The 52,145-nt window shown below is 38.5% G+C and carries 45 protein-coding genes, 2 pseudogenes and 2 riboswitches; of the genes and pseudogenes, 41 read left to right on the top strand and 6 right to left on the bottom strand.

Annotated features, from left to right (window positions below; translation table 11 throughout):
• The first annotated feature begins 319 nt into the window (after positions 1–319).
• From C9J34_RS01690 to C9J34_RS01675, 4 genes are all read left to right on the top strand, one after another.
• Positions 320–1,132, top strand: coding sequence for a hypothetical protein (locus tag C9J34_RS01690; RefSeq protein ID WP_107838122.1), 813 nt, complete (start codon positions 320–322; stop codon positions 1,130–1,132).
• Between the two features lie 117 nt (positions 1,133–1,249).
• Positions 1,250–1,642, top strand: a complete 393-nt coding sequence (locus C9J34_RS01685) for a hypothetical protein (protein ID WP_107838121.1) — start codon at positions 1,250–1,252, stop codon at positions 1,640–1,642.
• Entirely contained in the window at positions 1,643–2,182 is a 540-nt protein-coding gene (locus C9J34_RS01680; RefSeq protein WP_107838120.1) for a GrpB family protein, read from the top strand.
• A 158-nt stretch (positions 2,183–2,340) separates the two neighbouring features.
• Positions 2,341–3,327 (top strand): stalk domain-containing protein, encoded by a 987-nt coding sequence (locus C9J34_RS01675; protein WP_193768850.1) that lies wholly within the window; start codon positions 2,341–2,343, stop codon positions 3,325–3,327.
• 51 nt (positions 3,328–3,378) lie between these two features.
• Here C9J34_RS01675 and C9J34_RS01670 read toward each other — a convergent pair whose 3' ends face one another.
• Positions 3,379–4,308 (bottom strand): LCP family glycopolymer transferase, encoded by a 930-nt coding sequence (locus tag C9J34_RS01670; RefSeq protein WP_107838118.1) that lies wholly within the window; start codon positions 4,306–4,308, stop codon positions 3,379–3,381.
• A 115-nt stretch (positions 4,309–4,423) separates the two neighbouring features.
• Between C9J34_RS01670 and C9J34_RS01665 the strand changes: the two genes are divergently transcribed.
• From C9J34_RS01665 to purD, 14 genes are all read left to right on the top strand, one after another.
• Positions 4,424–4,816 carry a hypothetical protein gene (locus tag C9J34_RS01665; RefSeq protein ID WP_107838117.1) on the top strand — a complete coding sequence of 131 codons (393 nt, stop codon included), beginning with the start codon at positions 4,424–4,426 and terminating at the stop codon, positions 4,814–4,816.
• Between the two features lie 255 nt (positions 4,817–5,071).
• Positions 5,072–5,260: an NETI motif-containing protein gene (locus C9J34_RS01660; protein ID WP_107838116.1), complete on the top strand. Its 189-nt coding sequence runs from the start codon at positions 5,072–5,074 to the stop codon at positions 5,258–5,260.
• 169 nt (positions 5,261–5,429) lie between these two features.
• Positions 5,430–5,529, top strand: a riboswitch (purine riboswitch).
• A gap of 126 nt (positions 5,530–5,655) precedes the next feature.
• A complete protein-coding gene (gene purE / locus C9J34_RS01655) occupies positions 5,656–6,144 on the top strand; it encodes a 5-(carboxyamino)imidazole ribonucleotide mutase (RefSeq protein WP_107838115.1) in 489 nt (162 codons plus the stop codon).
• Positions 6,141–7,265: a 5-(carboxyamino)imidazole ribonucleotide synthase gene (purK, locus tag C9J34_RS01650; RefSeq protein WP_107838114.1), complete on the top strand. Its 1,125-nt coding sequence runs from the start codon at positions 6,141–6,143 to the stop codon at positions 7,263–7,265. The genes purE and purK overlap by 4 nt, the downstream gene beginning before the upstream one ends.
• 15 nt (positions 7,266–7,280) lie before the next feature.
• Positions 7,281–8,576 (top strand): adenylosuccinate lyase, encoded by a 1,296-nt coding sequence (purB, locus tag C9J34_RS01645; protein ID WP_107838113.1) that lies wholly within the window; start codon positions 7,281–7,283, stop codon positions 8,574–8,576.
• 18 nt (positions 8,577–8,594) lie between these two features.
• On the top strand, positions 8,595–9,311 hold the full coding sequence (purC, locus tag C9J34_RS01640) for a phosphoribosylaminoimidazolesuccinocarboxamide synthase (protein ID WP_107838112.1): 717 nt from the start codon (positions 8,595–8,597) through the stop codon (positions 9,309–9,311).
• Positions 9,308–9,553 carry a phosphoribosylformylglycinamidine synthase subunit PurS gene (gene purS / locus C9J34_RS01635; protein ID WP_107838111.1) on the top strand — a complete coding sequence of 82 codons (246 nt, stop codon included), beginning with the start codon at positions 9,308–9,310 and terminating at the stop codon, positions 9,551–9,553. The genes purC and purS overlap by 4 nt, the downstream gene beginning before the upstream one ends.
• Before the next feature lie 3 nt (positions 9,554–9,556).
• Entirely contained in the window at positions 9,557–10,240 is a 684-nt protein-coding gene (purQ, locus tag C9J34_RS01630; protein WP_107838110.1) for a phosphoribosylformylglycinamidine synthase subunit PurQ, read from the top strand.
• Positions 10,227–12,461 carry a phosphoribosylformylglycinamidine synthase subunit PurL gene (purL, locus tag C9J34_RS01625; RefSeq protein ID WP_107838109.1) on the top strand — a complete coding sequence of 745 codons (2,235 nt, stop codon included), beginning with the start codon at positions 10,227–10,229 and terminating at the stop codon, positions 12,459–12,461. The genes purQ and purL overlap by 14 nt, the downstream gene beginning before the upstream one ends.
• Complete coding sequence (purF, locus tag C9J34_RS01620; RefSeq protein WP_107838108.1) at positions 12,437–13,861, top strand: amidophosphoribosyltransferase; 1,425 nt, start codon at positions 12,437–12,439, stop codon at positions 13,859–13,861. The genes purL and purF overlap by 25 nt, the downstream gene beginning before the upstream one ends.
• 281 nt (positions 13,862–14,142) lie before the next feature.
• Positions 14,143–15,198, top strand: coding sequence for a phosphoribosylformylglycinamidine cyclo-ligase (gene purM, locus C9J34_RS01615; protein WP_107838107.1), 1,056 nt, complete (start codon positions 14,143–14,145; stop codon positions 15,196–15,198).
• Positions 15,198–15,755, top strand: a complete 558-nt coding sequence (purN, locus tag C9J34_RS01610) for a phosphoribosylglycinamide formyltransferase (protein WP_107838106.1) — start codon at positions 15,198–15,200, stop codon at positions 15,753–15,755. Before purM ends, purN begins: the two co-directional genes overlap by 1 nt.
• Before the next feature lie 67 nt (positions 15,756–15,822).
• The gene (gene purH, locus C9J34_RS01605; RefSeq protein ID WP_107838105.1) at positions 15,823–17,349 is read left to right on the top strand and encodes a bifunctional phosphoribosylaminoimidazolecarboxamide formyltransferase/IMP cyclohydrolase; all 1,527 of its coding nucleotides are present in this window, start codon (positions 15,823–15,825) and stop codon (positions 17,347–17,349) included.
• A gap of 491 nt (positions 17,350–17,840) precedes the next feature.
• Entirely contained in the window at positions 17,841–19,097 is a 1,257-nt protein-coding gene (purD, locus tag C9J34_RS01600) for a phosphoribosylamine--glycine ligase (protein ID WP_107838104.1), read from the top strand.
• Positions 19,098–19,271: 174 nt separating this feature from the next.
• On the opposite strand, the gene C9J34_RS01595 is transcribed toward purD, so the two are convergent.
• On the bottom strand, positions 19,272–19,643 hold the full coding sequence (locus tag C9J34_RS01595) for a YgaP family membrane protein (RefSeq protein WP_107838103.1): 372 nt from the start codon (positions 19,641–19,643) through the stop codon (positions 19,272–19,274).
• A gap of 341 nt (positions 19,644–19,984) precedes the next feature.
• Here C9J34_RS01595 and C9J34_RS01590 point away from each other — a divergent pair, with 341 nt between their 5' ends.
• The 18 genes and pseudogenes from C9J34_RS01590 to C9J34_RS01505 all read left to right on the top strand — a co-directional run bounded on the left by C9J34_RS01590 (position 19,985) and on the right by C9J34_RS01505 (position 41,804).
• Complete coding sequence (locus C9J34_RS01590; RefSeq protein WP_107838102.1) at positions 19,985–21,700, top strand: adenine deaminase C-terminal domain-containing protein; 1,716 nt, start codon at positions 19,985–19,987, stop codon at positions 21,698–21,700.
• 14 nt (positions 21,701–21,714) lie between these two features.
• Entirely contained in the window at positions 21,715–22,779 is a 1,065-nt protein-coding gene (locus tag C9J34_RS01585) for a DUF3048 domain-containing protein (protein ID WP_107838101.1), read from the top strand.
• An 18-nt stretch (positions 22,780–22,797) separates the two neighbouring features.
• Positions 22,798–23,112 (top strand): YerC/YecD family TrpR-related protein, encoded by a 315-nt coding sequence (locus tag C9J34_RS01580; RefSeq protein WP_107838100.1) that lies wholly within the window; start codon positions 22,798–22,800, stop codon positions 23,110–23,112.
• 181 nt (positions 23,113–23,293) lie between these two features.
• Complete coding sequence (gene pcrB / locus C9J34_RS01575; RefSeq protein WP_107838099.1) at positions 23,294–23,989, top strand: heptaprenylglyceryl phosphate synthase; 696 nt, start codon at positions 23,294–23,296, stop codon at positions 23,987–23,989.
• Positions 23,990–24,017: 28 nt separating this feature from the next.
• Positions 24,018–24,641 carry a UvrD-helicase domain-containing protein gene (locus tag C9J34_RS01570; RefSeq protein WP_274523351.1) on the top strand — a complete coding sequence of 208 codons (624 nt, stop codon included), beginning with the start codon at positions 24,018–24,020 and terminating at the stop codon, positions 24,639–24,641.
• Positions 24,642–25,310: 669 nt separating this feature from the next.
• A complete protein-coding gene (gene ltrA / locus C9J34_RS01565; protein ID WP_107838098.1) occupies positions 25,311–27,131 on the top strand; it encodes a group II intron reverse transcriptase/maturase in 1,821 nt (606 codons plus the stop codon).
• 29 nt (positions 27,132–27,160) lie between these two features.
• A pseudogene (locus C9J34_RS01560) lies at positions 27,161–27,325 on the top strand (UvrD-helicase domain-containing protein); the annotation flags it as partial.
• 701 nt (positions 27,326–28,026) lie between these two features.
• Entirely contained in the window at positions 28,027–29,901 is a 1,875-nt protein-coding gene (ltrA, locus tag C9J34_RS01555; RefSeq protein WP_338016179.1) for a group II intron reverse transcriptase/maturase, read from the top strand.
• A 100-nt stretch (positions 29,902–30,001) separates the two neighbouring features.
• Positions 30,002–31,558, top strand: a pseudogene (locus tag C9J34_RS01550) (3'-5' exonuclease); the annotation flags it as partial.
• 11 nt (positions 31,559–31,569) lie between these two features.
• Positions 31,570–33,567, top strand: a complete 1,998-nt coding sequence (gene ligA / locus C9J34_RS01545) for an NAD-dependent DNA ligase LigA (protein WP_107838095.1) — start codon at positions 31,570–31,572, stop codon at positions 33,565–33,567.
• A 16-nt stretch (positions 33,568–33,583) separates the two neighbouring features.
• Positions 33,584–34,756, top strand: coding sequence for a CamS family sex pheromone protein (locus tag C9J34_RS01540; protein ID WP_107838094.1), 1,173 nt, complete (start codon positions 33,584–33,586; stop codon positions 34,754–34,756).
• A gap of 190 nt (positions 34,757–34,946) precedes the next feature.
• Positions 34,947–35,237, top strand: coding sequence for an Asp-tRNA(Asn)/Glu-tRNA(Gln) amidotransferase subunit GatC (gatC, locus tag C9J34_RS01535; RefSeq protein WP_107838093.1), 291 nt, complete (start codon positions 34,947–34,949; stop codon positions 35,235–35,237).
• Positions 35,238–35,265: 28 nt separating this feature from the next.
• On the top strand, positions 35,266–36,729 hold the full coding sequence (gene gatA / locus C9J34_RS01530) for an Asp-tRNA(Asn)/Glu-tRNA(Gln) amidotransferase subunit GatA (protein ID WP_107838092.1): 1,464 nt from the start codon (positions 35,266–35,268) through the stop codon (positions 36,727–36,729).
• Position 36,730: 1 nt separating this feature from the next.
• Positions 36,731–38,158, top strand: a complete 1,428-nt coding sequence (gatB, locus tag C9J34_RS01525) for an Asp-tRNA(Asn)/Glu-tRNA(Gln) amidotransferase subunit GatB (RefSeq protein WP_107838091.1) — start codon at positions 36,731–36,733, stop codon at positions 38,156–38,158.
• Between the two features lie 139 nt (positions 38,159–38,297).
• The gene (locus tag C9J34_RS01520) at positions 38,298–38,852 is read left to right on the top strand and encodes a thioredoxin family protein (RefSeq protein ID WP_107838090.1); all 555 of its coding nucleotides are present in this window, start codon (positions 38,298–38,300) and stop codon (positions 38,850–38,852) included.
• A 71-nt stretch (positions 38,853–38,923) separates the two neighbouring features.
• Entirely contained in the window at positions 38,924–39,838 is a 915-nt protein-coding gene (locus C9J34_RS01515; protein WP_107838089.1) for a diacylglycerol kinase, read from the top strand.
• Positions 39,839–40,008: 170 nt separating this feature from the next.
• A complete protein-coding gene (locus C9J34_RS01510; RefSeq protein WP_107838088.1) occupies positions 40,009–41,037 on the top strand; it encodes a Trm112 family protein in 1,029 nt (342 codons plus the stop codon).
• Positions 41,034–41,804: a TPM domain-containing protein gene (locus C9J34_RS01505; protein ID WP_107838087.1), complete on the top strand. Its 771-nt coding sequence runs from the start codon at positions 41,034–41,036 to the stop codon at positions 41,802–41,804. The genes C9J34_RS01510 and C9J34_RS01505 overlap by 4 nt, the downstream gene beginning before the upstream one ends.
• 113 nt (positions 41,805–41,917) lie before the next feature.
• On the opposite strand, the gene C9J34_RS01500 is transcribed toward C9J34_RS01505, so the two are convergent.
• From C9J34_RS01500 to C9J34_RS01485, 4 genes are read right to left on the bottom strand one after another with little or no spacing between them, the layout of a single operon-like run.
• Positions 41,918–42,304 carry an STAS domain-containing protein gene (locus tag C9J34_RS01500; RefSeq protein ID WP_107838086.1) on the bottom strand — a complete coding sequence of 129 codons (387 nt, stop codon included), beginning with the start codon at positions 42,302–42,304 and terminating at the stop codon, positions 41,918–41,920.
• 18 nt (positions 42,305–42,322) lie between these two features.
• Positions 42,323–44,017, bottom strand: a complete 1,695-nt coding sequence (locus tag C9J34_RS01495) for a methyl-accepting chemotaxis protein (RefSeq protein ID WP_107838085.1) — start codon at positions 44,015–44,017, stop codon at positions 42,323–42,325.
• Positions 44,018–44,040: 23 nt separating this feature from the next.
• Positions 44,041–44,454 (bottom strand): ATP-binding protein, encoded by a 414-nt coding sequence (locus tag C9J34_RS01490; protein WP_107838084.1) that lies wholly within the window; start codon positions 44,452–44,454, stop codon positions 44,041–44,043.
• 15 nt (positions 44,455–44,469) lie between these two features.
• Positions 44,470–45,591 carry a SpoIIE family protein phosphatase gene (locus C9J34_RS01485; RefSeq protein WP_107838083.1) on the bottom strand — a complete coding sequence of 374 codons (1,122 nt, stop codon included), beginning with the start codon at positions 45,589–45,591 and terminating at the stop codon, positions 44,470–44,472.
• Positions 45,592–45,759: 168 nt separating this feature from the next.
• Between C9J34_RS01485 and rlmD the strand changes: the two genes are divergently transcribed.
• From rlmD to C9J34_RS01460, 5 genes are all read left to right on the top strand, one after another.
• Positions 45,760–47,124, top strand: a complete 1,365-nt coding sequence (rlmD, locus tag C9J34_RS01480; protein ID WP_107838082.1) for a 23S rRNA (uracil(1939)-C(5))-methyltransferase RlmD — start codon at positions 45,760–45,762, stop codon at positions 47,122–47,124.
• A 498-nt stretch (positions 47,125–47,622) separates the two neighbouring features.
• Positions 47,623–48,246 (top strand): hypothetical protein, encoded by a 624-nt coding sequence (locus C9J34_RS01475; RefSeq protein WP_107838081.1) that lies wholly within the window; start codon positions 47,623–47,625, stop codon positions 48,244–48,246.
• A gap of 9 nt (positions 48,247–48,255) precedes the next feature.
• Positions 48,256–49,455 carry an ABC transporter substrate-binding protein gene (locus C9J34_RS01470; RefSeq protein ID WP_107838080.1) on the top strand — a complete coding sequence of 400 codons (1,200 nt, stop codon included), beginning with the start codon at positions 48,256–48,258 and terminating at the stop codon, positions 49,453–49,455.
• 931 nt (positions 49,456–50,386) lie between these two features.
• Positions 50,387–50,929 carry a DoxX family protein gene (locus C9J34_RS01465; RefSeq protein ID WP_107838079.1) on the top strand — a complete coding sequence of 181 codons (543 nt, stop codon included), beginning with the start codon at positions 50,387–50,389 and terminating at the stop codon, positions 50,927–50,929.
• Between the two features lie 224 nt (positions 50,930–51,153).
• Positions 51,154–51,870, top strand: coding sequence for a dihydropteridine reductase (locus tag C9J34_RS01460; protein ID WP_107838078.1), 717 nt, complete (start codon positions 51,154–51,156; stop codon positions 51,868–51,870).
• 182 nt (positions 51,871–52,052) lie between these two features.
• Positions 52,053–52,145, top strand: a riboswitch (TPP riboswitch). This riboswitch is flagged as partial in the annotation.

Here is a 52,145-nt window from a genome sequence, read left to right as displayed (position 1 = left end):
TAGGACGTCGCTTCGCAACAATGAACCGCTGAGTATTCAGCGGTTTTTTCGTATGCTGAAAAGAGAAACCCCAAGCATTATCGCAAGTAAACAAATGGAGACATCTTTTATAGTTTGCTGATAAAGGCACTAAAGTTACTGATAGAACGCGAAAATTTGCCAATAGAAACGTGAAAGTTGTTGATAGAGTATTTTTATTGGGGGTATATCTTAATACTGAACTTAGGCGAGATAATTGGAATCATGCTATACTTTTTGAACAGTAAAAGTTTTTGCATTTTAAAGTAGCAATAAGCAGGAATATAGGGAGGGGTTTATTTTGCTTACATGGACTAGTGATATATGGGGAAAATTGATGGGACCATATGGCTCTGGGGAGAATGTGCCAGTGCTATTGCAGCAATTGACACAGAAGTATGACCAAGAAATAGCAGATGAACTTTTTGAAGAATACTTATTTCATCAAAATACGATTTATACGGTGACATATGCAGCTGTTCCTTATTTAGTACAGATTGCTTGTTCTACACAAAACCCTGAAGTTCGTCACAATCTATTTATTACATGTGGTGTTATTGAGGCGAGCCGCAATGATCACAAAACAGAGCCATTTCCTTCAGGTTGGACAGCGCTAGCTGAGCAGGTAGGAGCATCAATTTGTGAGGAGATTTACAGTGAATATATTAAGGCAATATCTGAGATAGCATTATTGTGGGAAGAAGTGTTTGCGTACGCTCATACTTTAGACGATTCAGAGAAACATTATGTACTTGTTGCAGATGCAGCATACAGAGGATCACATCAAGTGGCAAATATGCTGATGACATTTGTGGATGAGTATATTGTTGCCTGTCCACTGTGTAAACAGGAAAGCTATTTGTGGCCGAATGATAAACATAGGTGTATCGAGGCATTTGCGCAAGATCCTATATTTGAAGAAGGGCAAAAGGCTTATCCAGTTATCCCGATAGCTAAATTTTTAGATGTGGAGCAAGTGATATTGTCAGAAAGAGTGATAATGATTGATGAGAAGAGGCTTGCTCGTGATTTACCGTATCTAGCTGGTGAAGTAAATTGTCCTTCTTGCGGCATGGATATACAAATTTGGCGAGCATTACTAGAGCATTTTTAATGAAATGAACCTTCAATCAGTGGGGATTTTCTTCATCTATCACATATTGGGTGATAAAGGAACACAAGATAAAATCTTCACATCTTGCGAATACAGAGTAAAAAGGATGGTGTATTGATGGGTGTTACTTCTTGGGTAAAGTCATTAGCAATGTTTAAAGTTGATTCAAAATATGAAGACTTAGATGAAATTGATTACTATTTGGAGCAAAGAGACGCAGAGACGTTCGATTCACAATGGATGAAGGCACATAATAATTTTACAGCCATTATTGAAAGCATGAACAATGAAGCAGTAAAAAGACAATTAGAAGAGCTACAAAGCCTTGCCCAAGAACAATTTTATAAAACCATTATAAAACAGACAGGTCATTCGGACTTAGCTGCTTATTTATCGGATGATATTTATTTGATTGTTGGTTACCTTGTTATTGGTCATTCCAATGATTTTGTTCTTGCGATGAAAATGAGCTTTGAGCATGGTGATTTTCCAAAGGTTGGAGGGATTTGATTGAGAAAGACAAAAATCGTTCCCTGGACAAAAGAATGGGATCAATTATATATGATAGAAGCAGAAATATTGGGAGAAATCTTTGAGCATGAAATAATAAATATTTTTCATATAGGTAGTACATCTGTACAAGCAATAAGGTATGCAAAGCCAATAATAGATATTTTAATTGTAGTTGAAAATATCGGTAATATTGATATATATAATGATAGAATGTCAGATTTCGAGTATGAAGTAAGAGGCGAAAATGGAATAACTGGTAGGAGATATTTTGTAAAGGGAAAAAAGAAAAGGACGCATCATGTTCATATTTTTCAAATAGGAAATGAGAGTATTAACAAGCATTTACATTTTAAAAACTATTTAATTCATCATCCTCAAGAAGCAAAAAAATATGGGGATTTAAAAATAGCATTGGCGAAGGAATTTCCGAATAATACATATCAATATCAGAAAGGTAAGGAAGCGTTTGTGAATGAGCTTATGGTGCAGGCACTAGATTGGCAAGAGAACTATTTATCCCATAATAACAGGCTGTAAGATTCCTACTTCAAAATATAAAGTAAAGCCAAAATATTTAAGTGGAGATCAACAGCCTGTAAAAACCCGACTGATTGAAGGTTCACTTTATAAGTTTGTAAGCAGCATATTATTGGTGTTATAGTATAAATAATCATATTATGGAAGAGGTGTTCAAATTGAGTGAAGTATATAAAAGATTGATTAGCTGTGTGTTAATATTGATACTTGGCATGATGATTGAGAATAAGGCTATGGCGGCGAATGGTGCGCCCGCTGGTGTAATTGTGAATGGGAAATCGGTTGTTTTCACAAGTAAAACAGGATATCCATATGTTGATAAAAACGGATTTAATATGGTGCCCTTCAATCCAATAATGAAAGCTACAGGAGCATCAGTTGGGTTTGATAAGGCAAATAATACAGCTATTGTAGTGACAGAGCATGATCGTATTGAAGTATCTGTTGGTGAAAAAATCTTTTATAATAATAATATCGAGATAGCTATAGGGGCAGTAGCAGTAAAGAAAGATGGTAAAATTTATGTGCCCTTCAAAGCGCTAAAAGCTGTCCTAGAGTCTGCTGATTTCACAGTAGAATGGGATAGAAAGACAAAAACAATCAATGCCTATACTTTTAAATTTAATAAAGATGAGTATGTCCCATATTCTACATCAAGTGCAAAAACACTTGTAACACAAGTTTTAAAAGGGAATGTTGTTTATATAAAAGGAAAATATTATGCAACACCTCAGTATTTAAAAATGCTTACAAATACTGAGGTTATATATCTTGGTGATGATTTAAACAAAGCTATTTATCCAGAGCGTGATAGATTTTCATCAACTGATTTTGAGTATGTACCAAAAGACTGGGTATCTATTGAAGATTTAAGGAAAAATGAGGTTTCGTTTAAAGTAATTAATTACAGTAACGGTACATATGTACGAAAAGGATTCTTCTCAGTAGGCTCGTTAACAGGGATGACTAGCAGTTTATATGAAATGCCAAACCTAGCAGATGATTTTATTACAAATCCAATTGCAGGAGTGTATGAAGGAATTACAGTTAAGGTTGTAAAAGGAGAGATTTTCTTTAAACAGGCGGATTTGATTAAATATAATATTTTAAAAGAGCCAATTACTGAAACAGTTATTATGCCATAGGCAAGCTATCTAAAAAACCTGAACGTTCAAATCGTTCAGGTTTTTTCCACGTTATTCATCCTCTAAATGCTGCTGCAAGCTATTGCCTATATCTAATAACTCCTCTTGATCAAATATATAATACCAAAGCGTATCAATACGCTGACCATTTCCTTGTTCGAATTGTAGTTGATCGATGTCTTTGTTTAAATTAGCGTAAAGTTTCTGCAATTGGTATAAATTATTCATTGGAAAATTCATTTGTACGTTATCGCCCAGCACATCAAAAATATCATTTAGCTTGAATAAAGTAGAAGGGCTTGCTGCTTTTTCTGCGATTGCTTCGATTAACTGTTTTTGGCGTAATTGTCTGCCGAAATCACCGCGAGGATCTTCATAGCGAATGCGCGTGAAGATGAGCGCTTCCTCTCCATCTAATGTCACTTCACCTTTAGGGAAGGAATATTGTCTATGCGATAGGGCTAAGTCATTATTGACTGTGACACCACCTAACACGTCGATGATTTGTAAAAAACCTTCCATATTCACAGCTATATAATAATCAATCGGGATATTTAAAATATTTTCGACTGTTGCAATGGACATCGGTATGCCACCGCGTGCATAGGCATGGTTAATTTTTTCAACGGTGTTATTGCCAACGATTTCAACACGTGCATCGCGCGGGATGCTTAACATTTTGACGCTTTTTTTATCAGGATTGACTGTTACAACAATCATAGTGTCGGTTCTGCCTGTATCATACTCGCGTTCATCAATTCCTAATAACAGAACGGAGAATGGGTCGATATGTGGGAGTTTATCTGAAATAATGGCTTCATTGTCATTGGGATGCTCTTGCGCTTGCATCTTTCCAATTGCTTTTTGGAAGGAAAAATAAGTGTATACACCGTAGCTCGCTGCTCCAGTGATGAATAAGACAAGCAACCATAATACAACTTTTTTCCATACTTGCATTTTAGGTTTTGTTCGTTTTTTCATATGAAATCTCCATTTTCTTTACTGAATCATATAGACGTTATTAGTATGGATAAGTTTCTTTTTTTTGAAACGAAAATTATCGTTGTTCGTCAAATAACAAAAGGGGGAGCTGCAAGTGAAAAGAAAAATAGTGGCAGTTTGTATATTGATAGTATGTATTATAACTATAATAACAGGTGTTTCTTATATTCCACAAAAGCTAATTAAGACAGATGTAAAAGAAATCGTGAAAATTGAAATGACGAATGGGCATACGGGACAGCATGTAGAAATTATGGATAGTAAGGAAATTTCACAACTGCTGGCAAACTTAGCTAATATTACGATTCAAAAGGAGCAATCAGCGAAAGAAATAAAAGGATATCATTATTTGCTAAAGCTTTATACGGACAAAGGAGAGGTACAACAATTCACAATAAGTGAGCCAGATACAATTGGTTATAAAAAAGTGCTTTATAAAACAAAAGGTAGCTTGATTGATACAACATATATTGAGCATTTATTTTGATTTCGCAATAGTCTTTGCGTGAAAGTAGAACACCATGTATGGAAACGGAATTAATCGTTTGTTCAGCGCGGCCCTTAGAATGCTATACACGCAGTGAACAGTACGGTGTCCAAGTGTCGCAGATTTTCCTCACGAAAAGCTGGATGAGCGTTTGCTGAAGAGTAATTGAGCGAAACGACAAATATTTGACAAACTTCATAGCTCTTTCGTGTTATAGTAATGATAGTGGATATGCAGGTGGAAGGATGAAAAGTATTGTCAAAAAAACAGGTTTGGTATGAAGTACAAGAAGATGAAACGATTGAGCAATGCCTAGAGAGAATGGAGAGAGACGGCTATTCCGTATGTGGTAGGAAAGAGGAGCCAGTGTTTCATCTAGTAGATGGACAACCAACATATTTGCGTCAAAAAATTCAATTTAAAGGGATGCTACGAAAAGAATAGTTCTAAAACACGAACATTATTGTTTTCTGAAAATTTATTGTTCGCATTTTTGCATTGCTTTTATGCAAAAGGCTTGATAAAATGTGAACAGGAAAACAAGTTATTTTAATTGAACAGATTTTGAAGAAGTGCTCTTGAGCTCACTTGGATAATTCTGGCACCAATTGCACCTCGGTGTAATTGACACCCTCATATATGCTAAAGGATATGGCTTTAGTGTTTCTACCCGGTACCGTAAATTCCGGACTATGTAGGGAAGCAACTATTCACATTAGGAATGAAATAAGGAAAGCAAAATTCTTTTCGTGTTCAATCCTTGAGTAGTTTGCTTTCTAGTACATAGAAAGCAAACTACTCAAGGATTTTTTTAATTCAAATTACAAGGAGTGCTAATAATGAGTCCGAAAATTGGTGTTATTATGGGAAGTTCTAGCGATTGGGAAACGATGAAACATGCATGCGATATATTGGATGAGCTACAAGTACCTTATGAAAAGCAGGTGGTGTCAGCACATCGTACACCAGATTTAATGTTTGAATATGCAGAGGCAGCACGAGGGCGCGGTATTCAAGTGATTATCGCAGGAGCAGGTGGTGCTGCACATTTACCAGGGATGGTAGCCGCGAAAACGACATTGCCAGTGATTGGTGTACCAGTGCAATCAAAGGCATTAAACGGTTTAGATTCTTTATTATCGATTGTGCAAATGCCAGGTGGTGTACCTGTTGCAACTGTGGCAATTGGTAAAGCGGGTGCAACGAATGCAGGGTTGCTTGCAGCACAAATTTTATCGACAACAGATGTAGCACTTGCAGAGCGTTTAGATAAGCGTCGTGAAACAATTAAAGCGCAAGTGTTAGAAAGCACAGGTGAACTACAGTGACGAAAGTTATTTACCCAGGGCAAACAATCGGCATTATTGGTGGTGGTCAATTAGGACGTATGATGGCTTTAGCTGCAAAGGAAGCAGGCTTTAAAATTGCAGTTTTAGAGCCTGCGATGGATTCACCGTGTGGACAAGTTGCGGATATTCGAATTGTAGCTGCTTATGATGATGAAGCAGCATTGGAAGAATTAGCAGAGGTTAGCGATGTCATCACATATGAATTTGAAAATATTGATTATGAAGGCTTAAAGCGATTAACACAAATTGCCTACGTACCACAAGGCGCAGAGCTTGTGCGTATTACGCAAAATCGCGTAACCGAAAAAGCGGCAATCGTGGAAGCAGGCTGTCCTGTAGCGCCTTATGTTGTAGCAGAAAGCTATGATGAACTTGTGGCGAAAATTGACGAAATCGGCTTTCCTTGTATCGTGAAAACAGCTCGTGGTGGCTATGACGGCAAAGGACAGCAGCTATTAAAATCAGCGGATGATTTACCATTAGTGAGAGCGTTATTTGAACATTCTGTGTGTATTGCAGAGGGCTTTGTTCCATTTGAAAAAGAAATCTCGGTCATTGTTCAACGTAATGGACAAGGGCAAACATATTGCTTGCCTGTTGGAGAAAACATTCATGTGCATCATATTTTACATGAAACAATCGTACCAGCGCGTATTGCAGAAACGACTTATGAAAAAGCAACAGAGGCAGCAACAAAAATTGCTGATTCTTTAAATTTAGTTGGTACATTAGCTGTCGAAATGTTCGTTTTAGAAAGCGGAGAGCTTGTCATTAATGAGTTAGCACCGAGACCACATAACTCGGGACATTATTCGATTGAGGCGTGTAATATTTCGCAATTTGGACAACATATTCGTGCAGTATGTGGTTGGCCATTACGTCAACCGAGGTTATGGGCACCGACAATTTCGATTAATATTTTAGGGCAGCATGTGATTCCATTAACGAATTCAATCGCAAAATATCCAGATTGGTCAGTGCATCTTTATGGAAAAGCGGAAGCAAAAGTGAATCGCAAAATGGGACATGTTACAATTATGACAGAGTCGATTGATACGACACTAGAACAAATTCAAAACGCTGGCATTTGGTCAGAATAGAAGGAGCAAAAAACAATGATTGAACGTTACACACGACCAGAAATGGGTGCAATTTGGACAGAACAAAACAAATATCAGGCATGGCTAGAAGTCGAAATTTTAGCATGTGAGGCATGGGTTGAGATTGGTGATATTCCAAAAGAGGATGTAGCAAAAATTCGTGCAAATGCTTCATTTGATGTCAATCGCATTTTAGAAATCGAAGAAGAAACGCGCCATGATGTAGTAGCGTTCACACGCGCTGTATCTGAAACGCTTGGTGAAGAGCGTAAATGGGTACATTACGGTTTGACTTCAACAGATGTTGTAGATACAGCACTTTCTTATTTAATTAAACAAGCAAACGATATTTTACGTAAAGATTTACACAATTTTATCGACATTATCGCTGAAAAGGCGAAAGAGCATAAATATACAGTTATGATGGGGCGTACACATGGTGTGCATGCAGAGCCAACGACATTTGGTTTAAAGCTTGCATTATGGCATGAGGAAATGAAGCGTAACTTGGAGCGCTTTGAAGCTGCTGCGAAAATTATTGAAACAGGTAAAATGAGCGGGGCGGTTGGCACATACGCCAATATTGATCCTCGTGTAGAGCAATATGTATGTGAAAAATTAGGATTAGCAGCTGCACCAATTTCAACACAAACATTGCAACGTGACCGTCATGCACAATATTTTGCGACACTTTCGTTAATTGCTACATCGATTGAAAAGTTTGCAACAGAAGTACGTGGCTTACAAAAATCAGAGCAACGTGAAGTAGAGGAAGCGTTTGGTAAAGGGCAAAAAGGTTCGTCTGCGATGCCGCATAAACGTAACCCAATCGGTTCGGAAAATATGACGGGGATGGCAAGATTAATGCGCGGTTATATGCTGACTGCCTACGAAAATGTAGCACTTTGGCATGAGCGTGATATTTCCCATTCATCTGCGGAGCGTGTCATTATTCCAGATGCAACAATAACATTGAATTACATGTTAAACCGCTTCGGCAATATTGTGAAAAACTTAACGGTTTTCCCTGAAAATATGAAGCGTAATATGGATCGCACATTCGGTCTCATTTATTCACAGCGCATTTTGTTAGCCTTAATCGATAAAGGTTTAGCACGTGAGGAAGCATACGACACAGTACAGCCATTGACAGCGCGCGCATGGGATGAGCAAACAGCATTCCGTCCATTAGTAGAGGCAAGCGAGAAAATCACAACACATTTATCGCCAGCAGAAATTGATGATTGCTTTGACTATAACTATCACATCCAACATGTTGATATGATTTTTGAACGATTAGGCTTAAATTAATCGCAGGGGGAATACGCAATGAATAAAGGTCAACTATTATACGAAGGTAAGGCAAAGCGACTCTATGCAACAGAGGATGACAACATCCTCTTCGTAGAATATAAAGATAGCGCAACGGCATTTAATGGTGAAAAAAAAGAAGAGATTGTGGGTAAAGGCATTTTAAATAATCGCATTACAACAGTGATTTTTGAAAAACTACAGGAAAAAGGGATTGCTTCGCATTTTGTTAAAAGTTTATCAGCTAACGAACAGCTTGTAAGAAAAGTAGACATTATTCCAATTGAAGTGGTTGTTCGTAATATCGCAGCAGGTAGTTTAGCAAAGCGATTAGGGCTTGAAGAAGGTACATCACTTGCACGTCCAATTGTCGAGTTTTATTACAAGGATGATGCGTTAGGCGATCCGTTGATTACGACAGAACATATTGATGTACTCGGCATTGCAACAGCGCAACAAGTACAAGCATTATATGAGAGCAGCTTAAGAGTAAATGAAGTGTTGCGCCCAATCTTTGAAGAAGTTGGCGTGATATTAGTAGACTTTAAGCTAGAGTACGGCGTCGATGGAGAGGGCGCAGTATTACTAGCGGACGAAATTTCACCAGATACATGTCGTTTATGGGATGCCGAAACAAAACGTAAGTTAGACAAAGACGTATTCCGACGCGATTTAGGTAGTTTAACAGAAGTATATGAAATTATTTTAACTAAACTTGGAGGCAAATCATCATGAAAAAAGTGAAAATCTATGTAACGTTAAAAGAAAGTATTTTAGACCCGCAAGGTTCAGCGGTACAAGGCTCTTTATCAAAAATTGGCTACGAAGAAGTAGCAGATTTACGTATCGGAAAATACTTGGAATTAACAATTGGTGATACAGCGCGCGATATCGATACAATCGTTAAAGAAATGTGCGAAAAAGTGTTAACAAACACAGTAATCGAAAACTATCGCTATGAAGTCGAGGAGGCTTAATCCATGAAATTTGCAGTGCTCGTTTTCCCAGGATCGAACTGTGATATCGATATGTATCATGCGATCAAGGATGAATTAGGTGAAGAAGTAGAATATGTTTGGCATACAGAAACATCTTTAGAAGGCTTTGATGGAGCATTAGTACCTGGGGGCTTCTCTTATGGTGACTACTTACGCTGTGGAGCGATGGCAAACCAATCAAATATTATGACGGCTTTAAAAGAGTTTGCTGCACAAGGTAAGCCAGTATTAGGTGTTTGTAATGGATTTCAGATTTTAACTGAAGCAGGCCTTTTACCAGGCGCATTATTACGTAACAAAAATTTAAAATTCATGTGTCGTACAGTGCAGCTAAAAGTTGAAAATAACAACACATTATTCACAAACCAATACGAAGCGAATGAAGTAATTAATATACCAATTGCCCACGGTGAAGGAAACTACTACTGTGACGAGGAAACGTTAGCTAAATTAAAGGCAAACAATCAAGTTGTTTTCACATATTCAGGTGACAATCCAAACGGCTCTTTAGCAGATATTGCAGGAATCGTCAACAAACAAGGCAATGTGCTTGGTATGATGCCACACCCTGAACGTGCGGCAAATGAAATCGTAGGCGGCGCAGACGGTTTAAAATTATTCAAATCAATTGTGAAGCAGTGGGGGGAACAACATGTCAACAAATAATTTCGAGCCAACAGCAGAGCAAATTAAAGAGCAACGTCTTTATGCAGACATGGGGATGACAGATGCAGAGTATGATTTAGCTGTCGAAAAACTAGGGGGCCGCAAGCCAAACTGGACGGAAATCGGTTTATTCTCTGTTATGTGGTCAGAGCACTGCTCATATAAAAAATCGAAGCCTGTATTGCGTAAATTCCCGACGAAAGGACCTCAAGTATTACAAGGTCCTGGTGAAGGGGCAGGAATCGTTGATATCGGTGACGAGCAAGCAGTTGTTTTCAAAATGGAATCGCATAACCACCCATCAGCAATCGAGCCATATCAAGGTGCAGCAACAGGGGTTGGTGGAATTATTCGTGACGTATTCTCAATGGGGGCACGCCCAATCGCGATGTTAAACTCTTTACGCTTTGGTGAGTTAAAATCAGCACGCGGTAAATATTTATTCGAAGAAGTAGTTGCAGGAATTGCAGGCTATGGCAACTGTATTGGTATTCCAACAGTTGGTGGCGAAATTCAATTCGACCCTTGTTATGAGGGCAATCCACTTGTTAATGCGATGTGTGTTGGCTTAATTGACCACAAAGATATTCAAAAAGGTGTAGCGGCTGGTGTTGGCAATACAGTGATGTATGTAGGCGCAAAAACAGGTCGTGATGGTATTCACGGTGCCACATTCTCTTCTGAGGAACTATCGGAAGAAGCAGATGAGAAGCGCTCAGCGGTACAAGTTGGCGACCCATTTATGGAGAAACTACTTCTTGAAGCATGTTTAGAAGTGGTGAAATCAGACGCATTAGTTGGGATTCAAGATATGGGGGCAGCTGGTTTAACTTCATCCTCAGCAGAAATGGCTTCAAAGGCTGGTACTGGTGTAGAAATGAACTTAGATTTAGTGCCACAACGTGAAACGAATATGACGGCTTATGAAATGATGTTATCAGAATCACAAGAGCGTATGTTAATCGTTGTTAAAGCAGGTCGTGAAGAAGAAATTAAAGCAATCTTTGAAAAATATGATTTAGATGCAGTAGCAGTAGGTCGTGTAACAGATGATAAGATGCTTCGCCTATTGCATAAAGGTGAAGTAGTAGCAGAAGTTCTTGCAGATGCACTTGCAGAAGACGCACCTGTTTACAATATGCCAGATGCAGAGCCAGCATACTTCGCTGAATTCCAAGCGATAGAAAATGCAGAGCCTGTTGTAACTGATTATAAAGAAACATTAACAGCACTTTTACAAGCACCAACAATTGCTTCAAAAGAGTGGGTTTATGACCAATATGATTACCAAGTACGTACAAATACAGTAGTAGCACCAGGTTCTGATGCAGCGGTATTACGCGTGCGTGGCACAAATAAAGGTTTAGCGATGACAACAGACTGTAACTCTCGTTATATTTACTTGGATCCAGAAACAGGCGGTAAAATCGCAGTAGCAGAAGCAGCACGAAACATCGTATGTTCTGGTGGCGAGCCTTTAGCGATTACAGATTGCTTAAACTTTGGTAATCCAGAGAAGCCAGAAATCTTCTGGCAAATTCAAAAATCAGCAGATGGCATTTCAGCAGCATGTTTAGCATTAAATGCGCCAGTAATCGGTGGGAACGTATCAATGTACAATGAGCGTTCAGGTGAAGCAGTTTACCCAACACCAACAATCGGTATGGTTGGCTTAGTAAAAGATTTAGCACATGTAACAACACAAGAAGTGAAAGCAGCAGGCGATTATGTCTATGTAATCGGTGAAACGTCAACAGAATTCGGCGGCTCAGAACTTCAAAAATTAGTAACAGGTTCGATTTCAGGAAAAGCACCAGCAATCGATCTTGAAGTAGAAGCGGCGCGTCAAGCAGCATTATTAGCAGCAATCCGTGACGGGCTTGTGCAATCCGCACACGATGTTTCAGAAGGTGGCGTAGCCGTTGCTCTAGCTGAGAAAACATTTGCAGCTAAAGGTCTTGGTATCAACGTAACACTTGAAGGTTCTGCGACAACAGCATTATTTGCTGAATCACAATCACGCTTTATCGTAACGGTGAAAGCGGAAAATGCAGCAAGCTTTGAAGCGGTAGTAGCAGATGCGAAGAAAATCGGTACGGTAACCAAAGATTCAACAATTACAATCAATGGAGAAACATCTACGCTTGTAGAAGGAACAGTAGAAGAATTCCGTTCTGCTTGGAAAGGAGCAATCTCATGCTTGCTGAAATCAGAGGCTTAAATGAGGAGTGTGGTGTATTCGGAATTTGGGGTAACTCAAGTCCTGCACACCTTAGCTATTATGGCTTGCATGCCTTGCAACACCGTGGACAAGAGGGCGCTGGTATCGTTGTAACAGATGGTGAAGGCTTGCGCGCAGTAAAAGGTGAAGGTTTAGTAAGCGAGGTATTTAATGAAGATAAATTAAGAAAAGTAAACGGTAAGGCAGCAATTGCCCATGTACGTTATGCAACTGCGGGCGGTAGCGGTATGGAAAATGTTCAACCATTATTATTCCACTCGTCAACAGGAAGCTTAGCGATTGCCCATAACGGAAACCTAGTAAATGCCAATCATTTAAAGCAATATTTAGAGCGTCAAGGCAGCATTTTCCACTCAAGCTCTGATACAGAGGTAGTAGCGCATTTAATTAAGAAAAGTAAGCTATCACCATTCCGTGCAAAAGTGAAAGAGGCATTGAATTTATTAAAAGGTGCTTATTCTTTACTTGTTATGACGAAGGAAGAAATGCTTGTTGCACGCGATCCACATGGCTTGCGTCCGCTATCTTTAGGGAAGCTTGGCGACGGCTGGGTTGTTGCTTCAGAAACATGTGCATTTGATTTAATCGGTGCAGAATTTGTACGCTCTGTAGAGCCGGGCGAGCTATTAATTATTAATGATAAAGGTGTAACATCTGACCGCTTTGTTGATATGCAAGGCCGTGCAATGTGTGCAATGGAATATGTGTATTTAGCACGACCAGATTCAGATATTGATGGTATTAATGTGCATATGGCACGTAAGCGCATGGGCAAACAGCTAGCGCGCGAATGTGCGCATATTGAAGGTGATGTTGTCACAGGTGTACCTGATTCAAGTATTTCCGCAGCAATTGGCTTTGCGGAAGAAAGCGGTATTCCATATGAGCTTGGTTTAATTAAAAACCGCTATGTTGGGCGTACATTTATCCAACCAACACAAGAATTGCGCGAGCGCGGTGTGAAAATGAAATTATCACCGGTTGTCCAAGTAGTAAAAGGCAAGCGCGTTATTATGGTAGATGATTCAATTGTGCGTGGTACAACGTCACGTCGTATTGTCAGAATGTTAAAAGAGGCAGGCGCAGCAGAGGTGCATGTTGTCATTTCATCACCACCGATGACGGACCCTTGCTTCTACGGAATCGATACATCGACACATGAAGAATTAATTGCAGCAAACCATAATGTTGAAGAAATTAGACAAGCGATTGAAGCAGATTCCTTAACATTTTTATCGGCTGAGGGCATGGTCGAATCGATTGCTCGTCCGTTTGAAGATGCAAATCGTGGCTTATGCTTAGCCTGCTTCACAGGAAAATATCCGACGGAAATTTTCCCAGACACACTTTTACCACATGAAAAAGAATTATTAGGCTAAAAATAAGGGCGTTTTCTAGTTAAGAACAAGCTCAAAAGAAATCCGAAGAGGGCTGTCCAAAAAGTCGAAATAACTTCTGAACATCAAAAAATCTAGTGCTGTTTTTTTCATTATAAAATTTGAAAGAAAGATGCTAAACTTAGCGTTTTTAAAAGATAGGTACTTTTTTATCAATGAGGTACCGTTTCAACAAAATAGGAAAAGGTGTCTGAAAAGTGGTGTGTTAGACCACTTTTCAGACACTCCCATTATAGTTAACCAATAAAGGGGGCGCTTTTCGCATGTCGAAAGCATATGAACAAGCAGGCGTAAATATAGAGGCTGGCTATGAAGCTGTAAAGCGAATGAAATCACACGTTGAACGTACAAATCGTTTAGGGGTAATGGGCACATTTGGTGGCTTTGGCGGTATGTTTGATTTATCTACATTAAACCTAAAGGAGCCTGTCTTAATTTCAGGTACAGATGGTGTTGGAACAAAGCTTAAGCTAGCTTTCATGGTTGATAAGCATGACACAATCGGCATCGACTGTGTGGCGATGTGTGTCAACGATATCGTTGCACAGGGCGCAGAGCCATTATATTTCCTAGACTACGTGGCTGTCGGCAAAGCGGAGCCAGCTAAAATTGAGCAAATTGTCAAAGGTGTTGCAGATGGCTGTGTGCAATCTGGTGCAGCATTAATCGGTGGTGAAACAGCCGAAATGCCAGGGCTTTATGAGGAAGATGAATATGATTTAGCAGGCTTTGCAGTGGGTGCTTGCGAAAAGAGTGCCATCATTACAGGTGAAAAAATTGCAGAAGGCGATGTACTTGTAGGTATTGCTTCAAGCGGTGTTCACTCGAACGGTTATTCATTAGTGCGCAAAATTGTTTTTGCGGATAATGACTATGCAGTCGATCAAGTAGTGGAAGGCTATGAGGCATTAGGTCCAATTGGTGAGGCATTGTTAGTGCCGACGAAGCTTTATGCGAAGCCTGTATTAGCAGCAATTAAAGCAGCAGATGTACATGGTTGTGCACATGTTACGGGCGGAGGCTTCTATGAAAATTTACCACGCATGATGCCAGAGGGTCTTGCAACAGAAATCGACTTAGGCTCTTGGCCGGTGCTGTCAATCTTTGAATTTTTAAAGGACAAAGGTCAACTAGCTGATAAAGATTTATATAATGTATTCAACATGGGCATTGGTTTTGTTATCGCTGTACCAGTAGCAGATGCAGAGAAAGTGCTTGAAGCGGTTGAAGCAAACGGTGAAAAAGCATATGTGATTGGTCGTGTTGTAGCAGGCGAAGGTGTTGTTTTCAAAGGTGAGCATGACGGGAGTTTAGTGTAATGACAAAAATAGCCGTATTTGCGTCAGGTAGCGGTAGCAATTTCCAAGCAATCGCAGAAAGCATCATACGTGGCGAGCTAAATGCTAAAATTGAGCTAGTCATTACAGATAAGCCTGGTGCATTTGTTGTGACGCGCGCGAAAGAGCTGGGTATTCCAGTATTGGAGCTAGCACCAAAAGCATTTGAATCGAAGGCACACTATGAGCAAGCGATTGTTGACGCGCTGCAAGAGATGCATATTGAATGGATTGTGTTAGCGGGCTATATGCGTTTAATTGGTGATACGTTGTTAACGGCATTTCCAAATCGTATCGTTAATATCCACCCATCTTTACTGCCATCTTTCCCTGGAAAAGATGCGATTGGTCAAGCATTTGAGCATGGCGTTAAAGTGACAGGGGTGACTGTTCATTTTGTTGACGCAGGAATGGATACAGGTCCAATCATCGCACAGGTGGCGATTGATGTTGCTGAGTCGCGTGAAGAAACCGAATCGCGTATTCATCAAGCAGAGCACAAGCTATATACAGCTACATTGCAACAATTATTTCAATAACATATAGAGGCTGTTGGTATTGTTCCGACAGCCCAAACATTTTCAACATACATTGGAGGATTTTATCGTGGGTAAACGTGCACTGATTAGCGTTTCGAATAAAGAGGGTATTTTAGAGTTTGCCAAAGAATTAGTGGCATTAGGTTATGAAATTTTGTCAACTGGTGGTACGAAAAGCATGTTACAAGACAACAATGTACCTGTAACAGCAGTCGATGAAGTAACGAAGTTTCCAGAAATTTTAGATGGACGTGTAAAAACGTTAAATCCAATGATTCACGGAGGCCTTTTAGGAAAGTTTGACGATGCCTCACACCAAGCACAAATGAATGAGCATGGCATTGAGCCAATTGAAATTGTTTGTGTCAACTTATATCCATTCGTTGAAACAATTTCAAAGCCTAATGTGTCGTTAGATGATGCAATCGAAAATATCGATATTGGCGGTCCAACAATGTTACGCTCTGCAGCGAAAAACCACCAGTATGTAACGGTAATAGTAGATGCAGCAGACTATGCAAATGTATTAGAGGAATTAAAAGCGGATGGTACAACAACACTTGCAACGCGTCGCAAGCTTGCTGCAAAAGTATTCCGTCATACAGCGGCATACGATTCATATATTTCAAATCACTTAACAGAAGAAGACTTCCCAGAAAACTTAACATTAACATATGAGTTAAAGCAAAATTTACGTTACGGGGAAAACCCACACCAAAAAGCAGCATTTTACCAAAAGCGCTTAGGCTCGGATTTCTCAATCGCCTTTGCGGAGCAATTACATGGCAAAGAGCTTTCTTACAATAATATTCAAGATGCAAATGCTGCATTGCAAATCGTCAAGGAATTCGAGATGCCAGCAGCGGTAGCAGTAAAGCATATGAATCCATGTGGTGTTGGCACAGGTGCAACAATTGAAGAAGCATTCAACAAAGCATATGAAGCTGATCCAACATCGATTTTTGGTGGCATTATTGCATTAAATAAAGAGGTAGATCAAGCAACAGCTGAAAAATTGAGCGGCATTTTCTTAGAAATTATTATCGCGCCTTCATTTACAGCCAAAGCGCTAGAAATTTTAACAGCAAAGAAAAACATTCGCTTAATGACAATCGACTTTACACAAGCGAAGCAAGATCAATTTAATGTTGTAGCAGTAGAAGGTGGCTTGCTTGTACAAGAACCAGATCGTTACGGCTTTAATGATGCGACAATTAATGTCGTAACAGACCGTGAGCCAACGGAACAAGAATGGAACGCTTTAAAATTAGGCTGGGCAGTTGTAAAGCATGTTAAATCAAATGCAATCGTTGTAACAGACAGCCAAATGACATTAGGTGTGGGCGCTGGGCAAATGAATCGCGTAGGCGCAGCAAAAATTGCCTTTGAGCAAGCAGGTGAAAAAGCACAAGGTGCGGCCTTAGCATCTGACGCGTTTTTCCCAATGAGCGACTCAGTGGAAGCAGCACATGCAGCAGGTATTACAGCCATTATTCAACCAGGTGGTTCGATTAAGGACCAAGAATCGATTGATAAAGCAAATGAATATGGTATCGCGATGGTATTCACAGGCGTACGTCACTTTAAACATTAAAATAATAGCATAAGTACAATAGAGCGGTTATAATAGAATAATGTTTCATTGTTACTTTTGGTCGGGGAGCAATAGAAGCGTTATTCCAAATGCTTTCGTGGAAGGCATAATAAAGCAGCATGGCTTTGGTCGGGCTTGCTGTAAAAAATCGCGATTGAATAATCCACTTTGGCCGGGGGAGACAATCGCAAATTATCATATTTGAATAGTCGTACTATTTTGGCCGGGTACACTGACTATTCAAATGATGATAAAACGCTCGCTGTGATGGCGAGCGTTTTTTATTTTAGAGAAATTATATGAATGCTAGATAATTCATGAGAATTCGCAGATAAGTCCTAGGAAAACGCAGATATCCCGAGAAAAACGCAGATAAATCATAGGAATCCGCAGATATCTCGGGAAAAGCGCAAATCCCCTACAAAAACAGTTATTTTATAAGTAAGAATATTACTACTAAATTTGTTATTTATATTAGGAGGTCATGGAAGATGAAGATTCTTGTAATCGGCAGTGGTGGGCGAGAGCATGCGATTGCAAAGCAATTTAGTGTGGCACCATCAGTAGAAAAGGTATTTGTTGCACCTGGTAATGATGGAATGCATGCAGATGCAGAGGTAGTGGCAATTGATGCAATGGATTTTGCAGCACTTGCAACATTTGCGAAGGAGCAAAGTATTGATTTAACATTTGTTGGCCCAGAGCAGCCGCTTGCTGCAGGGATTGTCGACTATTTCCAACAAGAAGGCTTAACGATTTTTGGACCGACAAAAGTAGCAGCACAAATTGAAGGTTCAAAATCATATGCGAAAGAGCTAATGCAAAAATATAATATTCCAACAGCAGCATATGCCACATTTACGGAAGCAGCACCAGCAATTGCTTACATTCAAGAGCAAGGTGCACCAATCGTTGTCAAGGCGGACGGTTTAGCCGCAGGTAAAGGTGTTATTGTGGCAATGACAGAGCAAGAGGCGATTGACGCAGTAAACGATATGATTGGTAACCAACGCTTTGGTGATTCTTCTTCACGTGTGGTAATTGAAGAGTTTTTAGATGGCGAAGAATTCTCATTTATGTCATTTGTACATAAAGGGCAAATTTATCCGATGGTTATTGCACAAGATCATAAGCGTGCATATGATGGCGACAAAGGTCCAAACACAGGTGGTATGGGTGCATATTCACCAGTACCACAAATTCCACAGGATGTTGTTTCAAGAGCTTATATTGAAATTGTCGAGCCGACTGTTAAAGCGATGGAAGAGGAAGGCGCATCCTTCACAGGTATTCTTTATGCAGGATTGATTTTAACGGCAAGGGGTCCGAAAGTCATTGAATTTAACGCACGTTTTGGTGACCCAGAAACACAAGTTGTGCTACCGCGTATGACATCTGATTTTGGCTTATTTATGCAAGCATTGATGGCTGAAAAATATTTCGATTTACAATGGTCAAATGAAACAATGCTAGGTGTAGTCATCGCGGCAGAGGGCTACCCAGGCGATGTAGAAAAAGGCAATGCGTTGCCTAACTTGCAAGCAATTAGCGAAAACTATGCGGTATACCATGCAGGCACAAAGCTAGTTGATGACACATATGTCGGCAACGGTGGTCGCGTATTACTTGTAGCGGCAAAAGCAGACACATTGCAAGAGGCGCAAGAGAAAGTATATGCAGCAATTCATACAGAGAGCTGGGATAAATTTTTCTTCCGCAAAGATATTGGCTGGCGTACATTTCAATAAGTAGCACATATGTAAATTTGATGTTTGTAAGAAGATACGTATATGAAATACCTCAGTAAATATGATGCATTTCAAAGGGCATAATTGATGGATTTAGAAACTGCTGTATCAGTATAATTGGCTTTTGAAGGGGGCTATCAGGAAAGTTTAATCTTTCCTGATAGTTTTTTGTGCTTAAGAAGGATTTTGGACAGAATTGGAGCCATTTGATTTAGGTTGAGTAGTTGTCTCCGTGCTATTACCAGAAACGATATCTGAGAATTCTTTCATGAACTGACTAACCTGCTCTGTAGACATAAAATTGGCGCTGTCAAATGTGTGTGAAGTCGTGTAATCACTATTTTGCATACCAGAGCCTAACATCGCTTTCATCGGGCAGTAGTGAAAAATTCCTTCTGCAATTTTCATTGCACCAGCTGCAATCATTATATGACCTGTCCAACAATTCGGGCGATGGGCGATGCGACCAACGCCACAGGCTGTCATGGAAACACCACAAATAAGACGCATAAAGGCACTACGCTCTGAAATATTTTCTTCTAACAAAATCATCCACTCCTTTTAAAAATCTGTGACACTTGCCGAATTTAACTAAAAAATGTTATTTACAGCACTTTGCTTTATGAAAGTGCTGTGATACGATAAAGGCGATGCATTACAGAAGTAGTATGCTTCATTTTTAGAATCAAATACGTCTCGACTAACTCTTGTCCAGATTTTTTCAAGCTTAAGAGTGAAACCACTTTAAAATCTGTGGCAACTGTCTGTGATTTTAGGGCAATACGCTGTTGATTGATTAGCTGTTGCGTTGCTAAATTCTTGCGTAGACGTTCAAATAACTGCATAAATAGTTAATAAAATGTATCAGAAAAAGGGGGCATTTTGCCATGCCAGAAATCAATTGGAAAATTAAAGACATTCGAGAGCAAGTTGCTGTTATTGATGGCAAGGTTGCACCAACAATCGTGTTAAAAAATGCACGCTATTTACATAGCATATTCAAAAAATGGTTAGAAGGTAATATATGGATTTTAAATGACCGTATTATTTATGTTGGAGAACGTATGCCAGCATTTGTAGAAGGGACTGAAATTATTGATGTAGCAGGGAAAACGATTGTTCCTAGTTATATTGAGCCGCATGTGCATCCATTTCAGTTATATAATCCGCAATCCTTTGCTGATTTTGCAGCACAAACCGGAACGACGACATTCATATCAGATAATATGACATTTGCTGCTTTAATGGATAATAGGAAAGCGTTTACAATACTGGCGCAACTGCGTCAATTACCATTTTCATTTTATTGGTGGGCACGTTTTGATTCGCAAACAGAGACGGAGCTAGAGGACGAAATTTATTCGACTGCTTCTGTATTAGAATGGCTCGATCAAGATTCTGTCTTGCTCGGTGGTGAATTAACTGCTTGGCCAAAGCTTTTACGCGGAGATGACCAAATGTTACATTGGATTCAAGTAGCAAAATTAAAAGGAAAAAAAATTGAAGGTCACTTCCCAGGAGCATCTGAGAGAACCTTGGCACGCATGAAGCTGTTAGGAGCAGATGGTGATCACGAGGCGATGACCATTGAGGAAGTGGAAAGTCGCTTATTGCATGGTTACGCTGTGACACTTCGTTATTCGTCGATTCGTCCTGACTTACCACAACTATTAAAGGACGCTGTGGCAAAAGAATTAAATGTCTTTGATCATTTAATGATGACGACAGATGGCTCAACGCCAAGCTTTTATCAAGACGGTATTATGGATAAATGTATCCGAGCTGCGCTTGATGCAGGTGTAGCACCTATTGATGCTTATAATATGGCGACATATAATATTGCGCGCTATTATAATATGACAGGTTTACATGGATTAATTGCAACAGGTCGTTATGCATCTCTTAATATTTTACAAGACGAATTTTCACCAACACCAGAAGGCGTTTTATCTAAAGGCGTATGGTTAAAACGTGACAACGATAAAGTAGCATCACTGCCTACAATTGATTGGTCTGCATTTGGTGGTCTTCAGATGAATTTTGACTTATGCGATGAAGATTTCCAATTTTCGATGCCAGTGGGAATTGAAATGGTCAACGACGTGATTACAAAGCCGTATAGCATTCCGCATTTAAATCATAGCGCGGATGATGAATGCTATTTAATGTTAGTGGATCGACAAGGAAAATGGCGTATTAATACGATGATTAAAGGTTTTGCATCGAGTGTACAAGGCTTTGCTTCTTCTTATTCAACGACTGGCGATATTATTTTAATCGGAAAAAATATTGAGGAAATGAAGTTTGCCTTTGCAAAATTGAAAGAGATGAATGGTGGCATTTTATTAACAGAAAATAAACAAATTATTGCATCGATTGATTTATCGATTGCAGGTAGTTTGTATGATGGTGATATTGAAACATTAACTGAAAAAGAAATTGCATTAAAGGATGCGTTGCGTGAACGGGGCTACAATCATACGGATGCGATTTATACATTGTTATTCTTACAGTCAACACATTTACCATATATTCGTATTACGCGTAAAGGGTTGTTTGATGTGCTAAAAAATAGAGTGCTGCTGTCAGCAGTTATGCGTTAAGAGGGAGAAAAAGAATGGACATTAAATTTAAGTTGCTTGCCAGTCTAAGTGCGTTATTCATTATCGCAGGCTGTGGAAATAAAGCAGAGGAAAAACCGCAAGAGGAAGAGCAAGAAATTATTGAAGATGTGATAGATGAGGAGGAGCCAGAGGAAGAGGTTGCTGAGTTCCCTTTCACAACACCATTTACAGGTGAGGGCATTACAGAGGAAGTAAAACAGCGCCCCATTTTAGTAACAATTAATAATCATCCTGCAGCTAGACCACAATCAGGCTTAGCTGCAGCGGATGTTGTCTATGAAATGCTAGCAGAGGGAGATGTTACTCGCTTTTTGGCATTGTATCAATCCGAAATACCAGAGCAAATTGGACCAATCCGTAGCGCGCGTTCTTATTTTATCGATGTTGCGAAAGGTTTAGATGCATTTTATATAGCGCATGGTTATAGCCCTGAGGCAAAGTCAATGCTAGCAAACGGTGTTGTTTCAAATATTAATGGCATGCACTATGATGGTACATATTTTAAGCGTTCTTCTAATCGTGTAGCACCTCATAATTCCTATATTTCAGGAGAAAATGTGCTAGCAGGAGCAGAAAAAGTTGGCGCTTCAATGGACTACAGTAAAAAAGTGCTTTATACTTTTTATCGTGATGAAGAAAGTGCTAAAATAGGCATTAGAGCAAATGAAGCTACAGTTCGTTATAGCCAAAGTAGCTCTTTCAATAGCACATATGTATATGATGAGAAAACGGAACAGTATAAAAGATTTTCTGCTAATGCTGTTACAACAGATTACTTAACAGGTGAGGAAATTCAACTATCAAATATACTATTTTTTGAGATGCCACATCGCGTAATTGACAGTGTGGGACGTCGGGATATTGATATATCGGCAGGAGGAAATGCGTATATTTTCCAGCATGGCATGATGCGAGAAATTAAATGGAAAAATGTTGACGGATTATTAGTGCCAATTGAGGAAGATGGTAGTGAAGTTAAATTAGTGCAAGGGAGATCGTGGGTTCATTTTGTGCCAACAACACCAGGACTAGCGTCTGTTGTAACATATTCAGAATGAGGAAAGGGGGATAATTAGATGCAAATCGAAAAAATTCGTGGACATCAAACAGAGCAGTTGTTTAAAGCTGTATTAGAGCTAAAAGATATTGAAGAATGCTATAAATTTTTCGATGACTTATGCACAATTAGCGAAATTCAATCATTAGCGCAACGCTTTGAGGTAGCCCATTTACTTCGCTTGAAAAAAACATATGAAACAATTAAAAAAGAAACTGGCGCTTCTACCGCTACAATTTCACGCGTGCGCCGCTGCTTTGACTACGGTAATGATATGTATGATGAAATGTTAGGTCGCCTGTACCCTGATGAAAAACCGTTTACGCATAAATAAAGAGCAATTACTAGGGCTGTAGGGAAAGTAGGCAAATGCCTATATCTCCCTACAGCCATCTGTATTTTTAAGGAAGTATTGGCTGTTAAAAATTTACAAGCAATATGAAGTGAGTTTTTTGTTTTTGCAGCAATTACGTTATACTTGTAACGATAAAGTTTTGAAGAAAGGATGACATAGTGTGGAATTGAAAACTTGGCGACATGTCTTTAAAGTCGATCCAGCAAAAACGATTTCTGATGAAGATTTAGAAAAAGTGTGCGAATCTGGCACTGATGTAATTTTAGTAGGTGGTACGGATGGTGTCACGTTAGATAATGTGCTTGATTTATTAGTACGTGTCCGCAGATATACTGTACCGATTGCACTGGAAATTTCAAATATTGAGTCGGTTACACCTGGCTTTGATTATTATTTTATTCCAACGGTTTTAAATAGTACGAGTACAAAATGGGTGAAGGACCTACACTTCCAAGCTATTAAGGAGTATGGTGACATCATGGTCTGGGAGGAGCTTGTTGCAGAAGGCTATTGTGTGCTAAATCCTGATTGCAAAGTAGCACATGCAACAGATGCACAAACAGACTTATCAATAGATGATGTAGTCGCATATGCGCGCATGGCAGAAAACTACTTTAAGCTGCCTATTTTTTATTTGGAATACAGTGGAACATATGGAGATGTAGAAGTTGTACGAGCTGTGAAAGATGTCTTAATAAATACCTCTTTATTTTACGGAGGCGGCATTACAACAGTAGAGCAAGCAAAGGAAATAGCGGAAATTGCTGATACGGTCGTTGTTGGCAACATACTTTATGATGATTTACAAGCAGCATTAAAAACAGTTGATGCTGTGAAAAGTGTTATGATAAAATGAGAACAAAAGTTCTGTTAGGTGGTGCGAAATGGAGCAGATTACAAAAAATTTGCTTGCTGGGATGAACCCGCAGCAGCAAGAGGCAGTAAAAGCGACAGAGGGTCCTTTGCTTATTATGGCTGGGGCAGGCTCAGGGAAGACGCGTGTATTAACACATCGAATTGCTTATTTAGTAGTAGAAAAGGAAGTTTATCCATCTAAAATTTTGGCGATTACATTTACAAATAAGGCTGCACGCGAAATGCGTGAACGTATTGATAACTTGCTTGGTAACGGCACTGGTGAGCGCATGTGGGTATCCACATTCCACTCGATGTGTGTAAGAATATTACGCCGTGATATTGATAAATTAGGTTTTTCAAAAAGCTTTTCAATTTTAGATAGTTCAGATCAATTAACAGTTGTTAAAAATGTTTTGAAGGAGCTGAATATTGATCCAAAGCAATACGATCCTCGCGCGGTGCTAAGTACGATTAGCTCTGCAAAAAATGGCTGTATTACAGCAAATGATTTTCAAGCAAATATGAACCCTCATAACCCATTTGAGAAGGTTGCTGCACAAGTGTATGAAGGCTATGAAAAAAGGCTGCGTATTAATCAATCACTCGATTTCGATGATTGTGCGACACGTTTCACCCTAAGCATTTGTTAAATGCGGTAAAGGTGAGGGCTAAGAAAAGAAACTTAGCTACAACTGAATTTATGATGTATGGAATGAAATAGGTTATGGTCTTATGAAACATACAACTTAATACTTCCCTATGCGTTGTAGAGTGGTATATCTGCAAGGTATAAAGCGGGATGAAGTCACATGAAGTAACCTAAGTCCTCTGTGATATGGTTATGATAGTGTGGGGTGCTATAAAATAGCTATGGTTAGAATGTCTAAATGTAGACTGACGAATCTGTGAATGTACGGGTCTAAACGAAGATAAGAGGGAAACTTCTTAGCTCCTTCAAATGGAGCGCAACATACCGAAAAGTATGAGTGGTCGTTAAGAAATTCGGGATATCACCAAATAGATATAGATGTTGCAGGCTTAAAGCAGAAACCTAAGGCTATATGTACAGCTAGTAAATTCGGAACGTGGAAAGCAGACAAGATACAAAATAACTTATACCAGAGCGTATCTTACCCTATAAGGAAACGAAAGGGGTTTAATGTCTGTGAGAGCGAGGGCACAGTACCTAGGAAGCTACAATAACAAGTAGTGGAGGGATAGCCCTTAGACAATGTTCAATTTTAAAGTAAATTTTATCAAGGAAAATTCAGAGGAAACGGTTAAGTTGTCAAGTTCACAACCATATAGGAAGTGATATTATGACGCTGAATACTAAAGACAAAAGAGCTGAATATCACGATATTCTCCCATTGCAGAAGGAATTATGGGAAAAGGAGCCACACAAAAATTTGTATAGGTTAATTGTAAGCAGACAAAATATTATTTGCGCTTATGACTGTTTAAAAAGGAATACAGGTAGCCATGCAAAAGGTGTGGATGGGCTTAACATCGAAAACATTAATCAAGTAAGTATAGAGCAGTTAGTGTCTACAGTACGAGAGAGGTTGAAGGACTATCATCCAGATCCAGTCAAGAGAGTCTACATTGAAAAAGATAACGGGAAACGAAGACCGCTTGGAATACCCACTATTTGGGATAGAATGATACAGCAGTGTATTAAACAAATTATTGAACCTATATGTGAACGCAAATTTGCTCACAACTCCTATGGTTTTAGACCGAAAAGAAGCCAGGAAAATGCGTTAGCAGATGTTATGAAAAGCTTGAATTTAAGCAAGCATAAATACATTGTAAACGTAGATATCAAAAGTTTCTTTGATAATGTTAATCATAAAATATTGGTTAACCAATTGTGGAGCATTGGTATCAGAGATAAAAGTGTTTTAGCAATTATTAAAAAGATGCTAAAAGCAAAAATCTTAGAGCCAAACGGTCAATTAATTACACCAACAAAAGGTACTCCACAAGGCGGTATTTTAAGTCCCCTATTGTCCAATGTAGTATTAAATGATCTTGACCACTGGGTTAATGACCAGTGGATTGAATGTGGAATTGAAATTTCAAGTATTACTTTACGTTTCAATAAAAATGGTTCCCCTACTGGAGATAAATATAAGCATTTGAGAACATATTCTACTCTAAAGGAAGGTCGTTTAGTAAGGTATGCTGATGACTTTGTAATCACATGCAAGACATACAATGAAGCTGTAAGGTGGTCTAATGCTGTAACTAACTATTTAAAACGAAGATTAAAATTAGATGTTGAGAATACCAAAAGTAAAATCATAAATCTGCGAAAACATTACAGCGAATTTTTAGGTTTTAAATTCAAACTTAAAATGAAGCGTAATAAATGTGTAGCAGAAAGTAGAATATCGGATAAGAAAAAAGAGAAGATAATAAGGAGTTACCGAGAAAAAATCAGAAATACTTGGTCTGGTGCAGATGTATATAAACTGAATTCTATGACATATGGAATTTGGGGATATTTCAAGCATGCTACAGCAATAAGTGTAGATATGAGAGAAATTTCTTGGCGGCTTAACAAGCTTATCCACAATCATTTCAGTATGAATGGGGAGTTTAGAAATCTTAGTGAATTTGAAAAGATGAGCACTGGTGTTGGGCTGAAAATGAGTAAGTTAAAAAATAACTGTAAAGTTTGGGTTCAACATAATGTACCGTTAATGCCAATATCTATGGGTAAAACGCAATACCCACTCTGTAAAAGAAGACAGGAAAAGCCTTATGAGTTTGTAATAGAAAAGAAAGACTGGAGAGAATATATTATAAAAATAGAATGTAATATCACTTCTTCAACAGAATTTCATATCAATAAGGTTTCAAGATATGCGCAACAAAAAGGGAAATGTGCAATTTTAAAAGAATTCACAGGAATAGATTTTGAATGTCACCATAAACTTCCCAAATATCTAGGTGGAACAGATGATTATCATAATTTAATCATCTTAGATAAAAGAGTTCATAATTTAGTTCATACTAAATATGAATGGAAGATCAATGAGATGATTAGGGAACTGAATTTAAACAAGCTTCAAATTTCTAAAGTGAATACGCTCAGAAGTCTATGTGAACTTGATGTAATTGAAATAAATTAACATTGTTGGAACGCCGTATGCGCTGAAAGGTGCACGTACGGTGTGGGGTGGGGGAAAACATAGAGAAATCATCGAAGTGTTACCTATCACCATTAATTATGACGACAATTAAACTTTTTGAAAAAGTGCCAGAAGTGTTAGAATTCTATCAAAATAAATTTCAGTATATACACGTTGATGAGTATCAAGATAGTGCGACACGTTGCTAATTGAAAAGATTAGCCACTAGCAATTGCTAGGAGAACTAAGAAATCAGATGAGTCGAATGATGAGGTAACGCTCTGAAAGGCTCGACCTAATCCTCCGAATAGCTTTCATCTATGCAATTAGATTGTTAGTTATAAGCTCGGTGAAGTCAGCTGAATATCACCCTAATTACAGGAAAGCGGAGTGGAGGCACTTCGTGTGGTAGATAGGCTGGGGTTCTACAAAAATACTCATGGTTAGAATGTAGGGAATAAAACTTCCTACTGACGAAATTCCGAATGTACGGCTCTAGAGGTATAGGTATTCGAAAGGGTACACCAACTTAGTGTTGGGTTAGTGAGGTGGAGTAAGATTTGTCTTTATGAAACACCTTATCGTGTTACAGGCACGATCCAGCTAACAGGGTTAGAGGAATGACCTAAAAGTATTATATGTACAGATATGATTTCTTGGAACGTGGTAAGCTGGCTACTTGGAGAGATTGCACTCTATGAAGAGGTATAAGGGAAAACAATTTGTATAACCTTATTTTAAGTCAGTGAAAGTGATGGCACAGTACCGTTGAAGCCGTAATAATAAGCGGTGGAGGGATAGCCATTAGTCAATTTATGAATAACTAAAACAATATTTTATAATATCAGGTTCTCGTATGACTAAAAGAAATGCAATCACCAAACCGTAAATGGTGGTGAAAGTATTGACTGATACAGCAAACGAAAAAGTTTTGAAACGACAGTCTTTACGAAATAATGAGTATTACGGTATGCAAGAAACCTTCGACAAGCTTTACAAAGATAGTCAAAACAACAAGAAATTCAAAAATCTCTACGAACTCATAGTAGATAGGGAAAACATCTTACTAGCATATAGAAACATCAAGAAAAATAAAGGGTCATTCACTAGTGGTGTAAACGAATCAACAATTATTACTGTAGGTGAACAAGAACCCGAAAAACTCGTGAAATATGTTAGAAAAAGGTTGGAGAACTTTATTCCACACAAAATAAGAAGAAAAGAAATATCAAAAGCTAATGGCGGTAGTAGACCGTTGGGAATCCCAACAATTGAAGACCGAATTATACAGCAATGTATTAAACAAGTTCTTGAACCAATATGCGAAGCGAAATTCCATAATCACAGTTATGGATTTAGACCAAATAGAGGTACACTTCACGCGTACTCAAGAGCAGTTACATTAGCCAATCTTAATAAGCTGCATTATGTGGTTGATATAGACATCAAAGGATTCTTTGATAACGTCAATCATGGCAAGTTATTAAAACAAATGTGGAGTATGGGGATTCAGGATAAAAAAGTGATCTCTATCATTAGCAAACTGTTGAAAGCTGAAATTGTGGGACTAGGTAAGCCAAACAAAGGCACTCCACAAGGTGGTATTTTATCACCGCTACTATCTAATATCGTTTTAAACGAGTTGGACTGGTGGATAAGCGACCAATGGGAAACATTTAAAACAGAAAAGAACTATGAGAGAGAACGCATTATAAGTGGCAAAAAGCGGCTAGATCGTTCAGTAAAATACGCCACTTTAAAAAGAATGACAAATTTAAAAGAGATGTTTATCGTTCGATACGCAGATGACTTTAAAATCTTCTGTCGTGACCATAAAAGTGCCTTCAAAATATTTGAAGGAGTTAAAAAGTGGTTGAAAGAGCGATTACACCTCGATATTAGCAAGGAAAAATCGAAGGTAATCAATTTAAGAAAAAACTTTTCAGAGTTTCTCGGCTTCAAAATGAAAGTAGTGAGGAACAAAGAAAAGCATACTGTAAAATCATATATGACTGATAAGGCTAAACAGAATGCAAAACAAAAAATTAAAGAAAACATTAAAAGAATTAAGAAAAATACCACCGCTTCAGAAGTGTCCAAACTTAACGCAACAATATTAGGACTTCAAAATTTCTATCAGCAAGCGACAATGGTATCAAAGGATTTTAGTGGAATTGCATTCTCAGTCAAACGAACCTTATATAACAGCTTGAAATTTGTGGCATCTGAAAATGGGGAACTTAGTAAATACTACAAAACGCATTATAAAGACTACTTAGGCAAAAAGAAAATTTTCATAGCCAGAGTAGCCATTTTCCCAATTGATGGTGTCAAACACAAAAACCCGAAGAACTTTACGCAAGAAATAAACAACTACACGATTGAAGGTAGAAGTCTCGTACACAAAACACAGAAGTCAGTATCAGAAGGAATTATTAGGCACCTAGTAAAAAATCCTGTAATTAATCAAAGCATTGAGTATAATGACAATCGCATCTCAAAATATATCGCTCAAAAGGGGATATGTTTCGTTACAGGAGAGCCACTTCTTCTAAATAATATGGAATTACATCATAAGAAGCCAAGAGCATTAGGTGGAAAAGATGATTACAACAACTTAGTTTTTATAACTAAAATGGTCCATAAACTGATTCACGCAACAAATGAAGAGACGATTGAAAAATATCTTCAATTAGCAAGACTGACACAAGAAGGTAGAGATAAAGTAAACAAACTTCGAGTTATGGCTGGAAATAAAATGTTAGTTTAAAGATTCATAATTGATGGAACGCCGTATGAGGGGAAACCCTCATGTACGGTGTGAATGGGGGGAAAAGCTGAAGATGATTTCAAAGGCTTACCTATCCATATCTAATAATTCCCAATATATCCTCGTCCAACTATTAGCAAAGAAATTCCGTAATATTTGCGTTGTAGGCGATTCTGATCAATCAATTTATCGTTGGCGTGGTGCGGATATTACGAATATTTTATCTTTTGAAAAGGATTATCCTAATGCAAAAGTAATTATGCTAGAGCAAAATTATCGTTCGACGAAGCACATTTTACAGGCGGCAAATGAAGTGATAGAAAACAATGGAAGCCGCTATAAGAAAACGTTACGTACAGATAATGATGAAGGCGATAAAATTGTTGTCTATAAGGCATATAATGAAACAGATGAAGCACAATATGTCGTACAAACAATTCAACAACTTATTCGCAAAGAAGGTCGCAAGCTAGATGATTTTGCGATTTTATATCGCACAAATGCACAATCACGTGCGATGGAAGATGTGCTAAAAAAATCGAATATGAACTATCAAATCGTTGGTGGGACAAAATATTATGATCGCAAAGAAATTAAAGATTTACTTGCTTATTTAAGATTAATTGCCAACAATGATGATGATATTTCACTGGCACGTATTATTAATGAGCCAAAGCGTAATATCGGTGCCACATCATTTGAGAAAATGGCACTTTATGCATTGCAGCAAGATCGCTCTATTTTTGATGCCATGCAGGAGCTTGTCTTTATGAGTTTAACAGGACGAGCAGCGGCATCAGCGGAGAAGTTTTATGAGATGATGAAAGATTTATCCAACAAGCAGGAGACACTTACAGTTACAGAGCTTGTGGAAGAAGTCATTGAGCGCTCGGGCTATCGTCAAATGCTACAAGGTGAAAAAACGATTGAAGCGCAAAGTCGTTTGGAAAACGTTGAGGAGTTTTTAACCGTTACAAAAGCGTTTGAAGAGCGTAGTGAGGATAAATCACTTATTGCCTTTTTAACGGATTTAGCGCTTGTTGCAGATATCGATTCATTAGATGAAGAAGAAAAGGCAAAAGGCACAATTATATTAATGACGATGCATGCAGCAAAAGGGTTAGAATTCCCTGTTGTTTTCATTATCGGCATGGAAGAAAATATTTTCCCACATTCACGCGCAATGGAGAATGATGAGGAAATGGAAGAGGAGCGTCGATTGGCGTATGTTGGCATCACAAGAGCGGAAGAGCGTCTCTATTTAACAAGTGCTAGCTCACGTACCATTTTTGGGCGTTCTAGTTACAATAGTGTTTCACGTTTTATTAACGAGATTTCTGACGCTATATTAGAGCATATAAGTAAGTCAGGTGGTTATGCACATACAGATGATTTGCCATTTAGATCGAATCGCTACGACCGAGCACCTCAATATCGAACTGTACAAAAACCGACTTCACGCATGATACATCAGCAAGCAACAGGTGGAGATCAGCATGGTTGGAAGGCAGGAGATAAAGCAGTTCATGGCAAATGGGGGACAGGTACTGTTGTAAGTGTAAAAGGTGAAGGGGAAAATACCGAGCTTGATATCGCTTTCCCACAAATCGGGATTAAACGATTGCTTGCTAAGTTTGCCCCTATTACGAAAGCGTAGGAGGAAACGAAATAATGGATATTGAAAAACGAATTGCTGAATTAAATACATTATTGCATGATTACAATTATGCGTATCATGTGTTAGATAAACCAGCTGTGCCTGATGCTGTGTATGATCAGCTATTACATGAATTAATTGCTTTGGAAGAAGCGAACCCTTCTTTTATTTATCCAGATTCTCCTACACAACGAGTTGGGGGAGCTGTGCTGGAAGGCTTTCGAAAAGTGACACATCAATATCCGATGCTTAGTCTTTCCAATGCCTTTAATGAAGAGGATTTACGTGACTTTGACCGCAAAGTAAGGCAGGCGATTGGCGATCATTTTTCTTATGTTTGTGAATTGAAGATTGATGGTTTAGCCATCGCTCTACGCTATGAAAATGGGGTCTTTGTACAAGGAGCAACGCGTGGGGACGGTACAGTTGGTGAGGACATTACAGCCAATTTAAAAACAATTCGTGCGATCCCACTTCGTTTAAAGGAGCCTGTGACGATTGAGGTACGCGGTGAGGCGTATATGCCGAAAAAATCCTTTGAGGCTTTAAATAAAGTGCGAGTGGAAAAAGGCGAAGAGTTATTTGCGAATCCAAGAAATGCAGCGGCAGGCTCTTTGCGTCAGCTAGACCCTAAAATTGCAGCGAGCCGTCAGCTATCGACCTTTATTTATGCGGTCGGTGGTGATGGAGAAATGTATGGCTTAGATAGTCATGGTGAAATGCTTGATTATTTACAGCAATTGGGTTTCCCATCGAACCGTGAGCGTCAAGCTTGTGCAACAATTGACGAAGTTTTATCGTTTATACAACTATGGACGGAAAAACGCAATGATTTACCTTATGAAATAGACGGAATTGTGATAAAAGTAAACCGCTATGCACAGCAAGATGAACTAGGTTTTACAGCGAAAAGCCCACGTTGGGCAATCGCCTTTAAATTTCCTGCCGAAGAAGTTGTAACGGCATTACTCGATATTGATTTAACAGTTGGGCGTACAGGTGTTATTACACCGACAGCCATTTTAATGCCAGTACAAGTAGCTGGAACAACAGTGGCAAGAGCATCCTTGCATAATGAGGATTTAATTCGCGAGAAGGATATTCGCATTGGCGATACGGTCATTATTCGCAAAGCAGGGGATATTATTCCAGAAGTTGTTGGCGTACTATTAGAGCAACGACCTGAGGATGCTATACCATATGAAATGCCAGCAAACTGCATCGCTTGTGATAGTGAATTGATTCGTATAGAGGGAGAGGTAGCGCTGCGTTGTGTCAACCCAACATGCCCAGCCCAAATTGCGGAAGGCATCAAGCATTTCGTTTCTCGTAACGCAATGAATGTAGATGGCTTAGGTGAAAAGGTAGTAGAGCAATTGCTAAGAGAAGGCTATATTCAAAATGTAGCGGACCTTTATTTATTGCAAGTTGAACAATTAATCGAACTAGAGCGCATGGGACAAAAGTCTGCGAGCAATTTAGTAGAAGCGTTAGAGCGTTCAAAGGAAAATTCGTTAGAGCGTCTATTATTCGGACTAGGTATTCGCCATGTTGGTGAAAAAGCAGCTAAAATTTTAGCGGAGCAATACGAAACGATGGAAGCGTTAATGGCTGCAACACAAGAGGAACTAACGTCGATTCACGAAATCGGTGATAAAATGGCAGATTCGGTTGTTAGTTATTTTTCAAATGATGATGTTCAACTTCTGATTGTCCGTTTAAAAGATGTTGGCTTGAATATGAGTTATAAGGGAAAAAAGATACAAATCCAAGCAGGTGAAAATCCATTTGCAGGGAAAATGATTGTTTTAACGGGAAAATTATCACAATTGACACGAAACGAAGCAAAGGCGAAAATAGAAGAATTAGGTGGTACCGTCTCAGGAAGTGTTAGCAAAAAAACAGATCTCGTAATTGTTGGGGAAGACGCTGGTTCAAAGCTTGAGAAAGCGCAAAACCTAGGGATTGAGATATGGGATGAGCAGCGCCTAATCGAACAATTTCAATAGTAAAGGAGCTTGACTGATGACTCGATTTCGCTGGGTATCGGTGCTCGTAGCAGCAACTATATTAGCTGGCTGTACGCCTTCCTTCAAGCAAGATACGGAAGTTGTACAGCAGACAGAGGATGCTGAAGAAGTAGAAACAGCACATATTACAAGCAGGCAATTAAGTGAAAACTATTATAGGACGCTCACACCTTATAAAGAAAGTGCAAGTAGAGGTTTAATTGTTTCTAATATTTATACAAAATACGATATAAAAGAAGCTGAAAATGGCTTAATGCGTATTTCACAAAATGTTTTCGATACAGAGAAATATTTTTTTCAAGAAGGTCAACAATTATCTGCTAATACAGTGAGCTATTGGCTTGCACGTGAAAATCAAACGACAGATCAGCGCGATGATTTACAAGGTCTAAATCCTTCTAGCTTAGATGCGAATGGAAATGAGCTTGATGCAACGATTAAAGCTGTAGAGGCACCTGTCTATTTAGCGCATATTGTAGAGCAAAATTATTTAACATTAACAGATGATAATAAAGTGAGACTTAGTGGCATGTCAGTTGGACTTGCGCTCAATTCAGTCTACTATTACCAAAAAGAAAGATATGGGGAGTATTTTGAGGAGCCGATTCCAAATGAAAAGCTAGAGGCTGCAGCGATAGAAATTGCTGAAGAAGTTGTCGCTAGATTAAGAATGCGCTCGGAGCTTGCAGACATACCGATTGTTATAGGGCTGTATAAGCAGCAGCCTCGAAATTCAATTGTACCAGGCACATACTTTGCTTATAACGTTGTCGATGGTGGAAAAAGCGCGCTAGGTGAATGGCAAAAAATTAATGAGGCATATGTCACGTTCCCAATGAGCTCACCTGCGGATATTTATCGAGAGGCGAATAAAAGTTTCCAATACTTTAAGCAAGAGATTGATAAATATTTCTCTAATTTTACAAGTGTTATTGGCACAGGGTTTTATCAAAATAACCAGCTTCAAAATTTGGAAGTAGAGATCCCTATTCAATTTTATGGTACAACTGAAATTATTGGTTTTACACAATATTTAACAGATGTTATGCTGAAGCAATTACCTAAGGATGTAACAATTACAGTAAGTGTTACATCAGTTAATGGCCCTGAAGTGTTAATTAAAAAGGAACGTGATAGCGACAAGCCTTTTGTTCATATTTATGAATAAAGGTATTGATTACACTATTTTTGTACAAAGCTTTTAACAAGAAAACATAAAATATGGGTAGCTGTCAGAAAAGCTTTTCTGACAGCTCGTTTTCAAGAGAAGTTTTGTTATTTTTGTTCAAACTTATGATTTTCATTATGAAAAATGTTATGATAACACGTATGGTTAACTTTATTCGGAGGTGTAAATAATGGCGAAACTAACAAAAGAGGAAGTAAAGCATGTAGCTCATTTAGCACGACTTGCTATCACAGAGGAAGAAGCTGAAAAGTTTGCAGAACAATTAGGGAAAATCACTGACTTTGCAGAGCAGCTAAACGAGTTAGATACAACAAATGTTGAGCCAACGTCACATGTTTTACCATTGGTAAATGTACTGCGTGAAGACGTAGCTGGACAAGGCTTAGCACGTGAAAAAATGATGCTAAATGTGAAGGAACAAGAAGCGGGACAAGTGAAAGTACCGTCAATTTTAGACTAATAAATGAAAAGGTAGGAGGACTTTACAGATGACGTTATTTGAGCGTTCAGCACATGAGCTGCAAGAAAGCTTACATAAAGGCGAAGTAACAATCGCTGATTTAACAAATGAAGCGTTCGCACGCATTGAAGCATTAGACGGAGATGTACAAGCATTTTTAGCATTAAATAAAGAGCAAGCAACTGCACAATCAGCAGAATTAGATAAAGTGCCATTCATAGAGCGTGGCCCATTATTCGGTTTGCCAATCGGTGTAAAGGATAATATCGTGACAGAGGGCTTAGAAACGACATGTGCTTCTAAAATTTTACAAGGTTTTATGCCAATTTATGATGCAACAGTTGTCAAAAAACTGCGCGAAGCAGGCATGGTCACAGTAGGAAAGTTAAATATGGACGAGTTTGCAATGGGCTCTTCTAATGAAAACTCTTACTACAAGGCGACAAAAAACCCTTGGAATCTTGAGCATGTACCAGGAGGTTCTTCAGGTGCGTCTGCAGCATCGGTGGCAGCAGGGGAAGTTCCTTTCTCATTAGGCTCTGATACAGGTGGATCCATTCGTCAGCCAGCAGCTTATTGTGGCGTTGTTGGGATGAAACCAACATATGGTCGCGTATCACGCTTTGGTTTAGTAGCGTTTGCATCTTCACTTGACCAAATCGGTCCAATTACGCGTAACGTACGCGATAATGCATTATTATTAGAGGCGATTTCAGGTGTGGACGAAAACGATTCGACATCTGCCAATGTCCCTGTACCAAACTATGCAGCCGCTTTAAACGGTGACATTAAAGGCTTGCGTATTGCTGTGCCGAAAGAGTTTTTAGGTGAAGGTGTTGGCGAAGCAACACGCCAATCTGTATTAGCTGCGCTAGAAGTATTAAAAGGCTTAGGTGCAACAGTAGAAGAAGTGTCACTACCACATTCAAAATATGCATTAGCTGCTTATTATATTTTATCGTCATCAGAGGCATCATCAAATCTTTCTCGCTTCGATGGAATTCGCTACGGTTTCCGTGCTGAAGGTGTAAAGAATTTAATGGAGCTGTATAAAGAAACGCGTGCACAAGGCTTCGGTGATGAAGTAAAACGCCGTATCATGCTTGGCACATACTCACTATCAGCAGGCACATACGATGCTTACTATAAAAAAGCACAACAAGTGCGTACATTGATTAAAGAAGATTACGACAAAGTGTTTGAAGACTTTGACGTGATTATTGGGCCAACAACACCAACACCAGCATTTAAAATTGGTGAAAATGTTAACGACCCATTGACGATGTATGCAAACGATATTTTAACAATTCCAATCAACTTAGCGGGTGTACCAGCTATTTCGATTCCATGTGGCTTTGAAAATGGACTGCCATTAGGCTTACAAATTATCGGTAAGCACTTCGATGAGGAAACAATTTATCGCACAGCATATGCATATGAGCAAGCGACAGACTTCCATAGCAAAACACCTCAAATTTGGGAGGTAAAATAAGATGAACTTTGAAACAATTATCGGTTTAGAAGTACACGTTGAATTAAAAACACAATCAAAAATTTTCTCAAGCTCACCAAACCATTTTGGTGCGGAGCCAAATGCGAATACATCGGTTATCGATTTAGGTTATCCTGGTGTATTACCTGTGTTAAATAAAAACGTTGTTGATTTTGCAATGCGTGCAGCACTTGCATTAAACATGGAAATCGAGCAAGAAACAAAATTTGACCGTAAAAACTATTTCTACCCAGATAATCCGAAAGCTTATCAAATTTCACAATTCGATAAGCCAATTGGAAAAAATGGCTGGATTGAAATTGAAGTAGACGGCTACAAAAAGCGCATCGGTATTACACGCCTTCATATGGAGGAGGATGCGGGTAAATTAACGCATGCTGATGGCTATTCTTTAGTTGACTTTAACCGTCAAGGAACGCCATTAGTTGAAATCGTTTCAGAGCCAGATATTCGCACACCAAATGAAGCGTATGCGTACTTAGAAAAGCTAAAAGCAATCATTCAATATGCAGGTGTATCGGATGTGCGTATGGAGGAAGGTTCGTTACGTTGTGATGCCAACATTTCATTACGTCCATATGGGCAAGAAAAATTTGGTACAAAAGCAGAGCTGAAAAACTTAAACTCATTCAACTTTGTGCGTAAAGGTTTAGAGCATGAAGAAGTACGTCAAGCAGAAGTGTTACGTGCTGGCGGTGAGATTGAGCAAGAAACACGCCGCTTTGATGAGAAAACAGGTAAAACACTTTTAATGCGTGTAAAAGAAGGCGCAGATGATTACCGTTACTTCCCAGAGCCAGATTTAGTGCGTTTATCAATAGATGATGAGTGGTTAGAGCGTATAAAAGCTTCGATTCCTGAACTTCCAGATGCGCGTAAAGCTCGCTATGAATCTGAGTTAGGCTTAACAGCTTATGATGCAGCAGTACTTGTTATCAATAAAGACATTTCGGATTTCTTTGATGCAACTGTAACGGCGGGTGCTGATGCGAAGTTAGCTGCAAACTGGCTAATGGGTGACGTATCTGCTTACTTAAATGCAGAAAGTAAAGAATTGAAAGATACAGCATTAACGCCAGAAAATTTAGCAGGTATGGTGAAATTGATTGCAGACGGTACAATCTCATCAAAAATTGCGAAAAAAGTATTCACAGAGCTTGTAGCAAATGGTGGCGATGCTGCGAAAATCGTGAAAGAAAAAGGCTTAGTCCAAATTTCTGATCCTGCGGTTATTTTAGGCTTTGTTACAGAGGCTTTAGATAATGATCCAAAATCTGTAGAAGACTACAAAGCAGGGAAAGACCGTGCGATTAAAGCGATGCTAGGTCAAATTATGAAAGCATCTAAAGGTCAAGCAAACCCTCAACTAACAAATCAAATTTTATTAGAAGAGATTGCAAAACGTTAATTAAAAGATGATAGCTGTCGAGAAAGTTTTCACTTTCCTGGCAGCTATTTTGTATTTTGAAAAAGTAGAATTAATTAGTTGTGAAATTTTACTAAAAGATGCAAAATAGAAAATAAAAGCACTTAGGAGGAAACAAAAAATGAAAACAGAGCAACAATATTTTGAAGAGGCTATTTCTATTCAGCAATATATGGACGAGATGTCGACATTGAGAGAAGAAAGCTTCGCTATTTACGATAAATTTAATGTCCCAAACGATGAATTTATTGAGCAATTAAAAAATAGCCATGTGCATATTTTAGCGATTACGGAAGATTGGTGTGGCGATGCAATGCTCAACAATCCAATTGTGCGTAAAGTGGCAGAGGCAGCAGGTTTAGAAGTGCGTGCAACATTGCGCGATGCAGATACAGATTTAATCGATCGCTATTTAACAAATGGTGGTCGTGCAATTCCAATTTATTTAGTGTTAAATGGAGCTGGTGAAGTCGTAGGAAAATGGGGACCACGTGCACCAGAGTTACAGCAATTTGTGATGGATGCACGTGCAGGGGTGCCTGATAAAGAAGATCCATCATTTGAAGAGGCGCAAAAAGCGATGTATACAAATATGCGTCAAAAATTTATCGAGGACAGCAAATATTGGACATATGTTTATGAAGATTTCCAAAAGAGAGTTTCGGCAATCCTATAGGGAACGTTTGTATTTCAAAAGCGTTACTAATGATAGATAAGAAAATTTGAATTTGTAGGATGGTTGACAGAATGAAACGAGCTCGAATCATTTATAATCCAACTTCTGGTCGCGAGGCATTTAAAAAGCATTTACCAGAAGTATTGGAAAAATTAGAAATAGCAGGCTATGAAACATCCTGCCATGCAACAACATGTGAAGGAGATGCTAGAGTAGCTGCGAAAGAGGCCGTTGAGCGAGAATTTGATGTTGTGATTGCAGTCGGTGGTGATGGAACACTAAATGAAGTAGTAGCAGGAATTAGCCCATTTGAAAAGCGTCCTCGACTTGGTTTAATTCCTATGGGGACAACGAATGATTTTGCACGTGCGATTCATATTCCACGTAAAATTGACGAAGCGGTTGATATTATTATAAAAGGTGATACATTGCCCGTAGACGTAGGGACATTAAATGATAATCGTTATTTTATTAATATTGCAGCAGGTGGTCGCATTACAGAATTGACATATGAAGTGCCGAGCAAAATGAAAACGGTGCTTGGGCAGCTTGCTTATTACTTAAAGGGAATCGAAATGATTCCATCAATTAAAGCAACACATATGAAAATCGAAATAGATGATGAAGTGTTTGATGGCAATGCGATGATGTTTTTATGTGGCTTAACAAATTCGGTTGGCGGCTTTGAGAAAATTGCGCCAGATGCTTCCATTAACGATGGATTGTTTACTGTTATGGTGTTGAAGGAATGCTCGATTACAGATTTTATTAAAATTGCTTCACTTGCTTTGCGTGGGGAGCATTTAAATGACCCGCATCTTATTTATCGTAAGGCGAGCAAGGTGACGGTCACATCTGATGATGAGGTACATTTAAATTTAGATGGAGAGTACGGTGGCGATGCGCCAGCAACGTTCCAAAATTTAAAACAGCATATTGAAGTGTTTGTACCAATGGAGGAAATTCGAGAGGAAGATCGAGTTTAGTAAAGCTATAAAAGTCGATTTATACTAAATTTAAAAACATGAATAGCTATTTGAATAGTAGCGCGTTAGCTCACTATTCAGATAGCTTTTTTCATGCAGCCCTCTATTTTTCTCTAGATCATATAGATTATAATGGCTACAATAAGTAATTTTTAAAGGGGGGAAAGGTAATGATTTTACATTATACATGTCCTAGCTGCGCGGGAGATATGAACTTCGATGCGGATACAGGAAAATTGACATGTCAAAGCTGTGGCAGAAAGGATACGATTGAAAACTATCCTGAGGAATTGATTAAAACAACCTTTGAAGAGAATGAAGCAAATGAATACCATTGTAATAATTGTGGAGCTGTGCTAATCACACTTGCAGAAACAACAGCAACGAACTGTAGCTTTTGTCAATCAGCGGTTGTCATTGCGGATCGTTTATCAGGAGAATTAGCTCCTTCAAAGGTCATACCTTTTACGATAAGCGAAAAAGAAGCGGTGAAGGCTTTTAAAAAATGGTGTCGCCGAGGATGGTTGATGCCAAAAGATTTTGCCATGTCCGAGCGCGTCAAAACGATTACAGGGATGTACGTGCCGTTCTGGCTTTATGATATAAACAGTCAAGCAAAGGTGAAGGCAGTTGGTACAGTCGTACGTACATATTCAAAAGGTAATTATGATTATACGGAAACAAGTTACTTCGATATCATGCGTGAAATTAACTTGAATTATTCGAAAATACCAGCAGATGCTTCAGAGAAGATGAATGATGAATTAATGGATAAAATAGAGCCATTTCCTTTCCATGAGCTAAAGGATTTTAAAACACCTTATTTAGCAGGCTATATCGCAGAAAAATATAATTATACAGATAAAGAAATGCTACCGCGTGTAGAAAAACGTGTAAAAGAATATGCCGATAAGTATATTTCGGCAGACTTAAGTAATTACAGTACGGTTAGTTATAAAAGAAAAGACATTGATGTAAAGCAAAAGAATAGTGCATATGTGTTGTTGCCAGTGTGGATGATTTACCATGATTATAACAACTCGGAATATATTTTTGCGATGAACGGTTATACAGGCAAAGTGGTAGGGAAGCCACCGATTAGTAAAGGTAAGGCTGCTGCTTGGTTTGGTGGAATTGCAGCGGGCACATTCCTTATACTGAAAGTTATTGCAACATTGATCGGGGAGGGCTATTTATGAGTATGCTAAAAAAATGTTTCGCATTTTTTATTTTACTAGTTACTTTGTGGCAGCCCTCTGTATTTGCTGAATCTACCAATCAAACACAATATATTTTCGATTATGCCAACCTTTTAACAACAGAGGAGAAAAAGGAACTAGAGGTCTTAGCCAAGGAGCTTAGCGCGGATTATAAAACAGCCTTTCTTATTTTAACTGTCGATGGGACGGATGGTAAAGGAATCGAGCAATACATGGGCGATTTTTATGATAATGAAGCGCCCGGTTATAATAAACCACATGGTAATACAGTGATGATGTCCATTGATATGCAGGAGCGCGATGTTTTTTTATCAGGCTTTAAGAAAGGGCGAATTTATTTAGATGCTGGACGTTTAGCATATATTCGAGAGCAAATAACACCAAGCTTATCCGCTGGCGACTATTACGAGGCATTCAGTCAATTTATCATTGAGTCCCATGATTATATGAGTTATGGGCCAGACGGTATTATATTTCAATGGTGGTTCCAATGGGGGGTAGCACTTTTACTGGCGGCTATTATTGTTGGGCTGATGGCTTACAGCTCAGGGGGGAAGATGACAACAACGGAGCGTGATTATTTTAATCCGAATGGCTCAGGTATTACGAAAAAACATGACCGCTATTTACGCACAACTGTAACGAAAACAAAAAAAGCCTCAAGTAGTTCAGGAGGAGGTAGCAGTGGTGGTGGCGGTACAACAAGTGGCGGTCACTCTTATAGCGGCAGTGGCGGGAAGTTTTAAAGGGAGTTTGTTTCAGAAAGTTCATTTAAATTGTGATAAGAAGGCTTTTTGAAGAATCAATAATAGCGGTCCGAAAAGTGGCGTGTGAGGCTACTTTCTGACCGCTTTTTACTTTAGTATTCGTTTATGGAGAGCTCTGTATGCCCGTTACCTTGAATGACTTGTAACGCAGCAGTCTCATTTTCAACAATCGGGAATATTTTATCGCACTGCGAAATGGTGAAAAGCTTGCGAACAAAAGGATCTACAACGATAATAACGATTTTTTTACTTTGTGTAGAAGCTTTTTTAGCAAAATTGACAATCATGCCAAAGCCAGTACTATCAATGTTTTTCACACGGCTCATATCTAAAATAAAACCAAGCTCCGTTTGAAAGCTTTGTGATTGTAGCTGTTTTTTTATTTCTTCAATTAAGCCATATTCTAGGCTTCCTGTGAAGGCAATGGTAATATAGTTAGGCTTTTTGGCAATTTGAATTGTAGCTGTTTTTTGTTCCATCGTGTTTAATACCCCCCATTAAATCTGAAATTTATTCATTTCTTCTCGTAGACGATCTGCAATTGCTGCTAAGTTCGCTGTACTTTCAGCCATTTCAGCAACTGTAGCATATTGCTGTTCTGAAGCTGCGGCAATTTCCTCTGAAGCAGCAGCAGATTCTTCAATAATGCCAGAAATATTATAAATGGCATCTTGAACATTGTGAGAATTCGTATTGACATTCGCAAAGGCATCTTTCATTTTAGCAACACCAGCCTCTGTTGTACTTGTTTTCTCGACAATAACTTTCAATGCGTCTCCACCTTGGTTAATAATAACTACCTGTTCCTCTACCGCAGATAAATTGCTTTCCATCGTGCGAACTGTTACAGCCGTTTCAGCTTGAATATCTTTAATGAGCTCCGTAATTTGCTGGGCCGCCTCTTTAGATTGTTCAGCTAAAATACGCACTTCTGATGCAACGACAGCAAAGCCTTTGCCATGTTCACCAGCTCTTGCAGCTTCAATAGCAGCATTTAGCGCTAATAAGTTCGTTTGATCTGAAATATCAGTAATGACAGTAATAATACCGCCAATTTCCTCTGAGCGCATACCGAGCTTTTGAATCGAATCAGTTGCATAGCTTACCGTTTCTGTGACCGTACTTAAATGCTGAATCGCTTTGTTAATAGCAATTTCACCTTCAAGGGCAATATTTGTTGATTCTTTCGCATTGTTGAAGCTTTGTTCAGCGTTTATTAAGCTGCTGTCCACTTGGCTAATTGTATCACGCATCATATTTACAATTTGCTCGGCTTGCTCTGACTGTGTTGTAATGCCGGCAGCTACATCATTCATCGTTGAAGCGATTTGACTGGAAGCTTCATTTGTTTGCTGCGACGATTCGGCTAATGCAAGAGAGGAACTCGCAATTTCATTAGCATTTTGCGCTACATTTGTTACGGTTTCTGTTAAGCGTTCCTTCATATTGCCAAATGCAAGTGCTAAATCAGCAATTTCATCATTGCCTTTTGCTTTTAATAAATCAACCTTTAAATTCAAATTTGCCAATTCATTGGCGTTATTACGCAAAATATTGATTGGTGTAATAATGAGACGCTGCATAATAAAGCCGATAGCAATTGTAATAATAATAGCAACGACTAAAGAAATAACGATATTTTCAATTGCGGATGCTGCTGCAATTTTCGTATATGGGGCAGTTGGAACTGCTACAGCCCAAATCCCGATTACTTCGCCATTTTTATTAAAAATAGGGTCATATGCGGCTTGGAATGGCTCACCCAAAACAGTAGCTGTACCAAGGAAGCGCTCTTTTTTATTTAGTACAACTTCTGCCACAGCATCCGAAACCTTTGTACCTAATGCACGCTCCCCATTTTCTATAATATTTGTTGAGACACGTGTATCATGTAGGAAAATAGACATGACATTACCATTTGTTAGCTCGCCAACTTGGTCAGGAATATCGTAGTTTTCCAACATGCTGATAGATCCTTTATAAAGGTTTCCATCTCTAATATCCCAATCACCAGGAATATTAGAATCCAGTGCATAATAGCTTAATTGAACATCAGATACTAGCTTTTCATTGGCACTTTCTAATAAGTTTTTCTTCGTCACATAATAATTGACGCCACCTAAAATACCAGCTAATAATAAAATACATGTAAAAATAACGATATTAACTTTATTACGAATTGACCATTTCATTTATGTACAGCCCCCATTAGTCTTTAATCTATTAAATTTTTCTTAATACCAACTAAAAATTGTGAACCAGGTAATTGCTCAAACCATAGTTTATCGACCATGTGTACAATAAAGAAAAAGCCACGCCCACGGTCAGAAAAGCTCATTTCTTCTAAATTTGGTTCAAGGATAGATTGCCATTCTTCTTGAGGTATTCCTTCAGCAAAATCAGCCACTGTAATTTTAATATATTCATCGTTCCATGAAACATGTAATTGAATATCCTCTTGTCTATTCGCCTTGTTCATTGCTTCAACGGCGTTAATAATGAGTTCATGTGTGACAAAGCAAATATCTTGTGCGCTTGGAATGCCATAAAGTTGTGTATAGTTTTCCATCATTTGATCGATAAAAAAAATAGTTTGCTGATTGGGTGTTACATTAAGCATAATTTCCATCAATAATCACCACACCTATAATGTAATTGTAATTGAAACAACGGTTACATCGTCCTCCAATGGCTGGTCTGTTAATTCATATTGTTGAGAAAATTTTTGTAATGCATAGCTATTATTTTGAGAAGCATAAGAATGGAAAAAATTTAAATCAATCTCTTGGTCATCTTGCAGTGTGAGCAGCCCATCTGTATATAAAATAATGCGGTGCCACCCTGTTAGCCGCACCCGCTTCGCCTTAACTTGAATAGCAGGGAACAGCCCGAGAATTGGAGAGTTCGCTGTTAATGTAACGGTTTCTCCATATTTACCGAATAGTACACCTGCTGGATGCGAGGCATTAACATATTGCAATGTGCGATTTTTTTTATCAATTACCATATAAATCGCGGTTACTAAAAAGCTGTCTAAATCATCTGTAGAAAATAGCTCATAAATTTGACTATTAAGCTCCTTTATAACAGATACTGGGTCGATAAGCCTTGTAATAATTCCTTTTAATAATGAGCGGATGGACATTGTAATCAAGGATGCTGCAACACCATGCCCCATAACGTCAAACAAAATAACTGCAGTTAAATCCTCATCAAGCTCAAACCAGCAATACATATCACCCCCGAGTGTATGGGAGGTAACGTACAACCCATCCAGTTCAATATGGGGCAATGTTAACGCGGGTGTTAGTGCACTTTTTTGGACATTTTTTGCAATCGCCAAATCCTTTGCTAATTTATCTTGATGCTGTTTACGCAGCTTTGTTTCCATTTGATATTTTAATGCAACATGTACTCGTGTTTTAAAATGAGTAAAATCAAACGGTTTTAAAATAATATCAAATATACCTACTTCAAATAATCTGTCGATAATAATAGGCTTTTCGTAGGAAGTGGAAAGCAGAATAGGTGCATCACTCCATTTTTTTAAAGACTCAATGTTCTGACAATGTTCCTCACAATTAGTTAGATTTAACTTCGCATCATAAACGATTAATTGTATATCTTCTTTTAAAAACAGATTATCGAATTGGATAGCTGCTTCAACTGTTGTAAAGCTATGGATATTCATTAGTTCTATACGCTTGAAGTATTTTTGTATCCTAAGGATATCATTACTAACGGAGCCGATTATTAATACTGCCATTTGTTCTATACTCCTCAAAAAGGTAATCTAAAGGTGCTGATTCTATTATACTATATATGAGTGCCAGGCACACAAACAAATCAGAATATTTTCAGTGCCTGGCACACAATTTCTTTTGTCAATGTAGGTTGCATGCTACAATAAAGGCATTGAAATGGAGGATTTACAATGACAGCACCAGTAAAGAAAAATGACCGTTTAACGGTAACAATAGAAGATTTAACACATGATGGCAACGGCGTCGCAAAGATTGATGGTTACCCATTATTTATTACAGGCGCCTTACCACAGGAGCTTGTGCAAGTACATGTGCTGAAAGTATTAAAAAATTATGGCTTTGCGAAAGCGTTGGATATACTTGAGCCTTCGAAGGAACGTGTAGCTGCACCTTGTGATTATTTTGTGCAGTGTGGTGGCTGTCAGCTACAGCATTTGTCGTATGAGGGGCAATTAAAATGGAAGCAGCGCATGGTTGAAAATGTGATGAAGCGTATTGGTAAAATTGATGTGCCTGTATTACCTGTCAAAGGTATGGACGAGCCGTGGCATTATCGCAATAAATCACAAATCCCATTCGCACAAGGAGAACTCTCGCCAATCGCAGGCTTTTATAAAACAAAATCACATACGATTGTCGATATGGAGCGTTGCTTAATTCAGACAGGTGAGGCAGATGTCATCATGGCAGATTTCAAACATGAATTAGCAGGATTAGGCATCCGTCCCTACAATGAAGAAACACATAAAGGAATGCTGCGCCATGTCGTTGTGCGTAAAGGGCGCGCAACAGACGAAGTGATGGTTGTCCTTGTAACGACAGCACGGAAATTCCCACAAGCAGAAGCAGCAGTCGCAAAAATTCGTGAGCTTTTACCAAACGTCACATCGATTGTGCAAAACATTAATTCGAAGAAAACAAATGTTATTTTTGGCGATGAAACGCTGACATTATGGGGCAAAGACACGATTGAAGATACAATTGGCGATGTGCGCTTTGAAATCTCAGCACGCTCATTTTATCAAGTGAATCCAATCCAAACAGAGGTGCTTTATAAGCAGGCGCTAGATTATGCACAGCTAACAGGTAATGAGCGCGTAATTGATGCCTATTGCGGCATTGGAACAATCTCATTATTTTTAGCAAAACAAGCAAAGCACGTAATGGGCGTAGAAATTGTCCCACAAGCAATTGAAGATGCAAAGCGTAATGCCGAGCTAAACGGTTTCACAAATACCTATTTCGAAGCAGGCCCAGCAGAGGAAATCATCCCACGTTGGTACAAGGAGGGCAAGGAGGCAGATGTCCTCGTTGTTGACCCACCACGTAAAGGTTGTGACGAAGCACTGTTGAACACTATTATTGAGCAAAAGCCAAAGCGTGTTGTCTATGTTTCATGTAACCCAGCCACATTAGCACGTGATTTAAGAATTTTGGAAGATGGCGGTTATAAGACGCAGGAGATTCAGCCTGTTGATATGTTTCCGCATAGTACGCATTGTGAGGCGGTTGCGTGGCTTGAACTAGCTGACTAAACCTAATTTAAGCGTGTTTTTCAACGTCCGCTTTATTCGGATGTGTCTATGGTATATCTAACTTAATATTCGTTGAAACATAAAAAGCAGACGGTTTAGAAGTGCGATGGTGCACCTCTAATTGACCGTCTGCTTTTACTGTCATTTTATGAATGAAGCTAGCTAATATCGATGGAATTAGCACTGTTAAAATTTGGGATTTAATTGTAAAAGAATATATGCCTTTAATTCAGCGACATCTACCTAAGTTTTATTTTCCTCATACTGTAGCGTATTTAGCTGTTTAACTAGCTTTTCTATATAAGGATTTAATGTAACTATTACCTGCTTTTGTGTATTTATAAGCCAAACGAATATAAAGATAGGAACGGAATCTTTATGGATGGCATGTAGACTGTGCAGCAGAAGATTAGTAGGAAAGGACTCATTTTGATATTGATAATCATTATCATTTGTATTACCATACAAATATGATGTGGATTGAAGGAGTCGAGGTATATGTTGGAAGATGTGGATTCAACTAATTATTTTACAAAAGAAATGATCGATAGGGCTGTTCGGTTATGGACACGCTCATCCGTTTCATTAATAGATGTTCGTTACAAGTTACTTCATCCGGACAAACCGATTAAAAGTTACAGGATGCCGACTAGTATGCTAGTGTATACCTGTGGTGGAACAGCTAATGTAAAACTGGATCATACATTATATCAATCGGAACGTTTTGGTATTTTTCATGGAGGGAAAGGAACGGAATTATCAATTCATCCTACAAGCAGAAGTCTCGAGACTTACATGGTGTTGTATAGAGCAGAAACTCCGCCATTTTACAAAAGAGAAATTTATCGCTTGTTAGAACATATTAATCCGTTTATACAAACATATGGATTCTCACCAGGGAACCCCATTTTTTTTATGGAGAAGTTTTTGAATATGAAAGACCATTGGAATCAGGAATCTACATTAAATCAATTTTATTCAAAGATTGTACTGTATCAGATTGTCTATGAGATTTACAATGAGTTGGAAAAGGGAGATATTCTTTTTTTTCAGCCTGATTACGTAGTTTTAGCTAAGCAATATCTAGAACGAAACTATAGCCAGCCTGTGTCCATTCAATAGCTTATTGAAATGCTACCCATTAGTAGGAGTCAGTTAGTTAGGCTTTTTAAAAGACGCGAGCATAAAAGCCTTCAGGAGTATTTGAATAAGATAAGGTTGGATTCGGCCAAGTGGCATTTGCAATATACAAATGCTACTATTCAAGAAATTGCTGTCGGGTGCGGTTTTGTGGACGGATTAAATTTAATCCGAATGTTTAAAAAGTATAACTATATGACGCCAAGTGAGTACCGGATAAAAATGATAACTGATATGAACATTAATGATATTGATAATGATTATCAACCTCAATACAATAAGAGAGAACTAGATAAATTAGTCAAATCTAAGGGAAATGAGGAATTGTTAATGTTTGGAAAGTTAAGAAACAAGGAAATAATATTGGCTGCAGCCATGAGCTTGATGTTGTTGTTATCGGGGTGTACATCGAATGTACCTATAAATAATGGAGCGACGGCGGGCCAGTCAGAGACGCAAACACAGACTGCATCAAATGCTGAAACTAAGGGGACGCCGCAAACGAGAATTGTGCACACTCTCAAAGGAGATGTGGAAGTGCCCGTTAACCCGCAGCGGGTCGTTGTCCTGTATTTGATGGGTGACTTGCTTGCTCTAGGAATAAAACCTGTTGGTATTTCCACTCTGGTGGGAGAAGGCGATGCGGCAATCGCTAGTGAATTGGATGGCATCACCACTTTGGGAGATGGGCAACCGAGTCCAGAAGCAGTGCTTGCCCTTAATCCAGATCTTATTATTGTTACAACAGATGAAATTTACGATAAACTTCATAAAATTGCCCCCACTCTTTATATACCATATGACTTACCTGTGGAAGAACGTATGGAAATTATAGGGAAAGCGTTTGGTAAAGAAGATCAGGCCAAAGAACTTTTGGAAAATTTTTATAATAAGGTGGAACTAAGCAAGCAGAAGCTGCAGCAAGCTGGTATTTTGGACAAAACAGTCACAATTATGGAAAGCAATAAAGGTTCTATGGCCGTAATGGTAGGGATGGGTTACGGACGCGGGTCACAGATTATTTATCAATATTTAGGAATGAAAGCACCTGAGATTGTGCAACAGAAAATAGAAACTTCCAAGAATGATGCGACTAGTATGGATATATCCTACGAAGTGTTGACTCAGTATGCTGGTGATTATGTATTCCGCTCTGCCTTTGAAGGGATGGAAGATTTATCAGATAATTAAATATGGAATAATATTCCTGCTGTAAAGAGTGGCAGGCTAATTGATATGAGCTTTGGCTTATTCTTCTACAATGATATCTTTTCGCTAGATAAGCAGCTTGACTTTGTCGTGGATAGCTTGCTGAGCACTATGGAATCAGAGGAACTTCAATGAGTGAAATATCTGTAGAAGATGAATACGATGTCTGTATCCTTAAAACCGAAAAAATTTCTCGCTACAGTTTAGTAGAATAGAATGTTTGAGAGGCTGTAAAATTAACTATGGAAAGTACTGAATAAAGTTTAATCCAGAGATTCGAAAATATTTAGATTGTGAAGAGTTGATGTGGTTGGAGTTGGTTTAGACACAATTCACGAAAACCAAAAGCGAAAGCTTGTAAAAGGCTGTGAGCGCTTTAAATTGTGTATGAACATCTTTCATCCCTATTTAAATTGTAAAAATAACGCTTATAAAATATAGTTGTAATTTATGTATTTTCATCTTAATTTAGCAGATTTTTATAATTGTAAAAATGCAACGTCAGCACATGTTCTCCTTATGGCGAAAGCAAGTGTCAGGTACAGAAAACACCCATCTCCACAGGTGGTGAGGTGAATGCTTATATAGTCCTAGATTCAGTGGGTGTTCAAACCGCTTGCTGAGAAAGTATAGTTCATTATTAAGAATGTCATCACACGCATGCAACGACTAAGTGACCAACATCCTGTTGTTCAGAAGTCTATGGCAGATGTCATAGATTTTGGAGGAAAACTCAGCACGATGCATAACAGTTAATTGCTAGTGTGTGACGTTTTTATGTTAATTTTCAATAAGAGTGAATTCGAAAAAATTCGGACACAATTACGCCTCATCGTAATTGATTATTTACAAAACTTTGTGGAAAATTATTCTATTAGGACATATAATGAACGTATAAGGAGATGAGAATTTTATGAGAGACAAAAGTACTATTTATATCCCGGAGAACCCTGTTTCAAGATTTCTGTTTAGTGATACTCGTTCTGCAATAATTTGGTTATTTATTCGTCTTTATGTTGGGTACACATGGCTAACTGCAGGCTGGGGGAAAATCCAGAATGATGCATGGGTTGGTGAAAATGGTGGAAAAGCAGTTGAAGGATTTGTAAAGGGCGCACTTGCTAAATCGCAAGAAACGGCAGATGTAGCTGGATGGTATGCTGCTTTTCTAGAAAACAGTGTGTTGCCAAATGCAAAATTATTTGCGTTCGTTGTTGCATATGGTGAATTTTTAGTTGGTCTAGGTTTGATTGTCGGCTTATTAACGGGAATTGCAGCATTTTTTGGTGCATTGATGAATGTGAGCTTTTTATTTGCAGGAACATTAAGTATCAATCCGTTGCTATTCATCCTTGCAACATGGTTAGTGCTCGCATGGAAAGTCGCTGGATGGTATGGATTGGATCGCTGGGCTTTACCGAAATTAGGTACACCTTGGAGCAAAAAAGTAGAATGAATTACCTTATCAACTCAATATTGAAGCTGGAGTGTTGAGACAATAGGTAAAAATCCTTTATTTGAAGCACATATACCCATTACGCGGAGGTGTAATAGGTATATGTGCTATTTTTATCTTATTTATAGGAATTTTTTGAAATAATCATACATTTCAATTGAGAAGTGTTATCATTTGTTGTATGGTTAGATAGTAATGTTACATATAAACGAGGAGGATATACAATGCAAATATACTGGACTAAAATTAATAAAATAATTGAAGAAACACCTGAGGTTAAAACGTACTTGCTTAATCGTCCACAAGATTTTACATGGGAAGAGGGCGCTCACACTCACTTTGCACTTGAAGGCTTTAATGCTGACGATAAACCGAACCGTAGCTTAATTCGCCATATGTCAATTTCTACTTTACCTAGTGAAAATTCGATTGGTATTACAACACGTATTAAAGAGCAGTGCTCTGAGTTTAAATCTATTTTGAGAAATCTTGAAGTCGGCAATGAAGTTGCCATATTTAAAACTTATTCAAATGTACCGCTTAAAAGAGAGAATAAAAATATTTACTTGTTGTCATCAGGTGTCGGCTTGGCAACTTTCAGACCGCTTGTACTTGACTATTTTGAGCGTGCTGACAACGTCAATCAAATTCATTCTTTAAACATTGATTCATCAAAAGACTTTTTATTCACTAATATTTTTAAATCTGCGGCAGACAAGAAGTTCGTAGCACAGTTTGTTGATAACCGTAAAGACTACTATGAAGAAGTGAAACATCTTGCGGAAGATAAGACAGGACTCTTTTATATTGTGGGGAGCGACGAGTTTCTAGCGCAGAACATTGAGGTACTACGAGAACAGGGGATTAAGCCAGAACAGATTATGCTAGACAAGCATGAAGAGCAACTATCAAAGTTTTTATCATCTAATTTGTCAGTTTAAGTGATAAAGCCTCGTGGATGTAGGTCTGCACGATGTAGGTTAGTTAACCGTTGGCGCGTGTCGTGGCGCTTTTAGGTTAATTTCTACGAAGAGTAACACTGAGGCGTAATTTGACAAATGAAACCTCAGATGATTGTTTGACAAACAAAAATATCTATGATTAGCTAAAGATAATCAAATATACAAATTACTAGGGGAGCATAATTTTGCTGAGAGAGACGTGTCTTGACCCTTTGAACCTGATCTAGGTCATACTAGCGTAGGGAAGTAATGGT

It is taken from the genome of Metasolibacillus meyeri, assembly GCF_003049505.1.
In the GTDB taxonomy this organism is placed as follows: Bacteria; Bacillota; Bacilli; order Bacillales_A; family Planococcaceae; genus Metasolibacillus; species Metasolibacillus meyeri.
Note: the sequence above shows the minus strand (reverse complement) of the source record. Positions and strands in the feature narration are given on the sequence as shown.

Bases quoted from the DNA above. Each gene is read 5' to 3' on its own strand.
- C9J34_RS01685 (WP_107838121.1), top strand. From the start codon at position 1,250: ATGGGTGTTACTTCTTGGGTAAAGTCATTAGCAATGTTTAAAGTTGAT.
- C9J34_RS01670 (WP_107838118.1), bottom strand. From the start codon at position 4,308: ATGAAAAAACGAACAAAACCTAAAATGCAAGTATGGAAAAAAGTTGTA.
- purE (WP_107838115.1), top strand. From the start codon at position 5,656: ATGAGTCCGAAAATTGGTGTTATTATGGGAAGTTCTAGCGATTGGGAA.
- purB (WP_107838113.1), top strand. From the start codon at position 7,281: ATGATTGAACGTTACACACGACCAGAAATGGGTGCAATTTGGACAGAA.
- purC (WP_107838112.1), top strand. From the start codon at position 8,595: ATGAATAAAGGTCAACTATTATACGAAGGTAAGGCAAAGCGACTCTAT.
- purS (WP_107838111.1), top strand. From the start codon at position 9,308: ATGAAAAAAGTGAAAATCTATGTAACGTTAAAAGAAAGTATTTTAGAC.
- purQ (WP_107838110.1), top strand. From the start codon at position 9,557: ATGAAATTTGCAGTGCTCGTTTTCCCAGGATCGAACTGTGATATCGAT.
- purL (WP_107838109.1), top strand. From the start codon at position 10,227: ATGTCAACAAATAATTTCGAGCCAACAGCAGAGCAAATTAAAGAGCAA.
- purF (WP_107838108.1), top strand. From the start codon at position 12,437: ATGCTTGCTGAAATCAGAGGCTTAAATGAGGAGTGTGGTGTATTCGGA.
- purM (WP_107838107.1), top strand. From the start codon at position 14,143: ATGTCGAAAGCATATGAACAAGCAGGCGTAAATATAGAGGCTGGCTAT.
- purN (WP_107838106.1), top strand. From the start codon at position 15,198: ATGACAAAAATAGCCGTATTTGCGTCAGGTAGCGGTAGCAATTTCCAA.
- purD (WP_107838104.1), top strand. From the start codon at position 17,841: ATGAAGATTCTTGTAATCGGCAGTGGTGGGCGAGAGCATGCGATTGCA.
- C9J34_RS01590 (WP_107838102.1), top strand. From the start codon at position 19,985: ATGCCAGAAATCAATTGGAAAATTAAAGACATTCGAGAGCAAGTTGCT.
- C9J34_RS01585 (WP_107838101.1), top strand. From the start codon at position 21,715: ATGGACATTAAATTTAAGTTGCTTGCCAGTCTAAGTGCGTTATTCATT.
- C9J34_RS01580 (WP_107838100.1), top strand. From the start codon at position 22,798: ATGCAAATCGAAAAAATTCGTGGACATCAAACAGAGCAGTTGTTTAAA.
- C9J34_RS01570 (WP_274523351.1), top strand. From the start codon at position 24,018: ATGGAGCAGATTACAAAAAATTTGCTTGCTGGGATGAACCCGCAGCAG.
- ltrA (WP_107838098.1), top strand. From the start codon at position 25,311: ATGACGCTGAATACTAAAGACAAAAGAGCTGAATATCACGATATTCTC.
- C9J34_RS01540 (WP_107838094.1), top strand. From the start codon at position 33,584: ATGACTCGATTTCGCTGGGTATCGGTGCTCGTAGCAGCAACTATATTA.
- gatC (WP_107838093.1), top strand. From the start codon at position 34,947: ATGGCGAAACTAACAAAAGAGGAAGTAAAGCATGTAGCTCATTTAGCA.
- gatA (WP_107838092.1), top strand. From the start codon at position 35,266: ATGACGTTATTTGAGCGTTCAGCACATGAGCTGCAAGAAAGCTTACAT.
- gatB (WP_107838091.1), top strand. From the start codon at position 36,731: ATGAACTTTGAAACAATTATCGGTTTAGAAGTACACGTTGAATTAAAA.
- C9J34_RS01520 (WP_107838090.1), top strand. From the start codon at position 38,298: ATGAAAACAGAGCAACAATATTTTGAAGAGGCTATTTCTATTCAGCAA.
- C9J34_RS01515 (WP_107838089.1), top strand. From the start codon at position 38,924: ATGAAACGAGCTCGAATCATTTATAATCCAACTTCTGGTCGCGAGGCA.
- C9J34_RS01510 (WP_107838088.1), top strand. From the start codon at position 40,009: ATGATTTTACATTATACATGTCCTAGCTGCGCGGGAGATATGAACTTC.
- C9J34_RS01505 (WP_107838087.1), top strand. From the start codon at position 41,034: ATGAGTATGCTAAAAAAATGTTTCGCATTTTTTATTTTACTAGTTACT.
- C9J34_RS01500 (WP_107838086.1), bottom strand. From the start codon at position 42,304: ATGGAACAAAAAACAGCTACAATTCAAATTGCCAAAAAGCCTAACTAT.
- C9J34_RS01495 (WP_107838085.1), bottom strand. From the start codon at position 44,017: ATGAAATGGTCAATTCGTAATAAAGTTAATATCGTTATTTTTACATGT.
- C9J34_RS01490 (WP_107838084.1), bottom strand. From the start codon at position 44,454: ATGGAAATTATGCTTAATGTAACACCCAATCAGCAAACTATTTTTTTT.
- C9J34_RS01485 (WP_107838083.1), bottom strand. From the start codon at position 45,591: ATGGCAGTATTAATAATCGGCTCCGTTAGTAATGATATCCTTAGGATA.
- rlmD (WP_107838082.1), top strand. From the start codon at position 45,760: ATGACAGCACCAGTAAAGAAAAATGACCGTTTAACGGTAACAATAGAA.
- C9J34_RS01475 (WP_107838081.1), top strand. From the start codon at position 47,623: ATGTTGGAAGATGTGGATTCAACTAATTATTTTACAAAAGAAATGATC.
- C9J34_RS01470 (WP_107838080.1), top strand. From the start codon at position 48,256: ATGCTACCCATTAGTAGGAGTCAGTTAGTTAGGCTTTTTAAAAGACGC.
- C9J34_RS01465 (WP_107838079.1), top strand. From the start codon at position 50,387: ATGAGAGACAAAAGTACTATTTATATCCCGGAGAACCCTGTTTCAAGA.
- C9J34_RS01460 (WP_107838078.1), top strand. From the start codon at position 51,154: ATGCAAATATACTGGACTAAAATTAATAAAATAATTGAAGAAACACCT.